The sequence below is a fragment of the Brenneria roseae subsp. americana genome, from assembly GCF_003115815.1.
Taxonomy (GTDB): Bacteria; Pseudomonadota; Gammaproteobacteria; order Enterobacterales; family Enterobacteriaceae; genus Brenneria; species Brenneria roseae.
The window spans coordinates 173,015-230,685 of the sequence record NZ_QDKJ01000002.1; the positions used below are offsets into that span (position 1 = coordinate 173,015).

51 protein-coding genes and 2 pseudogenes (2 of these 53 running past the window's edge) are annotated in these 57,671 nt (G+C 50.8%); 31 read left to right on the forward strand and 22 right to left on the reverse strand.

Translation table 11 applies throughout. The annotated features are described in order from the left end of the window. Both B4923_RS02735 and B4923_RS02740 read right to left on the reverse strand, forming a co-directional pair. On the reverse strand, positions 1–237 hold the beginning of the coding sequence (locus B4923_RS02735) for a SpoIIE family protein phosphatase (protein WP_109052830.1). It extends 1,005 nt beyond the left edge of the window; only the first 237 of its 1,242 coding nucleotides appear in the window; it begins with the start codon at positions 235–237; the stop codon falls past the left edge of the window. 84 nt (positions 238–321) lie between these two features. Further along, positions 322–1,428 carry an alpha/beta hydrolase gene (locus B4923_RS02740; protein ID WP_245929486.1) on the reverse strand — a complete coding sequence of 369 codons (1,107 nt, stop codon included), beginning with the start codon at positions 1,426–1,428 and terminating at the stop codon, positions 322–324. Between the two features lie 440 nt (positions 1,429–1,868). Between B4923_RS02740 and B4923_RS02745 the strand changes: the two genes are divergently transcribed. Then, positions 1,869–2,600, forward strand: coding sequence for an FCD domain-containing protein (locus B4923_RS02745; RefSeq protein ID WP_109052832.1), 732 nt, complete (start codon positions 1,869–1,871; stop codon positions 2,598–2,600). 125 nt (positions 2,601–2,725) lie between these two features. On the opposite strand, the gene B4923_RS02750 is transcribed toward B4923_RS02745, so the two are convergent. After that, positions 2,726–4,258, reverse strand: a complete 1,533-nt coding sequence (locus tag B4923_RS02750; RefSeq protein WP_109052833.1) for a mannitol dehydrogenase family protein — start codon at positions 4,256–4,258, stop codon at positions 2,726–2,728. A gap of 294 nt (positions 4,259–4,552) precedes the next feature. On the opposite strand from B4923_RS02750, the gene uxuA reads away from it, so the two are divergent. The 4 genes from uxuA (at position 4,553) to ppnP (ending at position 8,254) form a co-directional block, all read left to right on the forward strand. Beyond that, positions 4,553–5,746, forward strand: coding sequence for a mannonate dehydratase (uxuA, locus tag B4923_RS02755; protein WP_109052834.1), 1,194 nt, complete (start codon positions 4,553–4,555; stop codon positions 5,744–5,746). A 265-nt stretch (positions 5,747–6,011) separates the two neighbouring features. Then, entirely contained in the window at positions 6,012–7,061 is a 1,050-nt protein-coding gene (locus tag B4923_RS02760) for a type II asparaginase (RefSeq protein WP_211313915.1), read from the forward strand. 247 nt (positions 7,062–7,308) lie between these two features. After that, on the forward strand, positions 7,309–7,830 hold the full coding sequence (aroL, locus tag B4923_RS02765) for a shikimate kinase AroL (RefSeq protein ID WP_109052836.1): 522 nt from the start codon (positions 7,309–7,311) through the stop codon (positions 7,828–7,830). Positions 7,831–7,969: 139 nt separating this feature from the next. Continuing rightward, positions 7,970–8,254 carry a pyrimidine/purine nucleoside phosphorylase gene (gene ppnP, locus B4923_RS02770; protein WP_109052837.1) on the forward strand — a complete coding sequence of 95 codons (285 nt, stop codon included), beginning with the start codon at positions 7,970–7,972 and terminating at the stop codon, positions 8,252–8,254. 14 nt (positions 8,255–8,268) lie between these two features. Here the strand turns inward: ppnP and B4923_RS21035 are convergent. Continuing rightward, positions 8,269–8,514: pseudogene (locus B4923_RS21035) on the reverse strand (transposase); the annotation flags it as partial. A 476-nt stretch (positions 8,515–8,990) separates the two neighbouring features. On the opposite strand from B4923_RS21035, the gene B4923_RS02780 reads away from it, so the two are divergent. After that, entirely contained in the window at positions 8,991–9,725 is a 735-nt protein-coding gene (locus tag B4923_RS02780; protein ID WP_109052839.1) for a hypothetical protein, read from the forward strand. A gap of 348 nt (positions 9,726–10,073) precedes the next feature. Here the strand turns inward: B4923_RS02780 and B4923_RS02785 are convergent, their stop codons facing one another. The 3 genes and pseudogenes from B4923_RS02785 to B4923_RS02795 all read right to left on the reverse strand — a co-directional run bounded on the left by B4923_RS02785 (position 10,074) and on the right by B4923_RS02795 (position 12,242). After that, the gene (locus B4923_RS02785; protein ID WP_109052840.1) at positions 10,074–10,553 is read right to left on the reverse strand and encodes an Hcp family type VI secretion system effector; all 480 of its coding nucleotides are present in this window, start codon (positions 10,551–10,553) and stop codon (positions 10,074–10,076) included. Between the two features lie 28 nt (positions 10,554–10,581). Beyond that, positions 10,582–10,791 (reverse strand): hypothetical protein, encoded by a 210-nt coding sequence (locus B4923_RS02790; protein WP_109052841.1) that lies wholly within the window; start codon positions 10,789–10,791, stop codon positions 10,582–10,584. Between the two features lie 412 nt (positions 10,792–11,203). Next, positions 11,204–12,242, reverse strand: a pseudogene (locus tag B4923_RS02795) (ISAs1 family transposase). Between the two features lie 357 nt (positions 12,243–12,599). On the opposite strand from B4923_RS02795, the gene B4923_RS02805 reads away from it, so the two are divergent. Further along, positions 12,600–14,390, forward strand: a complete 1,791-nt coding sequence (locus B4923_RS02805) for a methyl-accepting chemotaxis protein (protein WP_109052843.1) — start codon at positions 12,600–12,602, stop codon at positions 14,388–14,390. Positions 14,391–14,473: 83 nt separating this feature from the next. Here B4923_RS02805 and rdgC read toward each other — a convergent pair whose 3' ends face one another. Further along, the gene (rdgC, locus tag B4923_RS02810; RefSeq protein ID WP_109052844.1) at positions 14,474–15,403 is read right to left on the reverse strand and encodes a recombination-associated protein RdgC; all 930 of its coding nucleotides are present in this window, start codon (positions 15,401–15,403) and stop codon (positions 14,474–14,476) included. 142 nt (positions 15,404–15,545) lie between these two features. Here rdgC and mak point away from each other — a divergent pair, with 142 nt between their 5' ends. Beyond that, positions 15,546–16,457, forward strand: coding sequence for a fructokinase (gene mak, locus B4923_RS02815; RefSeq protein WP_109052845.1), 912 nt, complete (start codon positions 15,546–15,548; stop codon positions 16,455–16,457). A gap of 13 nt (positions 16,458–16,470) precedes the next feature. Here mak and B4923_RS02820 read toward each other — a convergent pair whose 3' ends face one another. Both B4923_RS02820 and sbcD read right to left on the reverse strand, forming a co-directional pair. Next, positions 16,471–20,154 carry an AAA family ATPase gene (locus B4923_RS02820; protein WP_109052846.1) on the reverse strand — a complete coding sequence of 1,228 codons (3,684 nt, stop codon included), beginning with the start codon at positions 20,152–20,154 and terminating at the stop codon, positions 16,471–16,473. Further along, positions 20,151–21,377, reverse strand: coding sequence for an exonuclease subunit SbcD (sbcD, locus tag B4923_RS02825; RefSeq protein WP_109052847.1), 1,227 nt, complete (start codon positions 21,375–21,377; stop codon positions 20,151–20,153). Before sbcD ends, B4923_RS02820 begins: the two co-directional genes overlap by 4 nt. Positions 21,378–21,987: 610 nt before the next feature. Between sbcD and phoB the strand changes: the two genes are divergently transcribed. The 6 genes from phoB (at position 21,988) to proY (ending at position 29,865) form a co-directional block, all read left to right on the forward strand. Continuing rightward, entirely contained in the window at positions 21,988–22,677 is a 690-nt protein-coding gene (gene phoB / locus B4923_RS02830) for a phosphate response regulator transcription factor PhoB (protein ID WP_109052848.1), read from the forward strand. Between the two features lie 27 nt (positions 22,678–22,704). Beyond that, positions 22,705–24,027: a phosphate regulon sensor histidine kinase PhoR gene (phoR, locus tag B4923_RS02835; protein WP_109052849.1), complete on the forward strand. Its 1,323-nt coding sequence runs from the start codon at positions 22,705–22,707 to the stop codon at positions 24,025–24,027. 119 nt (positions 24,028–24,146) lie between these two features. Continuing rightward, positions 24,147–25,196, forward strand: coding sequence for a PstS family phosphate ABC transporter substrate-binding protein (locus B4923_RS02840; RefSeq protein ID WP_109052850.1), 1,050 nt, complete (start codon positions 24,147–24,149; stop codon positions 25,194–25,196). 214 nt (positions 25,197–25,410) lie between these two features. Further along, the gene (locus B4923_RS02845; protein WP_109052851.1) at positions 25,411–26,517 is read left to right on the forward strand and encodes a cobalamin-independent methionine synthase II family protein; all 1,107 of its coding nucleotides are present in this window, start codon (positions 25,411–25,413) and stop codon (positions 26,515–26,517) included. A gap of 591 nt (positions 26,518–27,108) precedes the next feature. Further along, the gene (brnQ, locus tag B4923_RS02850) at positions 27,109–28,428 is read left to right on the forward strand and encodes a branched-chain amino acid transport system II carrier protein (protein WP_109052852.1); all 1,320 of its coding nucleotides are present in this window, start codon (positions 27,109–27,111) and stop codon (positions 28,426–28,428) included. 75 nt (positions 28,429–28,503) lie between these two features. Beyond that, positions 28,504–29,865 (forward strand): proline-specific permease ProY, encoded by a 1,362-nt coding sequence (proY, locus tag B4923_RS02855; protein WP_109052853.1) that lies wholly within the window; start codon positions 28,504–28,506, stop codon positions 29,863–29,865. Positions 29,866–29,955: 90 nt separating this feature from the next. Here the strand turns inward: proY and B4923_RS02860 are convergent, their stop codons facing one another. From B4923_RS02860 to B4923_RS02870, 3 genes are all read right to left on the reverse strand, one after another. Then, positions 29,956–31,227 (reverse strand): mechanosensitive ion channel family protein, encoded by a 1,272-nt coding sequence (locus B4923_RS02860; RefSeq protein ID WP_109052854.1) that lies wholly within the window; start codon positions 31,225–31,227, stop codon positions 29,956–29,958. A gap of 242 nt (positions 31,228–31,469) precedes the next feature. Further along, complete coding sequence (locus B4923_RS02865) at positions 31,470–32,072, reverse strand: peroxiredoxin C (RefSeq protein WP_109052855.1); 603 nt, start codon at positions 32,070–32,072, stop codon at positions 31,470–31,472. 202 nt (positions 32,073–32,274) lie between these two features. Beyond that, complete coding sequence (locus B4923_RS02870) at positions 32,275–32,856, reverse strand: ACP phosphodiesterase (RefSeq protein WP_109053058.1); 582 nt, start codon at positions 32,854–32,856, stop codon at positions 32,275–32,277. Between the two features lie 113 nt (positions 32,857–32,969). On the opposite strand from B4923_RS02870, the gene queA reads away from it, so the two are divergent. The 5 genes from queA to secF all read left to right on the forward strand — a co-directional run bounded on the left by queA (position 32,970) and on the right by secF (position 38,591). Then, complete coding sequence (gene queA / locus B4923_RS02875) at positions 32,970–34,037, forward strand: tRNA preQ1(34) S-adenosylmethionine ribosyltransferase-isomerase QueA (protein ID WP_109052856.1); 1,068 nt, start codon at positions 32,970–32,972, stop codon at positions 34,035–34,037. Positions 34,038–34,159: 122 nt separating this feature from the next. Beyond that, positions 34,160–35,305 carry a tRNA guanosine(34) transglycosylase Tgt gene (tgt, locus tag B4923_RS02880; protein WP_109052857.1) on the forward strand — a complete coding sequence of 382 codons (1,146 nt, stop codon included), beginning with the start codon at positions 34,160–34,162 and terminating at the stop codon, positions 35,303–35,305. A 99-nt stretch (positions 35,306–35,404) separates the two neighbouring features. Then, entirely contained in the window at positions 35,405–35,737 is a 333-nt protein-coding gene (gene yajC / locus B4923_RS02885) for a preprotein translocase subunit YajC (protein WP_048635837.1), read from the forward strand. Between the two features lie 27 nt (positions 35,738–35,764). Next, on the forward strand, positions 35,765–37,612 hold the full coding sequence (gene secD, locus B4923_RS02890) for a protein translocase subunit SecD (protein WP_109052858.1): 1,848 nt from the start codon (positions 35,765–35,767) through the stop codon (positions 37,610–37,612). A gap of 10 nt (positions 37,613–37,622) precedes the next feature. Further along, complete coding sequence (secF, locus tag B4923_RS02895; protein WP_109052859.1) at positions 37,623–38,591, forward strand: protein translocase subunit SecF; 969 nt, start codon at positions 37,623–37,625, stop codon at positions 38,589–38,591. Between the two features lie 70 nt (positions 38,592–38,661). On the opposite strand, the gene B4923_RS02900 is transcribed toward secF, so the two are convergent. Then, positions 38,662–39,231: a SadB/YajI family lipoprotein gene (locus B4923_RS02900; protein WP_109052860.1), complete on the reverse strand. Its 570-nt coding sequence runs from the start codon at positions 39,229–39,231 to the stop codon at positions 38,662–38,664. A 217-nt stretch (positions 39,232–39,448) separates the two neighbouring features. Here B4923_RS02900 and nrdR point away from each other — a divergent pair, with 217 nt between their 5' ends. The 6 genes from nrdR (at position 39,449) to pgpA (ending at position 43,984) form a co-directional block, all read left to right on the forward strand. Continuing rightward, positions 39,449–39,898, forward strand: a complete 450-nt coding sequence (gene nrdR / locus B4923_RS02905) for a transcriptional regulator NrdR (protein WP_109052861.1) — start codon at positions 39,449–39,451, stop codon at positions 39,896–39,898. A gap of 52 nt (positions 39,899–39,950) precedes the next feature. Beyond that, the gene (gene ribD, locus B4923_RS02910) at positions 39,951–41,087 is read left to right on the forward strand and encodes a bifunctional diaminohydroxyphosphoribosylaminopyrimidine deaminase/5-amino-6-(5-phosphoribosylamino)uracil reductase RibD (RefSeq protein WP_109052862.1); all 1,137 of its coding nucleotides are present in this window, start codon (positions 39,951–39,953) and stop codon (positions 41,085–41,087) included. A gap of 212 nt (positions 41,088–41,299) precedes the next feature. After that, positions 41,300–41,776: a 6,7-dimethyl-8-ribityllumazine synthase gene (ribH, locus tag B4923_RS02915; protein WP_109052863.1), complete on the forward strand. Its 477-nt coding sequence runs from the start codon at positions 41,300–41,302 to the stop codon at positions 41,774–41,776. A gap of 27 nt (positions 41,777–41,803) precedes the next feature. Beyond that, a complete protein-coding gene (nusB, locus tag B4923_RS02920; protein ID WP_109052864.1) occupies positions 41,804–42,223 on the forward strand; it encodes a transcription antitermination factor NusB in 420 nt (139 codons plus the stop codon). A gap of 278 nt (positions 42,224–42,501) precedes the next feature. Then, positions 42,502–43,491 (forward strand): thiamine-phosphate kinase, encoded by a 990-nt coding sequence (gene thiL, locus B4923_RS02925; RefSeq protein ID WP_109052865.1) that lies wholly within the window; start codon positions 42,502–42,504, stop codon positions 43,489–43,491. Then, complete coding sequence (gene pgpA / locus B4923_RS02930; protein ID WP_109052866.1) at positions 43,472–43,984, forward strand: phosphatidylglycerophosphatase A; 513 nt, start codon at positions 43,472–43,474, stop codon at positions 43,982–43,984. The genes thiL and pgpA overlap by 20 nt, the downstream gene beginning before the upstream one ends. 82 nt (positions 43,985–44,066) lie before the next feature. On the opposite strand, the gene B4923_RS02935 is transcribed toward pgpA, so the two are convergent. The 5 genes from B4923_RS02935 to xseB form a co-directional block, all read right to left on the reverse strand. Then, positions 44,067–44,978, reverse strand: a complete 912-nt coding sequence (locus B4923_RS02935; RefSeq protein WP_109052867.1) for a type III effector — start codon at positions 44,976–44,978, stop codon at positions 44,067–44,069. Between the two features lie 68 nt (positions 44,979–45,046). Continuing rightward, positions 45,047–45,481, reverse strand: a complete 435-nt coding sequence (locus B4923_RS02940; RefSeq protein ID WP_109052868.1) for a CesT family type III secretion system chaperone — start codon at positions 45,479–45,481, stop codon at positions 45,047–45,049. Positions 45,482–45,609: 128 nt separating this feature from the next. Further along, the gene (dxs, locus tag B4923_RS02945) at positions 45,610–47,475 is read right to left on the reverse strand and encodes a 1-deoxy-D-xylulose-5-phosphate synthase (protein ID WP_109052869.1); all 1,866 of its coding nucleotides are present in this window, start codon (positions 47,473–47,475) and stop codon (positions 45,610–45,612) included. 157 nt (positions 47,476–47,632) lie between these two features. Then, positions 47,633–48,544, reverse strand: a complete 912-nt coding sequence (ispA, locus tag B4923_RS02950) for a (2E,6E)-farnesyl diphosphate synthase (protein WP_109052870.1) — start codon at positions 48,542–48,544, stop codon at positions 47,633–47,635. 2 nt (positions 48,545–48,546) lie between these two features. Next, positions 48,547–48,789 carry an exodeoxyribonuclease VII small subunit gene (gene xseB, locus B4923_RS02955; protein ID WP_109052871.1) on the reverse strand — a complete coding sequence of 81 codons (243 nt, stop codon included), beginning with the start codon at positions 48,787–48,789 and terminating at the stop codon, positions 48,547–48,549. Between the two features lie 249 nt (positions 48,790–49,038). On the opposite strand from xseB, the gene thiI reads away from it, so the two are divergent. Further along, positions 49,039–50,487 carry a tRNA uracil 4-sulfurtransferase ThiI gene (gene thiI, locus B4923_RS02960; protein ID WP_109052872.1) on the forward strand — a complete coding sequence of 483 codons (1,449 nt, stop codon included), beginning with the start codon at positions 49,039–49,041 and terminating at the stop codon, positions 50,485–50,487. 47 nt (positions 50,488–50,534) lie between these two features. Here the strand turns inward: thiI and B4923_RS02965 are convergent, their stop codons facing one another. After that, complete coding sequence (locus tag B4923_RS02965; protein WP_211313916.1) at positions 50,535–51,398, reverse strand: MurR/RpiR family transcriptional regulator; 864 nt, start codon at positions 51,396–51,398, stop codon at positions 50,535–50,537. Between the two features lie 234 nt (positions 51,399–51,632). Here B4923_RS02965 and B4923_RS02970 point away from each other — a divergent pair, with 234 nt between their 5' ends. Genes B4923_RS02970 through B4923_RS02990 form a run of 5 tightly spaced genes read left to right on the forward strand, consistent with a single transcriptional unit; the run spans position 51,633 to position 56,743 of the window. Next, a complete protein-coding gene (locus tag B4923_RS02970) occupies positions 51,633–52,685 on the forward strand; it encodes a polyamine ABC transporter substrate-binding protein (protein WP_109052873.1) in 1,053 nt (350 codons plus the stop codon). 49 nt (positions 52,686–52,734) lie between these two features. Beyond that, positions 52,735–53,880 carry an ABC transporter ATP-binding protein gene (locus B4923_RS02975; RefSeq protein WP_109052874.1) on the forward strand — a complete coding sequence of 382 codons (1,146 nt, stop codon included), beginning with the start codon at positions 52,735–52,737 and terminating at the stop codon, positions 53,878–53,880. Continuing rightward, complete coding sequence (locus B4923_RS02980) at positions 53,873–54,781, forward strand: ABC transporter permease (RefSeq protein ID WP_109052875.1); 909 nt, start codon at positions 53,873–53,875, stop codon at positions 54,779–54,781. Before B4923_RS02975 ends, B4923_RS02980 begins: the two co-directional genes overlap by 8 nt. Before the next feature lie 8 nt (positions 54,782–54,789). Next, positions 54,790–55,632, forward strand: a complete 843-nt coding sequence (locus B4923_RS02985) for an ABC transporter permease (protein WP_109052876.1) — start codon at positions 54,790–54,792, stop codon at positions 55,630–55,632. A gap of 10 nt (positions 55,633–55,642) precedes the next feature. Continuing rightward, entirely contained in the window at positions 55,643–56,743 is a 1,101-nt protein-coding gene (locus tag B4923_RS02990; protein WP_109052877.1) for a DmpA family aminopeptidase, read from the forward strand. Positions 56,744–56,790: 47 nt separating this feature from the next. Here the strand turns inward: B4923_RS02990 and yajL are convergent, their stop codons facing one another. After that, a complete protein-coding gene (yajL, locus tag B4923_RS02995; protein ID WP_109052878.1) occupies positions 56,791–57,381 on the reverse strand; it encodes a protein deglycase YajL in 591 nt (196 codons plus the stop codon). Then, positions 57,344–57,671, reverse strand: the end of a protein-coding gene (gene panE, locus B4923_RS03000) for a 2-dehydropantoate 2-reductase (RefSeq protein ID WP_109052879.1). The gene runs 581 nt beyond the window's last position; the window shows 328 of its 909 coding nt (coding positions 582–909); its start codon lies beyond the right edge, outside the window; it ends in the stop codon at positions 57,344–57,346. The genes yajL and panE overlap by 38 nt, the downstream gene beginning before the upstream one ends.

Sequence of the window (57,671 nt, forward strand, 5' to 3'; positions counted from 1 at the left end):
TTCTCGGTAAAAAGGCCGGGACATTTGCGACATAAAAATATGACGATTAATCAGCCCGAAAGGTCGTCCATTTTCGACGACGGGCAGACTGACCAACTCTTTGTTTTTGCCGAAAAGCTGCAACACCGTGGCATTATCGGTATCGGGTGAAACGTCTGGCGTCGGGATACAAAGATCCTGCGCTTTGGGCTGGGCCCAGATGCTGGGTTGAAGGCATGGGGCAGACATATCGGTCATGATATCTCTTGAGTGGCGACTATTCTGACCACAACATAGGCGATTTTGATGACTGAATAATGACAATTGGCCAAAAGCGGCGCTTCAGTCGTCTGCCAATACGTTGTTCATGACCTGCGTTTGCCAGTTGAAATAGGGATTAAAGGGCAGGCGTATGTGGGTTTTGCCATCTTCCTGATAGCCCCAGTCGGAGTACCACAGCGCATTTCTGTCCTGACACTGCTGCGGATTGGCATTGGCCTGTCCATTGGCGCAGATAATCACCGTACCAGTCAGACCATATGTTTTATTTTCCGGCGAGAACAGAACCGACATGTGTGAAAACTGGCTGATACGCCATGCGGGCAGGCGATCGCTGCGGATTAGCACGCGTGAAGAATAAGGGTGGGCAGGGGGATTGCCATACCAGATAAGCCGGCTACGCGAGTGGGTGAATTTCCTGTCGAACAGATCAAACAGGTAGGCGCTATCCAGCACCGAGTCATGCTCAGTCAGCACCACCAACACGGGTTTGTCATAGGTTTTATCCGCTAGCCGTGATCGTACTGCCCGGCTGGAATAATAGAACTGAGCGAAACCGTTGGTTGGGACCACCATGTAGCGCGTTGCCAACTGTTCGGGGTAACCGGGGCGGGGTTTAAGCAGCCAGTCGGTGAAAACCGACAACATCGGCGTAAGGAAATCGTACTTTTCATTGGATTTGATGGCGGGAGAAAACAGGACCAGTCCTTTGATTTCAGGGTGTTCGAGGGCATATTCCAGCACCAGATTGCCGCCGGTGGAAAAGCCGCCCAAATAGATTTCCTTTACGTCTTTACTGAGGATCGCCGCCTGTTCGGCGACGACTCTGCGCCAGTCGTCAACGGTGATGTGCAGCAGATCTGCCGGACGCGTCCCATGCCCCGGCAGCAGGACGGTTCTGACCAGAAAACCCTGAGCGACCAGCTGTGACGTGATATCGGTAAAGGAGCCGGGCGCATCGCCCAGTCCGTGAACCAGCAGCATTCCTTTCGTCGCCGGACCCGCGGGATGCGATTCCTGCGGCGTGTTCCAGCGCAGTTCCATGCTCTTATCATTGGTCTGGAATGCCCGGTGCTGCGCGACCCAACGCGTCGTCTCCTGTTGATAACGGGCAAATGACGGTTGCCCGAGCGGCATCATGTCATGCTGTTTGCCGCTACAACCCGCCATCAAAAGCAGGCAAACGGCAACAATCAGGCCGGAGAAGCGGTTTATTACCTTTGTCGGGATATCTGGGAAGAAAGTCGGCTTTTCCATTGATGATCGTTGCAGCATCCGTCGTCGTTATCCTTTTATTATCTGAAGCGTAACGTGAATCATCGATAATCAGTATAAAAATCATTCAATACATCTCCCCCATCTTTCAGGTCGCGGGTGTATTGGTTACCTTCCTGCCTCGCGAAATCGATTCGGTATAGTATAAAAGCGTTCCCATGCAGCCAGCTATCTGAATGTGTTTCACGAGTATCAACCTGCTATTTATGTCATGTTTTCCATGGACGGTGTTTCCGGGCTTCGTGTTATACTTTAGGCTAATTGGGTGACTGGTTGGTTTTTTGGTCTGGCCAATTTAAGGTTATGGCGGACGTCTGATAAAAGGATAGGGTGGTATGCGGTTATATCAGCAAATTGGCGGCAATATCCGAGCCGAAATACTGGAAGGGAAATATCAGATTGGCGATCGTCTGCCTCCGGAGCGGGATATTGCCGACGTGTTTAACGTTAGCCGTAGCGTGGTGCGTGAAGCCTTGATCATGCTGGAACTGGAAAAGCTGGTGGAAGTACGCAAGGGTTCCGGTGTTTATGTCATGCAAATTCCCGAGGCATTGGAAAAAAACCATGAAGCGGACAGCGGTTATGGCCCGTTTGAACTGATGCAGGCCCGTCAGTTACTGGAGAGCGAGGTCGCGGCCTTTGCCGCCATGCAGGCGACTAAAAGCGACATCATCAAGATGCGTCAGGCCATTGAGCAGGAAAAAATTTCACTGGAAAACGGCAGCGTGGACGAAAGCGCCGACGAACAGTTTCACTGTCTGTTGGCACAGTCAACGCAGAACAGCGTACTGGCCAATATGGTGTATGAGGTGTGGCAGGCGCGTAAACGCAGCCCGATGTGGCAGGGCATCCACTCCCATACGGATGATTTCAGCTACCAGCGCCAGTGGCTCGACGATCACGAAACCATTCTGCGGGCCGTCTCCCGGCGCGACGCTAAATTAGCCCGTCAGGCGATGTGGCAACATCTGGAAAATGTGAAGGATAAGCTGCTGGAAATCTCAAACGTGGACGATCCCGCATTCGACGGCTACTTATTTGAATCTATTCCACGGATGGAGTCATGAACGGCGCTGAATCCACCGTTATGTGGATTCAGCGATGCTGACCCAGTTCTGTTACGTCAGAGAAAACCACTTTTTATGCGTGATGTGTCGAATTAGCCGTCACCGGCCTCAATCCAGAATCTGTGCTAAAACAGTTCCGCTACCGCCGCTTTGGCGCCACGAGCCTGAAGGGTTTGGTAAGCCTTAATCAGCTGCGCGATAAACGCTTCATTTTGCGGTAAATCCTCCCCAAATACGGCAGTCAGCGTCAGCAGTCCGCGAACGCGCGGTTCACCCTCTTCCGTCGTACTGACAATGGCTTGAAGTTGTTCCGCCATCGGATCGCGTATATCGATAGCCTGACCGGTATCGTCAGTACCGCTGACATAGCGTATCCAGCCCGCGACACCCAGCAGCAAACAGCGGTAATCGCTGCCGTTACGAATATGCCAGCGAATCGAATCCAGCATGCGCTGTGGTAATTTTTGCGTGCCGTCCATGGCGATTTGCCAGGTACGGTGCTGCAACGATGGATTTTCGTAACGGGTAATGAGCCGGTCTGCATAGTCCGCCAGATCGACGCCCGTCACCCGCAGGGTCGGCGCCTGCTCATTTAGCATCAGGTAGTGTGCGGCACGGCGGTAATTGTCGTCTGTCATGCAGTCGTTGATGTGCTGATAGCCTGCGAGATAGCCGAGATAGGCAAGAAAGGAGTGGCTGCCGTTCAGCATGCGCAATTTCATTTCTTCAAACGGCAGTACATCGTCGACCAGCTGTGCGCCGGCGAGCTCCCAGGCGGGACGTCCGGCGACGAAATTATCTTCCACCACCCATTGGATAAACGGTTCACAGGCAATGCCGCAGAGGTCATTGATGCCCAGCGTATCGGCGATTTCCTGCAATGTTTCCGCTGTCGCAGCAGGAACGATGCGGTCGACCATGGTATTTGGGAACGCCGCGTTCGCTTCAATCCAACTGGCGAGTTCGGCCGATCTCAATTGCGCCAGCTCGAGCACCGCGCTTTTCAGGATATGTCCATTTTCCGGCATGTTGTCGCAGGAAAGCAGAGTGAAAGGCGGCAAACCGCGTTCGCGGCGAACCCGCAGCGCTTCCACCAGGACGCCCGGCGCCGATGCCGGCGCATCCGGCATTTCCAGATCCATCTTGATCAACGGATTTGCCCGATCCAGATTTCCGGTACTGCGGTCGATACAGTAGCCTTTTTCGGTAACCGTCATTGAAACAATGGCAACCTGTGGTTCTGCCAATTTTTCTATTACCGCCGTTATACCTTCCAGCCGCGCATGCAGGGATTCATTGACTGACCCGATAATTATCGCCTGATGGCCGTCTGCGCCTTTCTCCAGCACGCTGTAACGGTGTGCCTGTTGGCGCAGGCTTTTAAACAGGTTTTCACTGCCGAACAGGTTGACTTCACAGATACCCCAGTCGCCCCCCTGTTGATTGAGCACCCGATCGGTAAACAGGGCCTGGTGCGCACGGTGAAACGCGCCAAAACCAATGTGTACGATACGACTTTTCAGCGCCTTACGATCGTAGTGCGGTTGTGATATTTCGGCCGGTAAGGGATGCGTGGCGATATTGATCGCGGCATTGGTTGAGGTTCCAATAGTACTTTCTTTGCTTGATGACGTTTTTTCGGTAATAACGGTTTTCATACGACCCCTCTGAGTATCCTTTCCCCTGACGGTGCAGTCTGTGCGTGCGACGGGAAAGCAAAATAAATATGTCAGACCAAAATGGCGTTATTGTATAAATAATGAGCAATTAAAGGCTATTCTGAGATTGATATGGGGATTAATGTAAAGCTTACTGGCCTTAAATAAAATTTGTTTGTCCAAAATTAGCTATTTTTGTGCAACTGATCAACCAATTTGGTTTTTTGTTTGACACGAAAATCGGTTGATGTAGGCTTTGGTTATCTCTTTAAAAGATCGAAAAGGTAACCCTGTATGGAACAAACCTGGCGTTGGTACGGCCCGAAAGATCCCGTCTCACTTGATGACGTTCGGCAGGCGGGGGCTACAGGCGTGGTCACGGCACTGCATCATATCCCCAATGGTGAAGTATGGACGGTTGAGGAAATTGAAAAACGCAAAGCCGAACTGAAGGCTAAAGGGCTGGTGTGGTCGGTGGTGGAAAGCGTTCCGGTACATGAAGCGATCAAAACGCAGACGGGGAATTACCCGCAGTATATTGCCAACTATCAGCAATCATTGCGTAATCTGGCGCACTGCGGCATCGATACCGTCTGCTATAACTTTATGCCGGTGCTGGATTGGACAAGAACCGATCTGGAGTATGTGTTGCCAGATGGCTCTAAAGCGCTGCGATTCGATCAGATCGCCTTTGCCGCGTTTGAACTGCACATTCTGAAACGCGTCGGCGCCGAACGTGACTATACGCCTGAAGAGCAGACACAGGCCGAGGCCTATTTCAAGGCAATGAGTGAAGAGGATATTGCCCGGCTGACGGCAAATATCATTGCGGGTCTGCCGGGTTCGGAAGAAGGCTATACGCTGGAGCAATTCCACGAACGTCTGGCGGAATATGACGGCATCGATCATGCGAAGCTGCGTGAGCATCTGGGGTATTTTCTACAGCAAATTGTTCCGGTTGCGGAAGAAGCCGGGATTCGCCTGGCGATTCATCCTGACGATCCGCCGCGTCCGATCCTGGGGCTGCCGCGCGTGGTTTCTACGATTGATGATATGCACTGGCTGAAGCAGACCGTGGACAGCATCAATAACGGTTTTACCATGTGTACGGGCTCTTACGGCGTGCGGGCGGATAACGATCTGGTTCGGATGATTGAAACCTTCGGCGATCGTATTCACTTTACCCATCTGCGGGCAACCTGCCGGGAGCAAAACCCGAAAACCTTCCATGAAGGCGCTCATCGGCAAGGGGACGTGGACATGGTGGCGGTAATCAAAGCGATTCTGACGGAAGAGTTACGCCGCCAGAATGCGGGAGATTTACGTCCGATCCCAATGCGTCCGGACCACGGTCATCAGATGCTGGACGACCTGAAGAAGAAAACCAACCCCGGCTATTCGGCGATTGGACGTCTTAAAGGGCTGGCGGAGATCCGTGGCGTCGAACTGGCGTTGAAGCGTACTCTGTTCCCTGAATTGCAGCAGTAATGCAGTAATGATGAAGTAAAACAGACCGTGCTCAGCACGGTCTGTTTTTTAGTTTTGAATAACCGCGCCGGCAATTTGAAGTATACGAGATATATCAATGATTCTATGACGAAAGCTATACAGGCAGAAGGCTCTGGGGCATCATACGGGCCAATGCCAGCGCTCCGTTGGCAGAGGGATACGTCATCAACTAACAGGCGGTCGTTCTTAATCTGTGCTGTTATGGTTCGGCTTGCCGTCTAAGCGAATTAGGTTGGTATAGGTTATGAAAAGGATGTTTAAGTCATTATTTGTGGTTGTTTTGGTCTGTTTTTCTGCCCTGAGCAGTGCGGCAGAAAATCTGCCTAACATTGTGATTCTGGCGACAGGCGGCACCATTGCCGGTTCCGCGGCGGCGAATACGCAAACTACGGGCTACAAAGCCGGGGCGTTAGGCGTGGATACGCTGATTAATGCGGTACCGGAGTTGAAAACGCTGGCCAACATTAAAGGTGAGCAGGTTTCCAATATTGGTAGTGAAGACATGACCAGCGATGTTTTGCTGAAACTGAGCAAGAAGGTTAATGAACTGCTGGCGAGCGATGATGTTGATGGTGTCGTCATCACGCACGGTACGGATACGCTGGATGAGTCGCCTTATTTCCTCAACCTGACGGTAAAAAGCGATAAGCCCGTTGTTTTCGCTGCGTCTATGCGCCCTGCAACCTCGATCAGCGCAGATGGTCCTATGAACCTGTACGGTGCGGTGAAGGTCGCGGCAGATAAAAATGCACGTGGCCGCGGTGTGATGGTTGTGCTGAATGACCGTATCGGGTCCGCGCGTTTTATCAGTAAAACCAACGCATCAACGCTGGACACGTTCAAAGCGCCGGAAGAAGGTTACCTTGGCGTGATTATCGGCGACAAAATCTATTATCAGAACCGTTTGGACAAGGTTCACACCAACCGCTCGGTTTTTGACGTGGCTCATCTGGAAAAACTGCCGGCGGTCGATATCATTTATGGCTATCAGGACGATCCTGAATACATGTATGATGCGGCGATAGCGCATGGCGTCAACGGAATTGTGTATGCGGGCATGGGCGCAGGCAGCGTCTCCAAACGCAGTAACGCCGGCATCCGCAAAGCGGAAAGTAAAGGAATCATTGTTGTTCGTTCCAGCCGTACCGGCAGTGGCGTCGTCCCGCCGGATGCCAGTCAGCCAGGATTGGTCTCCGATTCGCTGAATCCGGCGAAATCACGTATTCTGCTGATGCTGGCATTGACGAAAACGACGAATCCGGCAGTGATTCAGGAATATTTCCATACTTATTAACCAAGGTATCAAGGCGAATGAAAGTAGTTATGCGTCTGTATCTTGGAAAATGAAAGAGTTAAGATAGGTATGGTAGCCCCGTTATTTATTACGGGGCTTTTTTCTGTGGCAATAGCGAACATTTCCTGATGGGAAAGAGGTTGTGCGGTTGTGGTATCCGCGAACTTTGCCAATATGATTTAACCGGCGTTGATGACCTGACAGTAAGATGATGATGATGCTCGAAACGGGCTTGGTGAAAAATTAGATGACACAACCCATTTTTATGGTTGGCGCCAGAGGCTGTGGGAAAACCACGGTCGGGGAGCAACTATCGCGGGCGTTGGGATATGACTTTGTCGATACTGACGTGTTTATGGAACAAACCAGCAAAATGACCGTAGCCGAGGTTGTGGCTCGGGAGGGATGGCATGGTTTTCGGCAGCGTGAAAGTCTGGCGTTGCATCAGGTAACCTCGAACCGCAGCGTCGTTGCCACGGGCGGGGGGATGGTGCTTGCGGAAGCGAACCGGCGCTTTATGCATGAACGTGGCGTGGTGATTTATCTTCACGCCAGCGCGGATTTGCTGGCGCAACGGCTTGAGGAAAACCCGCAGGATCAGCAACGACCTACGCTCACCGGGCGTCCTATCGCTGAAGAGATGGCCGATGTGCTGGCTGCGCGTGAAGCGCTTTATCGCAATGTCGCTCATCATATTATGGATGCGACACAGGATCCGATGATGATTGTGGCCGATGTGATGCGTGTGCTGCGCTTGTCGGCCGCATAGTACGGAAAAGCGAAACTGGCAAAATAATCACCCGTTGGTGTTACCGATAGCGCACTTTCATTGAATAGATAGTGACAGTGGTCCGGTTCTCCTTTTAAGATGAATTTCCTTGGTTTTTTTCGATTATAGGTGCCGCGCTATGCTGAATGTAAACGAGTATTTTGCAGGGAAAGTGAAATCTATTGGCTTTGACAGCGGCAGTATTGGCCGTGCCAGTGTTGGTGTGATGGAGGCGGGCGAGTATACGTTTGGTACGGGGAGCGCTGAAGAAATGACCGTGATTACCGGCGCACTAAAAGTGCTGCTGCCAGGCGCGCCAGACTGGCAGATATTTATGCCGGGCGACTCGTTTTTTGTTCCGGCACAGAGTGAATTCAACTTACAGGTAGTGGAAGCGTCGTCCTATTTGTGTAAATACCTGTAGTTTCTTCTCTTTTATTTATCCCGTTCAGCGAGCTGGCGCTTAAGATGGGCGTTCTCCGTTGCCAGCAACTGCTCACGTTCAGAGGCGGAGCTTTGCTGGCGTTGTTTACCGCGCTAGGCGTAGAGCTGAGAATCGTGCAGGCCGAGCTCCCGGGCAGCTTTGGCGACACCGATACGGTCGGCAAGCGCCAGCGCCTGCTGGCGAAACTCCGGGGTATAGTGATTACGGGATGTTTTCTTCACAGATTTTGCTTGCTTCATGGTTCACCTTGTTAACGATTTTACTCGCTTAACAGCGTGTCCACTAATCGTGGGTAGGATCAGTCGATGGCGGCATCGATTTTGCGTACCAGATGGTCTTCGGGCACCAGTTCTTCGAGGGTAACCATTTCAAACTGGTATTGCTGTGGGGCGGGTTCTCTGAGCATGGCGGTCAGTCCGTTTTTTGCACTGACCTTATTAGATCAAAGTCCTGGCCGCGAGGCCAGGACTTTGTCATCAGTCTGATATCTTCGTTTCACGAAGATATTTATATTTATTTAACAAAGCTATCTGTCTATGAGGACAGTTGAAATCTAGAATGAATGCAAGGTAATAATTATCGTGCAAATTATTTTTTCTGTTAGCTTTGATTATTTATATGCTTTTAAAAATACAAGGTATATGTTATGTTCCTATAGCTAACAATAGGTAATTTATCAATAAGTGAAATTATTTTTACATGGAGAATCATTAAAATGGAATATATAGAATCATCTAATCGAGTGCTCTCCAGATATTATGATGCTTTTATCAAAAGAGCGAGTAGTATCATTCAGGAAACAGCAGATGATATTGGCACCGGTGCAGCGAGAATGTCAGTTTGGATATCACCATATTCAATCGCACATTTGAATCCTAACTACGCAAAAACAATGACCGAATACAGATCTTTGATAATTGATGAAGATAAAAGGATGCTATACTGTTTGTCTTCCTTGGTCAGGAAACCATCTATTATTTATGATATGGTGAAAGCAATTGTAGATTATTTATTTTCCAAAATGCCTGAGAAAGAGCAAAAAGAATTATCGGAAAAATTTAAAGATATAGGGTATAAATTTTCTAATGCTATAACGGATCAAGTAGTTAAACAAGCAACAAAAATTGCTTTAATTGAGGCGTTATCACAACTAATTGCATCAAGAATATTTAATGATCCAGAAGTAAAGCGTATAGCTAAAATATTATCTCAAGGCGTTATTACAGCATTTCAAATATATGGTTATGTAGAAAAGGCATCTCGTGCAGCCAGAAAATTAAGGCGCGATGATAAAGTCATATATAACATGCTTTATTCCCAAGGTACAGAGATGTTATATTTCATTATAGCAAAAAAAATCAATCCCCTTATCGTAGTAACTAGATCGAACGACCATACTAATGCTGACGATTTTATCAACGTACTGGCTGATATTTTTTATGATTGGTAATCATTATGTTAAAAAACGTAAAGTCTGTTTTTTTTGATATTCTGGCCATTATTTTAACTGGTATCTTCTCAATTGTTATCATTTACTTATGTGGATATATGCCAGAGAGTATTGTTTTGCCATTTGCTGGAATTGGATTCATATTGTCATTTTGGTTAAGCCATCACTTAGTGGATAAACTAAGGTAATTATGATTTTTTACATTTTTAGCCATTTACTATCGGCAGGTTTCTATTCCCAGTATCTGCATTATGCTTCATCTTTTTATTTTGGTTTAGTGAATATTTATCAGGTAAACTATAGCCACCAATAAAGTGATTATCTGTGGCTATATTTTTATTAATTAAATCACAAAATACTATCATTCCAGATACTATAGCCAGATGTTCCTGCTACTTTATGTTCCCATGATATAGAATTATATTTTAATAAAACTTTTTCATATGGCATCATTTCATTGTTATTTATTGAATGTGGGTAATTACAGGAGATGTCAACAATACGCGCATCTGTTAATTTAATTTCGTAAAAAAGCTCCAGTTGGCCAGCAGAATTTACTCTATATAAGAAAAAATTAGCCGTTAACCGTTCATTTGAAGAGGTTGAAACACCAAGTAACGGTGAAGATTTATCAATAAACTTAACTAATTCAACGGGGTGACAGGACAGGTTATCATCATAACTCATTGAGTGATTGAGACTCAATACTTGTATTTGGTCTTCATGACCGAGTTGACTTCTATTACCAATTGATTGCAGTGATGAACAACCAGAAGAAATTAATCCTTGCTTATCACCTGTAAGTTCTAAATAAATAATGCTAGACATTTTTCAATAACCCCAAGAAGTAAATTTATTAATGCATAGATGGTGTATCAAGCTTGAGTGAAAGTTTCCGCCCATCTGATGTTTTCATTTCAACAAGATTGCTTTGGGTTACTTGCATCAAAGAAAGGCATAGCCTCATCATCAATGCTAATATTTCTTCAGGAGGTAATGAACTATTAAGAAGGCTGCTTTTTAATTGTTCATTAAGTTGAGTGGTTAATTCCTCTTTACTTCCCATATTCTCTCTCCATGTGTTAATTCACTATTCTTAACTTAAAATCAGTTATCCCAAATAGGGAATGAAATGCGGTCTGATGGTTGATACGAATTGCCCCTCGCTCTCAGGTTTCAATAGTACAGATTAATGATGGTTTTTTCAATATCCATTCAATCCAACTATCCACGAAAAATCTTACAGGCTGTTTTACTTACATTATGTTTCTTGACAGCATGGTTATACTTTTTTTCAACGGAGAAATTAATTCGCAAGCTAATTTTATAATTGAGATGAGTTTGCTCATGATGCGTTAAGGTGAGTTTATCTGATTGTGGCTCTGTAGCGTATTCAATAAAGTTTCGTATGGTTAATAATAGATAGAATGAAAGCCAAACTTCTGTCATGTTTACTCCATTAATGAGGCAGGGCGGGATTAAACTTTTTGAGAGTCATTCGTATCTGCCTTTATTCCGAAAAACATCTCCATCCGGAAGTCATCACTCCAGCATGAGCATTTGATTTTCCGCCGCTTACTTATCGGCTTTGGATGGTGCTGTGCCATGTTCAGCGCTATGCGGCGAAACAGGGCAAAAACTTCTGCTGCATCCCTGTCCCCGATCAGACTGAGATCTTCCCGATATGTCACATCCAGCACCCAATGTTGTTGATCCTCAATGTGCCAGTGCTGACGTACCGCTCTCGCAGCTTGTTCGGCATCTATGGGCAGAGAACTGACATAGTAATGAGTATCAAGAGTGCCTTTCCCTTTATGGCTACGGCTACGCTCCACCGCAACCAGACTCTTTATGCCAGGCCATGCTGCCTTCAGTTCGTCGGGGAATTTGGCTGCCAGCTGAAAGGTCGTTCTCTCTTCTTTGCGGCCATGATGTTGATTTTGTGTATAGTGTTGTGCTATCCCCACACCATTACGGTCCCACCCGGGCTGGAACTGGCGGTGGACTTCTTCAAGTAATGTGGGTTGGTTTCGCTTAACCTGGATGACGAAGTCAGCCCCGTTACGGGTCAATTGCGTCAGGGTCTCTTTCTGACAATGCAGTGCATCCATGGTGACAATAGCTCCTTTAATATCCAGGCAATCAATCAGTTGCCTTACCGCTTCCGTGTTGATTGACCGCGCCACGGAGGGTTTTGCCATCAATGGCGATGATGGGTTGTCCGTCCGCCAGCCGGGTGGCATTTACCCAGGCAAACAGCGATTGCACAAGCGGCTCAATCTTAATGCCTTTGATGATGCGGGCAATGGAATGGCGGGTTGGGATACCGCAAGCAAAGGGGCGGAACTTACGCAACCAGTCGAGCTTATTGATACCAAAATCTTCAATTTCCATCCAACCCTCGCCCCCGGAAACAACGGCAGCCATCACCAAAAAAGTGATGTCCACTAGGTTGTGCTGTCGATTAACGTGACTGCGGTGGTCTTCAATAAGTGATAAATGAGCAAAGAAATCCATACAAGGCTGACCAATAAGAAGATGATATCTGCTCTGATCGTTGAAAAATCAAAAAGTTTCATCAAGTCTAAAAGTATGATCCCGCCCTGGTATTGTCGTCATGATGAGATATACATTTTTTTTATGGAATACAGATGGTTTTATATGCTGGTTATTTTATTTCCCATATTAAATTACTCTGTAATTATATTTATTTTTGATTTTAATATCTCATTTTTACAATAAAGATAGTTGATGATGTTTAGGTGTTATGACTTATTTTCTCGCTAAACCAATGCTATTTAATGTGAACTGGCTCAAGTTTTATTTTATGGTGCCGTTATGAACTATATAACAATTCTATGCTAAGAGTCTCCTATGTTAAAAACGACGCGATCCCGCATTTTAGCGGCTTGTACTGCTATTGTTGTACTTTCTTTGGCTATCAATACTTTCCTTAACTATACCATTGCAAATAATTCGAACGAGGAGTCCATCAAGAATATGCTGAACTCCGTGGCGGCCAGCCACAGTACGGCGATCGGTGAATGGGTGGAATCTAAAACGCTGATGGTTACCGCACTCCATGACAACGTGCTGACCAATGATGATCCTGTTCCCATGTTTAAGCAGATTGCTGCCTCAGGCGGGTTCATTAATGTTTATATGGGGTATGAGGATAAAACGGCGAAGTTTTCCGACTCCGAAGGCATTCCCGTTGATTACGACCCGACAATCCGTCCCTGGTATCAACAGGCGGTGAAGGAAGGAAAACCGGTTGTCACTGATCCTTATGTCGATGTGTCGACCAAAGAGCTGATTGTCTCTGTCGCGGCTCCGGTGTTGGACGGCAACGCGGTCAAAGGGGTATTGGGCAGCGATTTGACGATGCAAAGCGTGATTGAAAACGTGAAGTCAATCAATCCGACGCCCGCCAGCTTTGGCGTGTTGATCGCGAAGGATGGCACGATTATCGCGCACCCTGATGAAAATCTCACCTTGAAGAATATCACCGAGATTGCGCCGGATATTCATCTGGCCGAACTGTTGACGTCAACAACGCCTATGGATGTTGACGTCAGTGGCGCCACGAAGCTGATGCTGGCTCAGCCGATTAGCGGCACTGACTGGTATATGCTGGTGGCGCTGGATAAAGCGGAAGCGACAGAGGGCATGCGTTCTTTGCTGTTCACCTCTGTTGGTTCGCTGCTGGTGATTGCTTTACTGGGTTCGCTGGTGGTTGGGTTCATGATCACGTCAACGCTGAAGCGTTTGCTAATGATTCGTGATGCGATGGATGATATCAGCAATGGTAATAACGATCTGACTCAGCGCCTGCCTGATGAAGGGCACGATGAGGTAGCCCAGATAGCTCGTTCATTTAATACCTTTATCGACAAGCTCAGCCTGGTGATGATTCAGATCCGGGATATCAGCTCCTCGCTTCAGGTGGCGGCGGATGAAATATCAGCCGGGAATAATGATCTCTCATCGCGTACGGAGTCGGCGGCTTCCAGCATTCAGCAAACGGCGGCGGCGTTAGAGCAGATCTCTGCAACGGTGACGCAGTCTGCCGGTTCGGCCCAGCAGGTGAATTCAAAAGCGCTGACGCTGGCGGAAGATGCGGGCACGGGAGGAAAGGTTGTTTCCGATGTGATCGTCACGATGGAAAATATCGTTGCCGCCTCCGGAAAAATTGGCGATATCATCGGCGTGATCGATGGAATTGCATTCCAGACCAATATCCTGGCGCTCAATGCTGCCGTTGAAGCGGCTCGTGCGGGTGAGCAGGGTCGCGGATTCGCGGTGGTCGCCTCGGAGGTTCGTAATCTGGCCCAGCGTAGTGCTCAGGCCGCGAAAGAAATCAAAGTGTTGATTGAATCGACCGTTGGCAGTGTGTCGTCAGGCTCCGTACAGGTTCGTCAGGCCAGCGATACGATGAACGAAATCGTGGGCGGCGTATCGACGGTAACGTCGGTGATGTCTGAGATTACGCACGCAGCGGATGAACAAATGCGCGGAATCAATGAAATCAACAAAGCCGTGGCGCAACTCGACTCCATGGTGCAGCAGAATGCGGCATTAGTGCAGGAATCTGCCGCTGCTTCTGCCGCGTTGCAGTCTCAGGCAGAAGAACTGAACGCGGTGATAGGACACTTCCGGGTGTAGTCTGAGGCGTTTTACCGGGTGAGACATGCAGATGCCCACTGACGTGATAACGTTGGTGGGCATTATTTTGCCAGACGAGCGGATCAGCGCTTGGCTTCGCCGCCGAGTGCTTCAATCAGATTACCGATCAGTGCTGCCAGTTCGCTGGTCATCAGAATAAAATCGGCGTCGAAACGCTGCGCGAAATCATCCCGATCAATATCATCATTCTGCTCACGTAACGTGTCCGAGAATTTCAGTCGTTTCAGTGAAGCATCATCCGACAGCACCAATTGAAGGCGTTCCTGCCAGTCCAGCGCCAGCTTGGTGACCACTTTGCCCGCTTCAATGTGTACCGCGATCTCGTCACTCACCAGATCCTGCTTTTTACAGCGAATAACGCCACCGTCTTCCAGAATGGCTTTCAACTCAGCCTCATCCTGTAGGGTAAAACCTGCCGGCGGTTCGCCGGAACGAACCCATTCGGTTAACGTAAGTTCTATCGGATTTTCCATGGTAAGCGGCACGACGGGCAGTGAACCCAGCGTTTTACGCAACAGCGCCAGCGTGTCTTCGGCTTTTTTGGCGCTGGCCGCATCCACCATGATCAGGCCATTTACTGTATCAATCCATAGCCAGACCTGACTGAACCGGCTGAAAGCCCGCGGTAGCAGGCTGTGCAGCACTTCGTCTTTCAGCGAATCTTTCTCGGTCTTTTTCAGCTTGCGGTGTTGCTCCGCTTCCAGACGCTCGATTTTGGCTTGCAGCGTTTGTTTGATGACCGGCGAAGGCAGGATTTTCTCTTCTTTGCGGGCGCAGATAACTATTTGCCCATTAACCGCGTGTGTTAACGCATCACTGTGAGAACCCATTGGCGATACCCAACCGGTTTTCATCATGTCCTGACTGCCACAGGGTGTAAAAGCAAAGCTACTGAGCTGTTTTTCCAGTTCGTCCGCAGACAAAACATGATCTTTGGACAAAACAGAGTCCCGACTTAAGCGGTAAATCATTAAATTTTTAAACCACAGCATGGTGTTATCCCTGACTGGGGCGCGCAGATTTGCACGCGGGTTCATTGATGCAGCGCGCATGATAACGAATTCGGCGAGCTAATGTAGAATAAAATGAGATTATTCAGAGTCGGCTGAGTAGTGAAATTTAAGGGGGGATAGGGTGCGAATAGGCATTGATCTGGGTGGAACAAAAACGGAAGCGATCGCGCTGGATGACGACGGTCAAACGTGTTTTCGCCAGCGCGTGGCAACGCCGAGAAATGATTACGCTGCAACGATCAACACCATCGCGTCGCTGGTGGACGCTGCCGAAAAAGCAACGGGCCGTGAAGGCAGCGTGGGCGTCGGTATCCCCGGCACGATTTCGCCGTTTACCGGTAAAGTAAAAAATGCAAATTCCATCTGGCTGAACGGCCGGCCGTTGGATAAAGATTTATCCCGCTTGCTCGGGCGGCCAGTGAGGATCGCCAACGATGCCAACTGTCTGGCTGTATCGGAAGCGGTAGACGGCGCGGCCGCCGGGGAGAAAACGGTTTTTGCCGTGATTATTGGTACGGGCTGTGGCGCCGGGATCGCCCTTGGTGGCAACGTGCATACCGGCGGCAATGGGATCGCCGGTGAGTGGGGACATAATCCGCTGCCGTGGATGGATGACGAAGAACTGCGCTATCAGCGCGAAGTGCCCTGCTATTGCGGTAAAGCGGGCTGCATTGAAACGTTTATTTCCGGTACTGGATTTGCCGCCGACTATCAACGGCTAAGCGGACAGGCGCGCAACGGGGAGGAGATTGTTGCGCTGGCGGAACAGGGCGACAGGAGGGCGGAACACGCCTTACAGCGCTATGAACGGCGTCTGGCAAAATCGCTGGCGCATGTCATCAACCTGCTCGATCCTGATGTTGTGGTGTTGGGCGGCGGCATGAGCAACATACCGCGCTTGTACCAGACCGTTCCTGCGCTGTTGAAACAGTGGGCGTTTGGTGGTGAATGCGTAACCCCCGTGCGTCAGGCAATGCATGGCGATTCCAGCGGTGTCCGTGGGGCCGCCTGGCTCTGGCCCCTCAGCCAGTGAGACGATGGATAAGCTAAACGGAAAATTCAGGGGCCAGACGGCTGAGCCCTAAGCCGTTGACTTTTTCTACTTGGATTTGCACCGGGATCCGCTCCTTCATGGCCTCTACGTGACTGATGACGCCAATCGTCTTACCGGACGCATTGAGATTATCCAGTGCATCCAGCGCGGTATCGAGGGTTTCGGCATCCAGCGTGCCGAAGCCCTCATCCAGAAAGAGCGAATCGATACTGGTTTTATTGCTTACCAGATCGGAAAGGGCCAGCGCCAGCGCCAGACTGACCAAAAAGCTCTCGCCGCCAGACAGTGTGCGGGTATCCCTGATGGCATCGGCCTGCCAGGTATCCACAACCTGTAGTTCCAGCTCTTCACTGGTTTTTCGCTGTAGCAGATAACGCCCATGCAACCGGGAAAGCTGCTGATTGGCCAGATACACCAGATGATCCAGCGTCAGTCCTTGTGCAAAGCGCCGAAACTTGTCTCCTTTTTGTGAACCAATCAGGTCGTTGAGACAGCTCCAGTCGTCATAGTGCTGCTGGCTTCGCGCAATTTCGGCCAATAACGTCTGCTGATTTTGGCGGTGTCGGCGATCATCGTTGAGCCGCTGGCGGATTTCGCCCTGCTGCTGGTGATTTATTTTCAGTTTTTCATGATGCTCGGATAGCGCGTGCTCAATGGATTGCGGGGTGGCGTCCTCGGCGAGGGTGTCTGGCCGCTGCTGCTGATGGACGAGTAATTGCTGTTCGGCCTGCCGATACAAGGCGATTGCCTGCTGTAATGCCTGAGACAATTTTTCTTTCCATGCCTGTAGCTCATGACGTTCTTGCTCATCAAGCAGGGCATTATTGAACGCCGACTCATCGGAGAAGCGGCTTTGCTGTAAGGCTTGAACAAAGGCCTGTTCAGCCTGTTGGGCCAATCCCGCAACGCGGGTTTGCTGCTGCAGGACGCTGCTCCGTTCACCAGTAAGACGGTTGAGGGCCGACTCCGCCTGTTGGCGTTGTTGCTGTATCTGCTGACAGGCTTGTTCATACTGCTGGCTGAGCTGGCGAAGTCGGTCGCTGACTTCCGCCGTCTGCTGGTGACCAAAAAGCTGCTGCCGCTGCTGCTGACATGCTCTTAACTCGTTGAGTAACAAGCTCTGTTGTTGTGTTAATGTCTGTAACTGTTGCGTTGTTTCCTCAAGCGAATGGGTCAGATGCTGGTGTTCCGCTTCTAAAGCCGTCAACTGATTTGAACGCTGCTGTAATTCCAGTTCGGTGTCTTTCCAGCGCTGCCATTCTTCCGTTCGCTGCGTCAGCCAGGCGGCTTGTTCTTCCCCGTCTGGCAGGGACAGCGCGAATGCTTTTAACGTATTCTCCAGTGTCTGCCGATGCTGTACCTGCTGTATTTGCCTCTGTTGCAGTAACTGTTGTACCTCGACCTGCGCATTTTTCAGCGTTTGCCGTTGCTGATGATTCAGGGCAAGCGCTTGCCGGGTGTTTTGCAACGCGGTATTGGCATTAGTCAGTGAATCCTTACTTTTCTGCCACTGCTTTTGTGCCTGCTCCCGAACCAAAATCTGCTGCTGAATCTGTTGTTCCCACGTTTCGCTTTGCGTCAGCCAGTCCGTGACTTCAGCGGACTGTTCGGGCGTAAACTCCACTTGTAAGCGCTCACTGACATTTTGCCACTGTTGCAGCAGCGTCTGGTATTCATCATCAAGCCGGGAGGCGTCATCTGCCAGTTGTTGACGCTGTTGATTTAATGAGGCGAGGCGCGCATCGCTCCGTACCAGCGCGCTTTCCAACTGGCTGGTTTCCTGCCGCAGCTGAAGCAGACGCCGCTCGGTTTCCGATGGCTGTAGTGCCTGGTAACTGGCAATGGCCGGGTGATGCGGGGAACCACACAGCGGGCATGCCTCACCCGGCTGTAAGCGGCTACGCTCGTCTTCCAGTTTAACAATGCGCAATTCCAGCTGATAATTTTTCTCCAAATCGATCAGATGATCGTGACGTTGTTCCCACGTTTTCTTTTGCTGTTTCTGCTCTATATCCTGCTGTTGGATGCTCTCCCGCAGTTGTTTTTGCTGATTTTCCACCTGTTGCTGACGGAGATTCAGCCGTTGAAACAGCGCCAGCGTGGTTGCCAGTTGCTGACGTTCAGGGCGTAGCGCAATGGACTGGCCAAGCTGCTGATGCAGCGCGGCGATGGGCTGCCCGGCCTCCTGAGACGCCAACGTTTGCTGCTGTTGGGTGAATTGTTGCTGAGCATGGTCGGCCGCAGCCTGTTGCCCGGTCTGCCGTGTGGTTAACGTTGCGTCGTCCAGCCTTAACTGTTCCTCCTGTTCGGTAAAGGCGGATTGTTTTTGACATAGGGTTGCTATCTCATCTTGCAACTGCTGCTGACGTTGAAATTGCGCCTGCCACAGGGAGAGATTTTCTCCCCAGTATTGATGATGGGCGTGCTGGCGTTGGTAGGTCTTTAGCTGTTCAATCTGCTGTTGGGTCGACTGACGTTGCTGCGCGGTTTGGGACTGCTTTAGCTGCGTCGCTTTTTGACGCTCTGCGGCGAGTTCCCGCTCCTGTCGCTGCTTTTCCGTTTGTTGTTGCAGCGTTTTGATCTGGTGATCGAGCGGAATCACCTGCTCATTCATCAGCGTTTCTTGCTGCTGACGGTTGTCCGTATGTTGGCGCAACGCTTGAGTGGCTTGAGCTTCCTGCTCGCGCAGCGTGGTTAACGTGGTCGCCTGTGATTGCTGCTGTTCCGTCAGCCGGGCGAGCTGCTGTGACAGTTCGACAAACTCCCGCTGGTAGCGATGCTTTTCCTGTTGGAGCGGGCGGAGTTTTTCTGCCGGTTCGCTTTGCGCCAGTCTTTCAAACTTCAGCTGGGCCTGCAACATGGCGGTCTCGGCCGCGGTGTGCTGCGTTTTTGCCGTGGCGAGGGATGATTGACGCTGTGCCAGTTGTTCGAACCAACGTTGATGAGTCAGTGCTTGCTCACGTCCTGCGTTAACGGCCTGTTCCTGCTGGAATAGCGATTCCAGCTCGCTTTCCAGTTGCCGACGCTGTTCTTCATTCAGCAGTTCAATCCCAGAGGCTTTGGCCTGTAAGGTATCCAGCGCGCTCCTGGCCTGCTTGTGTTTGTCAAAGACACGCTCGGAAATAAGTCCGTAAATGTCTGTGCCGGTCAGTTCTTCCAGCAGTTCCGCCCGTTCATTGGGATGGGCATTGAGAAAGGCGGCAAACTGCCCTTGTGACAGCATCATGGAACGGGTGAAACGGTCAAAATTCAGTCCGGTGATGTCGGCGGTCATCGCCAGTTTTTCCGTCAGTTTTTCACACAGGATCTTGCCGTTCTCAATCAGCGCCAGTTCGGCTTTCGGCGTTTGCAGATTGCCTTCCGCCGCGTTTCTGGCGCGCCGCTGGCTCCAGAAGGCGCGGTAGCCAACGCCTTTGACCTCAAATTCCACCTCGGCCAGGCATTCCGCCGTGCCGCGCGTCATGATTTCATTATGGCTGGCGGTGATGCCTTCGAGCCGCGGCGTTTCGTGGTAGAGCGCCAGACAAATGGCGTCCAGCAGCGTGGTTTTCCCCGCGCCGGTCGGGCCGGTAATCGCAAACAACCCGTTGTTGGAAAACGGCGCCTGAGTGAAGTCAATTTTCCATTCACCTTTCAGGGCATTGAGATTTTTTAATCGCAGGCTGAGTATTTTCATTCGGCGTGTTCATCCTGTTCCAATTCATTAACCACCTGTCTAAATAGCGAACGCACGCGCTGTCGACGGGGTTCCTCCAGATCGGCGGCCGTCGCCAGACGGCGTTCAAAAACCTCATGCACGGTCAGTTCATCCAACGTTTCTTTTTCCTGACGGGCGATAGCCTGCTGATGCTGCTCGCGGTTGCGTCGCAGCAGCAAAACCTCAACGGGTAAATCGTCGGTCAGCGTCTGAATGCGCTTCTGTAGATCGCTCAAATAAGCCTGCGTGGTGACTTCAATATCCAGCCAGACGGGTTTCTCCCCTTGATAATCGCTAAAGGTGGCGAGCTGATGTTCTATGTCCGCCAGACTGCCTTTGATCAGCTGCATCGGCTGCGTTACCGGCACGGGAAGCGCATCAATAACCGGGGGAGCATCCGGTTCAAATGTCACCAGATAAACGGATTTTTCGCTGCTTAATTCATCAAAACTCAATGGGATGGGTGAACCGCTATAGAGAATATGGGCGCTCTGCGTCACCCGCTGCGGACGGTGGATATGACCAAGAGCAATATAGTCGGCAGGGGGAAACGCCTGAGCCGGGAACGCGTCCAGCGTGCCGATATAAATATCCCGCACCGAATCGGAGGCGGTGACGCCTACGGTAGTCAAATGTCCGGTTGCAATGATGGGAAGAGGCAATCCCAGCGCATCGCGCTGCTGGCAGGCCAGCTGATAACACTGCTCGTAGTGTGCGGCGATAGCTTCCAGCAGGGTTTGTTGTTTTTCCTCACCGGATTGTCCTGCCCGGCTGGTCATGATGTCTCGCGGGCGTAAAAACGGGATGGCGCAGAGGATTGCGCCCGGCTGACGTTGACGGTCTTCCAGCACCATCACCTGCTTGTCAGGATTGCCGTCGGTACTGGCGATAACCCGCGTATTCAGGCAAGCCAGCAGATCCCGGGACTCATTTAACGTGGCGACAGAATCATGATTACCGCCCAGCACGACAAGCTGGCAGCCGGTTTGTTGTAGCTCGACAACAAAACGGTAATACATTTCCCGGGCGTAGCTGGGCGGCGAACCGTTATCAAAGATATCTCCTGCTACTATTACTGCATCCACCTGATGCTGTTCGACCTGAGCGATAAGCCAGCGCAGGAAAGCTTGATGCTCGGCTGCGCGGCTTTTGGTATAAAAATACTGTCCCAGATGCCAGTCGGCGGTGTGAATAATACGCATGGAGCTCCCTGAATGACGGTTATTGCAGTGCCAGTGATTATAAACAGTCATCGTAACGGCTGTCGTCGCGAAAACCCGCTTTTGGAAAGCGGCTCGAAAATACGCTGTCGAGCAGGGAGGAAGCGGGCCGTTACTTTGTGACATTGAAAATCGCTCCCGGCGATTTTTTACTCGCCCCGTCCATGGGGCTCGCCCTACGGGTTGTCGCAAGCGACATTGAAAATCGCTCCAGGCGATTTTTTACTCGCCCCATCCCTGGGGCTCGCCCTCCGGGTCGTCGCAAGCGCCGTTGAAAATCGCTCCCGGCGATTTTTTACTCGCCCCGTCCATGGGGCTCGCCCTACGGGTCGTCGCAAGCGACGTTGAAAATCGCTCCCGGCGATTTTTTACTCGCCCCATCCATGGGGCTCGCCCTACGGGTCGTCGCAAGCGACATTGAAAATCGCTCCAGGCGATTTTTTACTCGCCCCGTCCATGGGGCTCGCCCTACGGGTCGTCGCAAGCGACATTGAAAATCGCTCCAGGCGATTTTTTCATAAAAATGTCACAAAACTGACGCATAATGCACGGCGTATGCTAACAGCGACGATGACTAACGACAGGATTAACAATGGCAAGACGCATATTGGTCGTAGAAGATGAAGCCCCGATTCGTGAAATGGTATGCTTCGTTCTGGAGCAGAACGGCTATCAGCCAGTCGAAGCTGAAGATTATGACAGTGCGGTCAAGTTGCTCTCGGAGCCTTTTCCTGAACTGGTTCTGTTGGACTGGATGCTGCCCGGCGGTTCTGGCCTGCAATTCATTAAGCATATGAAGCGTGAAGTGCTTACCCGCGAGATCCCCGTTATGATGTTGACCGCGCGCGGTGAAGAAGAGGACCGGGTTCGTGGTCTTGAAGTCGGTGCGGATGATTACATTACCAAACCGTTTTCGCCGAAAGAACTGGTTGCGCGCATCAAGGCCGTGATGCGGCGTATTTCTCCGATGGCGGTGGAAGAAGTGATCGAAATGCGTGGCTTGAGTCTCGATCCGTCTTCCCACCGCGTGACGACGGAAGAACATGCGCTGGATATGGGACCAACGGAGTTTAAACTGCTGCACTTCTTTATGACTCACCCTGAGCGGGTTTACAGTCGGGAACAGTTGCTGAATCACGTTTGGGGCACTAACGTTTATGTTGAAGATCGTACCGTTGATGTTCATATCCGCCGGTTGCGCAAAGCGCTGGAAACCAGCGGTCATGAAAAAATGGTACAGACGGTTCGGGGAACGGGGTATCGTTTTTCAACGCGTTACTGAAGGTAGTTGTGCCGGAGAAACATTAACGTGCTAGAACGTCTATCATGGAAGAGGCTGGCATTGGAGCTGGCTTTTTTTTGCTTACCCGCTTTTTTGCTGGGGCTTATTTTTGGCTATTTACCCTGGTTTTTACTGACCGCAGTTTTGGCCGCCCTGTGCTGGAATTTTTACAATCAGCTCAAACTTTCCTACTGGCTTTGGGTCGATCGCAGCATGACCCCGCCACCCGGCCGCGGGAGCTGGGAGCCCTTGTTTTACGGCCTTTATCAGATGCAATTGCGCAATCGCCGACGCCGACGTGAGTTGGCGTTGTTGATTAAGCGCTTTCGCAGCGGAGCGGAATCCCTGCCGGATGCGGTGGTCATCACCACGGAAGAGGGCACCATCTTCTGGTGTAACCATCTGGCGCAGCACCTGCTGAGTTTCCGTTGGCCGGAAGATAACGGTCAAAATATTCTTAATTTGCTGCGCTATCCTGAATTTGCCCGCTATATGAGCAGGCGTGATTTCAGCAAGCCGCTGACCCTGCAACTGAACAATTCCCACCATGTTGAATTTCGCGTAATGCCTTATTCGGAAGGACAGTTACTGATGGTGGTGCGTGATATTACGCAGATGCATCAGCTTGAAGGGGCGAGGCGTAATTTTTTCGCCAATGTCAGTCATGAATTACGCACGCCGCTGACCGTGTTGCAGGGTTATCTGGAGATGATGGAGGATGAAACGCTGGATCACGCGCTACGCAATAAGGCGTTGAATACCATGCAGGAACAGACGCGGCGCATGGATGGGTTGGTGAAACAACTTCTGACGCTCTCACGAATTGAAGCCGCCGCCGCGATCGATTTGAATGAGAAAGTCGATATGCCGCTGATGTTGCGCGTATTGCAGCGTGAAGCGCAAGCCTTGAGTCAGGATCGCCATGAGATTGTGTTCCGTGTGAATGACAATCTTCAGGTATTCGGTAATGAAGAACAGTTGCGCAGTGCGGTGTCGAATCTGGTGTATAACGCGATCAATCACACGCCGCCCGGCACGCGCATAGAAGTGTGCTGGCAGAAGATCCCGCAAGGCGCACAGTTTCAGGTCAGCGATAATGGCGCGGGCATTGCGCCTGAGCATCTGCCGCGTCTGACTGAGCGCTTCTATCGCGTTGATAAAGCCCGTTCGCGGCAGACCGGCGGCAGTGGGTTGGGATTGGCGATTGTGAAACATGCGCTCAGCCACCATGACTCCCGGCTGGAAATCATAAGTGAAGAAGGTTCGGGTTCCCGCTTTGTGTTTACCCTGCCGAATAGGTTGATTGTTCCAGCCTCTCTGGCTGAGAATACCGTGAAACCCTCTGTCTGACGGAAAACGCTATTCATGACATCTCATGCCGATCGTTTAAATACCGGGGCCGCCGGGATAACCACGTCGCGGGGCGTCCCGGCAGGGGTTTTATCTCTCTGTTCAGGCGATGTTAATTTATGAAGTCCGTCATTAACGCTTCCTGCAACGCCTCCTGCGTTTTTTTATGGCGGGCTATCCCTGCCCGCCACCTTAGCAGGCCGTTGCAAGCAACGTTAAAAAACGCTTCCTGCGTTTTTTTATTGCTGGTGAGTGTTTGTTGCGCCGCGCAGCCGCGTCAAATGCTGGCCGGTAATCTTTCCAGTGCGGGATCGGATACGCTGGCCAATTTGATGTCTTTCTGGGCTGCGGACTTCAGTCAGTATTATCCCGGCGTTAATTTACAGATTCAGGCGGCGGGCTCATCTTCCGCGCCGACTTCTCTGGCTTCTGGCGCCGCTCAGCTGGGCCCCATGAGCCGCGCCATGAAATCCAGCGAGATTGATGCGTTTGTCCAGCATTACGGTTACCCGCCGCTGGCGGTCCCCGTGGCAATGGATGCGCTGGTGGTGCTGGTCAATCAGGATAATCCTTTGCCGGGGCTGAGCTTGTCTCAACTGGATGCCGTTTTTTCAATGACCCAGCGTTGCGGTGGCCGGAAACCGATTAAGAATTGGGGCGATCTGGGATTGAGCCGCGATTGGGAAACGCGAGCGATACTGCGCTACGGACGAAACTCGGCCTCCGGGACATACGGATTTTTTAAGCAGCGTGCCCTATGCGGCGGTGATTTCCTGCCTCAGGTGAACGAACTGCCCGGTTCGGCGTCGGTGGTTCAGGCTATTGCGGCATCGACGAACGCAATTGGGTATGCCAGCGTCGGCTTTCGCACCAGTGGAGTAAGAATGGTACCGCTGGCTTCGGAGGGGACGGACTATGTTTTCCCTTCTACCGAGAATATCCGCAGCGGACTCTATCCATACACTCGCTATCTTTATATCTATGTCAATAAAGAACCGGGGCAACCGCTGGAAGCGTTGACCGCGGCGTTTCTGGAGCGCGTGCTGTCGGATATCGGCCAGTCGCTGGTTAGCCAGGATGGTTATTTGCCGTTGCCTGAAGAGACCCGCCAATTAACCCGGCTTCAACTTGGTCTGAGTGAATCTCAAATGCCCGCTTTTGCGCATTGATGCAGCGGATAACACGTAACGTGAATTTTATTCATGTTACATGAAAAATCTTCTATTGCTCTGTTTTTCCTCACATGACAGGATGTCTGCATATTTAGACGTCCAGAAGTCTATAACGTCTGAGATGTAACTATTTAATCAGGTAACTATTTCATAATGAAATCATCTGTCTGCCGCCGTTTATTGCGTATGGATGGATTGTCAGGAGCAACATATGGCTAAAACACGTCCTCCATTTCGCGCTGATGTCGTTGGCAGTTTACTGCGTCCGGAAGCGATCAAGCAGGCTCGTATTCAGTATCAGGCTGGCGAGATTAGTGCTGCACAGTTGCGTTCGGTTGAAGATCGGGAGATCTTGCGGGTAGTTGAATTACAGCGTAAAACCGGCCTTCAGGTGGTGACTGACGGTGAGCTTCGCCGCGCCTGGTGGCATTTTGATTTTTTTGCCGGGTTGAATGGCGTGGAGCGCTATGAAGCGGAACAGGGAATTCAGTTTAACGGTATCCAGACCAAATCTCATGCGATTCGCGTGATTGATAAAGTCAGTTTTAATCCGCAGCACCCAATGCTGGACCATTTCCGCTATCTGAACGGTATCGCCGGCGATGCGGTGGCCAAAATGACGATCCCCAGCCCCAGCGTGATGCATTTTCGTGGCGGTCGTAAAGCCATTGATAACAAGGTTTACCCGGATCTGGCCGCGTATTTTGACGATCTGGCGCAAACCTGGCGTGACGCGATCCATGCGTTCTATGACGCGGGTTGCCGCTATCTGCAACTGGATGACACTGTCTGGGCTTATCTGTGTTCCGACGATCAAAAACGTCAGATCCGCGAGCGAGGTGAAGATCCTGAACAACTGGCTCGTATTTATGCCGATGTGTTGAATAACGCGCTGGCGGATAAGCCACATGATCTGGTGGTAGGGCTGCACGTGTGCCGTGGAAATTTCCGCTCTACCTGGATTTCTGAAGGCGGTTATGAACCTGTGGCGGAAATACTGTTTGGCGAAGTCAATGTGGATGCTTTCTTCCTGGAATATGACACTGAGCGTGCGGGGGGATTCGAACCGCTGCGTTTCGTTAAGCCGGGACATCAGCAGGTGGTGTTGGGATTGATTACCACCAAAACAGGGGAGCTGGAAAGTGTGGAAGCGGTACAGGCTCGTATTGCTGAAGCGGCTAAGTTTGTGGATATCAACCAAATTTGCCTCAGCCCACAGTGTGGATTTGCTTCGACCGAGGAGGGGAACTCCCTGACGGAAGAACAGCAATGGGACAAACTGAAGCTGGTGGTCGATATTGCCAGCCGCGTATGGTGATTTTCACTAACGGCTAATCATGCCGGCTTCCAGATGGTCGTGTCGGCTGTCTTTATAACCCCGGTGACTGGTTCCCAGCTCCGGGGTTTGTTCTACTCTGCATTCCCTCCTTGTCTGAATCTCCTTTACTGCCATGATGAAACTATTGGGCATTTCGATCGCAATCGGCTCGCGAAGATGGCTTTTTTTTGTTCAATAAGTTTTATTTATGACCTAATCACGCATAATTTATCAATTTATGTCAGATTTATTGCGTTGTTATACTTATAAATGCACAAATCATGTATTAAGCAATTACACATTTATAATTTTATATACTAAAAATTGAACTTTAAATAGATTAAAGCTCTGGTTTTTGGATCTAACCTTGTCTTTTTACGCTATAAACGTTTTACTTAGCCCCCATTATGGCTGTATGAAAAATATAACGCCTATACCCTCCAAGAGTCGGGCAGATGTCCGTCATAAATCTATTGGGTATAAATCTGCACATTGACCGTGCGACTAACTGCTCTGATGGATGCTGAAGGACAGCGACCAGCAGCACAGGTACTCCTTTTTATCGATTTATACAGGCAACACAACATAACTATGAGTCATCGTTTAACGTCCAAAGATATCATGGCATTGGGGTTTATGACCTTTGCCTTATTTGTCGGCGCGGGGAACATTATCTTCCCGCCGATCGTGGGGTTGCAGGCAGGCGAACATGTCTGGATCGCTGCGGTTGGTTTTCTACTGACCGCGGTGGGATTGCCGGTACTGACCGTGATCGCGCTGGCGCGTGTCGGCGGAGGCATTGATGCGCTCAGTTCGCCGATTGGTAAAAAAGCCGGTGTTGTGCTGGCCACGGTTTGCTATCTGGCGGTTGGTCCGTTGTTTGCCACGCCGCGTACGGCGACGGTTTCCTTTGAGGTCGGCATCGCGCCGCTGGTGGGAAATGGGGCTTCTCCGTTGTTGATCTACAGCCTGATTTATTTTGCGATTGTCATCGGTATTTCGTTATATCCCGGTCGACTGCTTGATTCGGTCGGGCACGTACTGGCGCCGCTGAAAATTGCCGCGCTGACGGTACTCGGCATTGCCGCCGTGTTCCTGCCTGCCGGACCTCATATCCCGGCGACCGAGGCATATCAGTATGTGCCTTTTTCCAATGGTTTCGTGAACGGTTACCTCACCATGGATACCCTTGGGGCGATGGTGTTCGGTATTGTAATTGTTAATGCCGCGCGCTCGCGTGGCGTGCAAAGCGCGGCGCTTCTTACCCGCTATACCGTGTGGGCGGGTCTGATTGCGGGACTCGGCCTGATGTTGGTGTACCTCAGTTTGTTCCAGTTGGGTTCAACCAGCGGCGCGCTGGTGCCGGACGCGCAGAATGGGGCTGAAATTCTGCATGCCTATGTCCAGCATACTTCCGGCAGTATGGGCAGCAGCTTCCTGGCGCTGTTGATCTTTATTGCCTGCATGGTGACGGCGGTGGGCCTGACCTGCGCCTGTGCGGAGTTTTTCTCGCAATATCTGCCGTTCTCTTACCGTACGCTGGTCTTTGTGCTGGGCGCGTTCTCGATGGTGGTCTCTAACCTCGGCCTGAGTCATTTGATTCAACTGTCTATTCCCGTGCTGACCGCGATTTATCCGCCTTGTATCATTCTGGTTCTGCTGAGTTTTACCCTGCGCTGGTGGCATAACAGTTCGCGTATTGTGGCGCCAGTCATGTTAATCAGTCTGTTATTTGGCATCATTGATGGTATAAAATCCTCCGCGTTCAAAGCGCTGTTGCCAGAATGGAGCCTGAATCTGCCCCTGAGCGAGCAAGGGCTGGCATGGTTACCGCCATCCATGCTGGTGTTGCTGGCAACCGTGATTTATGACCGCCTTTCTGGCCGTCAGGAAGTGACGGTACATCAATAACACGATGCGTTTTTGATTTATGTACCACAGGCTATTGCCTGTGGTTTTTCTTTTTGTCGACAGGGTTGCTTATCTATGGAACAACAATCCACTAAGCTCAAGCGTGGGTTAAGTACGCGGCATATCCGTTTTATCGCCCTGGGTTCGGCGATTGGCACCGGGCTGTTTTATGGTTCCGCCAGCGCTATCCAGATGGCCGGCCCCAGCGTATTGCTGGCCTATCTGATCGGTGGGGTAGTGGCTTATATCATCATGCGGGCGCTGGGGGAGATGTCGGTCAATAATCCCCAGTCGAGTTCTTTCTCGCGCTATGCTCAGGATTATCTTGGCCCGTTGGCGGGTTACATTACCGGCTGGACCTACTGTTTCGAGATGCTGATTGTCGCCATTGCGGATGTGACCGCATTCGGCATTTATATGGGAGTGTGGTTCCCGGCGGTACCACACTGGGTGTGGGTGCTGAGCGTGGTGCTGATTATCGGCGCGATCAATCTGATGAATGTGAAAGCCTTTGGGGAACTGGAATTCTGGCTCTCTTTCTTTAAGGTCGCCACCATTATCATCATGATTATCGCCGGTATTGGCATTATCGTCTGGGGGATAGGCAACGGTGGAGAGCCGACCGGGATTCATAATCTCTGGACGAACGGCGGATTCTTCAGCAATGGCGTGATGGGGATGATCCTCTCCTTGCAATTGGTGATGTTCGCCTACGGCGGCGTGGAAATTATCGGGATTACGGCGGGTGAAGCGCAGGATCCGAAGAAATCCATCCCACGCGCCATCAACTCGGTGCCGTGGCGTATTCTGGTGTTTTATGTCGGCACGCTGTTCGTCATCATGTCGATTTATCCGTGGAACCAGGTTGGCACCGGCGGCAGTCCTTTTGTGCTGACGTTCCAGAATATGGGAATTACCGCGGCGGCCAGTATCCTGAATTTCGTCGTCATCACCGCATCTCTGTCAGCGATTAATAGCGACGTGTTTGGGGTGGGACGCATGCTGCATGGCATGGCGCAACAGGGGCATGCGCCGGAAGTGTTTACCCGCGTTTCGAAGCGCGGCATCCCGTGGGTGACGGTGGTCGTCATGATGTTGGCGTTGCTGGTCGCGGTGTACCTGAATTACATCATGCCGGGCAAAGTGTTCCTGGTCATTGCATCGCTGGCGACGTTCGCTACGGTCTGGGTATGGATCATGATCCTGTTCTCTCAGATTGCCTTCCGCCGCGGTCTGAGCCGTGATGAAGTGCAAGCGCTGGCGTTCCCGTTGCGCGGCGGTGTGGTAACCTCCGTATTCGGCATCATTTTCCTGTTCTTTATCATTGGGCTGATTGGTTACTTCCCGGATACGCGCGTATCGCTTTATGTCGGTGTCATCTGGATTGTATTGCTGTTGATCGGCTACATGATTAAGAAGAAATACCAGCAGCAATAATTGAAATCCGGCGATGCTGTCTGCACGCTGGTTTGGGCGGGGATGCGGTGAACGCGACGCATCCCCGCGCCGCTTTCTTCAGACCGTGTTTTAACGGGCCGAAACGACCTGTCGCGCCAGCGCTTGCATATCATATCCGGTCGGCGTCTGATGAACGCGCAGATCGAATTCGGGCATGACCGCAAAGATATGATCGAAGATATCAGCCTGTATGCTTTCATACTCCACCCAGGCTGTTGTATTGGTAAAAGCATAAATTTCCAGCGGCAAGCCTTCCGGCGTCGGCGCCAACTGGCGAACCATTAACGTCATGCCTTTATGGATGCCTGAGTGTGCTCGCAGATAAGCCTGTAAATAAGCGCGAAATGTCCCCAGATTGGTTAATCTCCGTCCGTTGAGCGGCGATGAGAGATCAATCTCTGACTGGGTATTGTGCTGCTTTAATTCACTGGTTTTGTTCTCAAGATATGGTGAGAGAAGTTTGCTGCGCAGTAACCGATCCTGCTCTTCCTCCGTCATGAAATGTACGCTGGTGGTATCAATATTGATGCTGCGTTTGATGCGCCGGCCTCCTGATTCCGACATCGCGCGCCAGTTTTTGAAAGAATCCGATATCAGGGCATAGGTGGGGATGGTGGTGATGGTATTGTCCCAGTTTTTGACTTTAACCGTTGTCAGCCCGATGTCGATTACCGCACCGTCCGCGCCGTATTTCGGCATTTCCAGCCAGTCGCCCAACAACAGCATGTCATTCGCCGAGAGCTGGATGCCGGCCACCAATCCCATAATCGGATCTTTGAAAACCAACATCAGCACCGCGGCCATCGCACCCAGACCGCTGATCAGAATTAACGGCGATTTCCCTATCAGCAGTGATACCACCATAATGCCGACCACGATGGTTGCGATCAGCTTCAGACTTTGAAATATCCCTCGCAGAGGCATCTGGGTGGCAATTTTTGAACGTGAGGAAACGGTACGCAGGATATCAAGGAGCGAGAACAGCACCAGCAGCGCGAAAATCATGATCCAGACCTGAGAGCAGATCACCAGCGCTTCACGGGTTTCGCTTTGGGACGGCAGCCACAGTACCACCTGAATATTGAGAATAATGCCCTGTAGCAGAAAGGCCAGACGATTAAACAGATTATGTTGCGTCAGGATCTGCTTCCAACCCGGCGCGCTGTTGTCATCCGCTTTATGTAGCGAACGTAATACCATTCTTTTCAATACCACCTGATGAAGAATCAGGTGGATGATGGCTGAAATCAACAATATCAGCCCCAGAACAATCAGAAGGGCAATGATGTCCGCGTAGTGCAATCCTTCGTTTTTCAACCACAGCGAAAGGTTTTGTTGCATGCGTTCTCCTTTTATTCCAGTAAATCGATCCAGTATTAAGGATGGGTAATCTTAAGGCTAAGGGATTGCTGCTCTCGGTCAACCTTTTGTTTCAAAAGGTTTGTTTCATACGCAGATGAAAAGCGGTATCGCCTTGAAAGGCCGGCGAGTAGAGGTATGGCGAGCATCATAGTAAAAAAGCCGATTGGCGTTGATCCAACCGGCTTTTGGCTGCCGTTCTCTCAGTGAGAACGTGCGGGGAATTACAGTTTGTCTGCGTTTTCAGACAGGTATTTCGCCACGCCGTCTGGCGACGCGCCCATACCCGATTTCCCTTTTTCCCACTGTGCAGGGCAAACTTCGCCGTGTTCTTCATGGAATTGCAGCGCGTCGACAGTACGCAGCATTTCATCAATGTTACGGCCCAGCGGCAGATCGTTAACGACCTGATGGCGAACAACGCCGGTTTTATCAATCAGGAAAGAACCGCGCAACGCAACGCCCGCTTCCGGGTGTTCGATGCCGTAAGCTTTCTGGATTTCGCGTTTAACATCGGCAACCATGGCGTATTTCACTTCACCGATGCCGCCTTTGTCCACCGGGGTTTTACGCCATGCGTTGTGAACGAATTCAGAGTCGAAAGAAACACCGACGACTTCGACGCCGCGTTTTTGGAATTCAGCATAGCGGTGGTCGAATGCGATCAGTTCTGACGGACAAACGAAAGTAAAATCCATCGGCCAGAAGAAGATCACAGCCGGTTTCCCGTTGATATGTTCTTTCAGGTTGAAATTTTCAACGATTTCGCCGCTGCCTAAAACAGCCGCAGCGGTGAAGTCAGGGGCTTGACGAGTTACCAGGACCATAATTACTCCTGTAAATAGTTGTTAATGATGGATTGATATAGAAAATCAGGGCCAGTATAGGGATTCGGCCAGGCGGAATACAGTTAAAGCGAACAATCAATGAGATAGTTTTTGCCTATTGAAGCAATCGATAATTTATCTCAATACCTTAAATTACCCTTTTCATTTAAAAGGGCAAATAGCAATAACCAATGTTGCAAAGTTAGAGTTGCCGGTTCTTCGCTAATTGCATTATTCGTGGATAAAACTGCCAGAATAATGTTTCAAAGCGGTGATAGTGCTGCTCAATATCGCTAAACGAGCCGGACAGCGCCGCCAGTTTGGGACGTCTTATCGACATTCTGTGCAGAACATCCGCAATAAACGGCAGCTCCGCGTAACGTTCCATCCAGCGCTCAGGCCAGAGATAGTGGTTCAGATTCTGGAAACGATCGGGCGTTTTCGCCAGATGCGGCGTAATTTGCAACTGCGCCTGTTTGACAAAACAAGGCAGTGAAACGTCGGGTTCCATCTGTTCCCAATGTTTCGCCAGAAAATGATCCCACAGGACATCGAGGGTAATCGGCGCCACCCGGCGGTAATCGTCACTGAAATACTGACGCGCCTGCCTGACTTCCGGCAGGTTATCGATCAGGACATCAACCCGGCGATGTAAGCGGATACCCGCGACAATATCCTCAGCATAGCTATCCTGAGGATTACCTCGAACAAAATCTGCCATCAAATTGCCTAACAGCGAACTGTCAGCCAGCGTGGCCAAATGGAGGTGGGCAAGAAAATTCATCGCGACAGTATAATGCATTCTGCGACTCAGGTGCTTATTTCTTGCAGCCGGGCGCTTGCGGCTCTAGACTAGGCCGCCCTTTTTTAATGTATGAAACAGCTAAGTGAATTGCCATGCGCGTTGCCGATTTTTCATTTGAACTTCCCGAATCACTGATTGCTCATTATCCACAGGCTCAGCGCAGCGGTTGCCGCCTGTTGTCGCTGGATGGGCCGACGGGAAATCTGACGCACGGCATATTTACCGACTTATTGAATAAACTTGATGCCGGCGATTTGTTGGTGTTCAACAATACGCGAGTGATTCCAGCCCGGTTGTTTGGCCGCAAAGCCAGCGGCGGCAGGCTTGAAGTGTTGGTGGAGCGCGTGCTGGACGAGCATCGCGTTCTCGCGCACGTTCGCGCTTCAAAAGCGCCGAAGCCCGGCACAGAACTGTTGCTGGGTGATGATGAAAGCGTCAAGGCGACGATGGCTGTTCGTCACGACGCGCTGTTTGAACTGCATTTTGACGATGCCCGCGACGTATTGACGATTCTGAATGATATCGGCCATATCCCGCTGCCTCCTTATATCGATCGTCCTGATGAAGATGCCGATCGCGAGCTCTATCAAACCGTTTACAGCCAGCGGCCGGGCGCGGTAGCGGCGCCAACGGCAGGGTTGCATTTTGATGAGCCCCTGCTGGCCGCTTTAAGGGAAAAGGGTGTGGAGATGGTCTTCGTTACGCTGCATGTCGGGGCGGGAACATTTCAGCCCGTGCGTGTTGAAACGATCGAAGATCATGTGATGCACGCTGAATATGCCGAAGTACCGCAGGACGTGGTCGATGCCGTGCTGGCTTGCAAGGCACGCGGAAACCGGGTTATTGCGGTGGGAACGACGTCCGTCCGCTCTCTGGAAAGTGCGGCGCAGGCCAGCGAGGACGCACTGATTGCCCCGTTTTTCGGCGATACCCGTATTTTTATCTATCCCGGTTATCACTATCAGGTGATCGACGCGCTAGTCACGAATTTCCATCTGCCCGAATCAACATTAATTATGCTGGTGTCGGCATTTGCCGGGTATCGGAACACCCTGTCTGCCTATCGGCAGGCGGTAGAAGAACAATATCGGTTTTTCAGCTATGGCGACGCGATGTTTATTACGCGCAACCCTATGGCTGAACAGGAAAAAATAAAATAGCTTTCGCGGTGCGGGTGGAATCGGACCCGCGCCTAAGAATAGTTTAATCTGCTCGCCGCAGACCAGGTTCTGTCAGGCAATTAATAACAACATCAGACTGTTTTTCTGATGCTGGAGGCTAAGTGAAGTACGAATTACACAAAACAGATGGCCGTGCCCGTCGCGGTAGAATGATTTTTGAACGTGGCGTGGTGGAAACCCCGGCATTTATGCCCGTAGGGACTTACGGTACGGTTAAAGGTATGACGCCGGAAGAGGTCAAAGAGACCGGCGCGCAGATACTGCTCGGCAATACCTTCCACTTGTGGCTACGTCCGGGCCAGGAAATCATGAAGCTGCACGGCGACTTGCATGATTTCATGCAGTGGCATGGACCGATTCTCACTGATTCCGGTGGTTTTCAGGTCTTCAGCCTGGGCGATATCCGCAAGATTACGGAAGAGGGGGTGCATTTCCGTAATCCCATCAATGGCGACTCGATTTTCCTCAGCCCGGAAAAATCGATGGAGATTCAATACGATCTCGGTTCCGATATTGTCATGATTTTTGATGAGTGTACGCCTTATCCCGCTGACTGGGATTATGCGAAGCGCTCCATGGAAATGTCATTGCGCTGGGCGAAGCGTAGTCGTCAGCGTTTTAACGAATTGAATAATAAGAACGCACTGTTCGGAATTATTCAGGGTAGTGTTTACGAAGATTTACGTGACGTATCTGTAAAAGGACTGGTAGACATTGGTTTTGATGGGTACGCTGTGGGCGGTTTGGCAGTCGGTGAGCCGAAAGAGGATATGCACCGTATTCTGGAGCATGTTTGTCCGCAGATCCCGGCAGACAAGCCGCGTTATCTGATGGGGGTCGGCAAGCCGGAAGATTTGGTGGAAGGCGTTCGTCGCGGTATTGATATGTTTGACTGTGTCATGCCAACGCGTAATGCGCGTAATGGTCATTTGTTTGTTACTGACGGTGTGGTGAAAATCCGTAATGCCAGGCATAAGGATGATGTCAGCCCGCTTGATGAACACTGTGATTGCTACACGTGTCGCAATTATAGTCGCGCTTACTTGCATCATCTCGACCGTTGCAACGAAATACTCGGCGCGCGGCTCAATACCATTCATAATTTGCGTTATTATCAACGTTTGATGGCGGGTTTACGTCAGGCCATTGAAGAGGGTAAATTAGAGCACTTTGTGATGGATTTTTACCAACGGATAGGCAAACCCATTCCGCCGCTGGCTGAAAAAGACGTTGCGCAGAGCAACTAGCAGCTGGTTTTAATGTGGATTCAGTATCATTCACTTTTGTAGTGTTGGTAACTTATCTTTTTGATAACTTATCTTTTTGACAAAAAAGAGGAAATTTAAATGAGTCTTTTTATCTCCGATGCTGTAGCAGCGACTGGCGCTCCGGCTCAGGGAAGCCCGTACTCTCTGGTTATTATGCTGGCCGTTTTTGGTCTGATTTTCTACTTTATGATCCTGCGTCCTCAGCAAAAGCGCGCCAAGGAACACAAAAAGTTGATGGATTCCATTAGCAAAGGTGATGAAGTATTAACCACCGGCGGTCTGGTTGGCCGTGTGACCAAAGTGTCCGAGACTGGCTACATCGCAATTGCGTTGAACGATACCAATGAAGTGGTAATCAAACGTGATTTCGTGGCTGCCGTGCTGCCGAAGGGCACTATCAAGGCCCTGTAATTTTTGATTTTCCCGAAGGGAACTGCCGTGTTAAACCGTTATCCTTTGTGGAAGTACCTGATGCTGATCGTGGCTTTGGTCATCGGTCTGCTCTATGCGCTTCCTAACCTATATGGTGAGGATCCGGCGGTACAAGTTACTGGCGCGCGGGGTATCGCCGCCAGTGAAACGACGCTGATCCAAGTCCAGAATGTATTAAAAGAACAAAATATCACCAGTAAGTCGATTGCATTGGAAAATGGTGCGATTCTGGCTCGCTTCTCTAACCCGGACGTACAGATCCGCGCGCGTGAAGCTCTCCTGAATGAACTGGGCGACAAGTTTGTGGTGGCGCTCAATCTGGCTCCGGCAACCCCTACATGGTTACGTGTACTGGGTGCGGAACCGATGAAGCTTGGTCTCGATCTGCGTGGAGGTGTTCACTTTCTGATGGAAGTGGATATGGATACGGCGCTGGGCAAACTGCAAGAGCAGACCATGGATTCTTTGCGCAGCGATCTGCGTGAGAAAAATATTCCTTACGCCGCTGTGCGTAAAACCGACAATTACGGTGTCGAAATCCGGTTCCGCGATGGGCAAACGCGCGATGAAGGCGTCAACTATCTGACGTCCCGCCACCGTGATTTGGTTATCAGCGGCAGCGGCAGCAACCTGCTGCGCGCGGTAATGAGCGACGGACGTCTGCGTGAAGCGCGTGAATACGCGGTTCAGCAGAATATCACCATCCTGCGTAACCGTGTAAACCAGCTGGGCGTGGCTGAGCCGCTGGTGCAACGTCAGGGCGCTGACCGCATTGTTGTTGAATTGCCGGGTATTCAGGATACGGCGCGTGCAAAAGAAATTTTGGGCGCGACGGCGACACTGGAATTCCGTCTGGTGAACAGCGATGCCGATGTGACGGCGGCGGCCAATGGCCGCGTGCCGGGTGATTCTGAAGTGAAAAACATGCGTGACGGTTCACCGGTTGTGCTGTTTAAGCGCGTCATCCTGACGGGCGATCACATCACCGATTCCACATCAAGCAATGACGAATACAACCGTCCTCAGGTGAATATTTCGCTGGACAGCGCCGGTGGCAACACCATGTCCAACTTCACCAAAGACAGTATCGGCAAGCTGATGGCGACGTTGTTCGTCGAATATAAAGACAGCGGCAAGAAAGATGCAAACGGCCGTGCCGTGCTGGTGAAACAGGAAGAAGTCATCAACGTGGCGACCATTCAGTCACGTCTGGGCAACAGCTTCCGTATCACGGGTATCGATAATCCGAATGAAGCCCGCCAGCTTTCACTGTTATTACGCGCCGGTGCATTGATTGCGCCAATCCAGATTGTGGAAGAGCGTACTATCGGGCCGACGCTGGGTATGCAGAACATTACTCAGGGTCTGGAAGCTTGCCTGTGGGGGTTGGTCGCGTCCATCGTCTTTATGGTGGTTTACTATCGTAAGTTTGGCGTGATTGCGACAACGGCGCTGGTGGCAAACCTGGTATTGATTGTCGGCGTCATGTCACTGTTGCCGGGGGCGACGTTAACCATGCCGGGTATTGCCGGTATTGTATTGACGCTGGCGGTTGCCGTTGATGCTAACGTTTTGATAAACGAGCGTATTAAAGAAGAGCTGAAAAATGGACGTTCTGTCCAGCAGGCGATTCATGAAGGTTATAAAGGCGCATTTTCCAGTATTGTGGATGCCAACCTGACAACCTTGATTACTGCCGTGATCCTTTACGCTGTGGGTACTGGTTCAATCAAAGGCTTTGCCATCACAACGGCAATCGGGGTTGCGACCTCAATGTTTACGGCGATCGTCGGTACTCGTGCCATCGTTAACCTGCTTTACGGCGGCAAACGCATTAACAAGCTGTCTATCTGAGGAGTGCGTTGTGGCACAGGATTATACTGTTGAACAACTAAACTACGGACGCCGGGTCTATGACTTTATGCGTTGGGATAACATTGCGTTCCTGATTTCAGGTTCGCTGTTGATCCTCTCGCTGATTGTTATGGGCGTGCGTGGTTTTAACTGGGGGTTGGACTTCACCGGCGGTACGGTGATTGAGATCAACCTCGAAAAACCGGCCGATCTGGATCTGATCCGTGATTCATTACAGAAGGCCGGATTTCACGATCCGCTGATCCAGAATTTCGGCAGCAGCCGTGACGTGATGGTGCGTATGCCGCCAAGTGTCGGTACATCCGGTCAGGAACTGGGGAACCGCGTGCTGAGCGTGATCAACGAAGGAACCGAACAACACGCGACGGTAAAACGTATCGAGTTTGTCGGTCCCAGCGTGGGGAGCGAACTGGCGCAGGCCGGTGGTATGGCTCTGCTGAGCGCGCTGATCTGTATTCTGATCTATGTCGGTTTTCGTTTTGAGTGGCGTCTGGCTCTGGGAGCAGTCATTGCGCTGGCGCATGACGTGATTATCACGATGGGCCTGTTGTCGCTGTTTCAGATTGAAATCGACTTAACCATCGTCGCCTCGTTGATGTCGGTTATCGGTTACTCGCTGAATGACAGTATCGTGGTGTCAGACCGTATTCGTGAGAACTTCCGTAAGATTCGTCGTGGGACGCCTTATGAAATCATGAATATCTCTCTGACCCAGACGCTGAGCCGCACCATCATGACATCGGCCACGACGCTGGTGGTGGTCCTGATGTTGTATATCTTTGGCGGCTCGATGCTTGAAGGCTTCTCGCTGGCGATGCTGATCGGTGTATCAATCGGTACGGTATCTTCTATCTATGTTGCGTCCGCTCTGGCGTTGAAACTGGGCATGAAACGTGAACATTTGCTGATACAGAAGGTCGAGAAAGAGGGGGCGGATCAGCCTTCGATTCTGCCTTAAACAGTAAAAACGAAAAGAAAAAACCCCGCATCGCGGGGTTTTTTTATGCGGGCTATCCCTGCTCGTCACCCTACGGGGCTTCGGTAGCCGCAACAGGAGGTGGAGCCGGTACTTCTTCCAGATGATGCAAACGAATAAACCCTAACTGTTCCGGCGACAATCCGCTGAGGCGTAGCTCAATCACCGCTTCGGCTTTTGGTAACAGCGTTGGCGTAACAATAAATGACTGGGTCTGCATATCGCTGGTTAACGGTTTACCGCTGACGGGATCGATTTGTCCCCAGTCTAGCTGTGCGCTGAAAGCGGGGAGCCTGGCCGAGTCGATTGTCCGGATATGCAGTAATGCGCGTGTTCCGTTGGCCTCGGTTTCGACATGGCTGAGTGAGACGCTGAGCTTGCCGATGTTGCTCTGCAAAATAGCATTATTTTGCGCAGCAGGAAGCAGGTACACGCCGGACGTTGATTGCACATTCAACGCATTCTGCTGTTCCAGGGCCGTGGCCTGGTCGGTGAGTGTCTGCAACTGGTGATTTAACTGATTCAACTGGTTCTGTAACTTTGGCATCTGGCGTTGTTGCGCACAGCCAGCCAGGATAAACAAAGCGGGCAAAATAGCGAGCATACGATAGCGGGTTCTCATTTCTGCTGTTCCCCTTTGATGTTTTATTTACACTAATCCTTGGTTCCTTTTGCTGACAGTGTAGCTGTGATTACGGGCAAGTCATAGACGACCCCGCTTTTTTCATGCTGTTGCCTGAGCATGCGAATCTCTTCGCAACAATGCTCAGGAGTTTTGGTTACTCTGTTGATTCAGGGTAAACTGTCTTTACGTTAAGGATTCCTGGTCAGGAAACATCATGCATTGTCCATTTTGTTCCGCTGTTGATACCAAAGTCATTGATTCCCGTCTGGTTGGCGAAGGCTCGCAGGTGCGTCGGCGTCGGCAGTGTCTGGTGTGTAATGAGCGGTTTACCACATTTGAAATCGCGGAACTGGTCATGCCTCGGATCGTAAAAAGCAACGATGTGCGCGAACCTTTTAATGAAGATAAATTGCGCAGCGGCATGCTAAAGGCGTTGGAGAAACGGCCTGTCAGTTCTGATGATGTTGAGATGGCGATCAATCACATCAAGTCGCACCTGCGTGCAACGGGTGAACGTGAAGTGACGGCCAAAATGGTCGGCAATCTGGTCATGGACGCACTGAAAAAACTGGATAAGGTTGCCTATATCCGGTTTGCGTCGGTGTATCGCAGCTTCGAAGATATTCGTGAATTTGGTGAAGAAATTGCTCGTTTGCAGGATTAGACCTGTTTGACAGTTTGTTTGTCTTTATCGCCAGAAACAAGAGGTTCAGGGAATGACTATTCCGCAGAATAATGCGATGCAACCGCACGATGAGCCCTATATGGCCCGGGCGCTTGAGCTGGCTCGTCGTGGCCGTTTTACCACATCCCCTAATCCAAATGTTGGCTGCGTGATTGTTCGTGACGGCGAAATTGTCGGGGAAGGTTATCACCTGCGTGCGGGGGAGCCCCATGCGGAAGTGCATGCGCTGCGTATGGCGGGGGAGCGAGCCCGCGGCGCAACTGCGTATGTCACGCTGGAGCCATGTAGCCATCATGGTAGAACGCCGCCTTGCGCTGATGCGCTTATCGCCGCAGGAGTTTCTCGCGTTGTCGCCGCTATGCAGGATCCAAATCCCCAGGTGGCGGGGCGAGGTCTGCATCGTCTTCGGCAGGCGGGTATCGAGGTGAGCCATGGTTTGATGATGCCTGAAGCGGAGAAAGTTAATCTCGGCTTTCTGAAACGTATGCGTACGGGATTCCCTTACGTGCGATTGAAAATGGCGGCTTCGCTGGACGGACGCACGGCAATGGCATCAGGTGAGAGCCAGTGGATTACGTCCGTGCAGGCGAGGCGTGACGTGCAGCGTTTTCGTGCTGAAAGCGCTGCTATTCTGAGCAGCAGCGCAACGGTAATGGCTGACGACCCATCATTAACGGTGCGCTGGCCGGAACTGGATGCGGATACTCAGCGGGCTTATCCCGAAGCGAATGTTAAACAGCCTGTGCGGGTTATTGTTGATAGCCAACAGCGTGTGACGCCACAGCATCGTATTATTTCTCAGCCTGGCCAAACCTGGCTGGCACGCCTTCAGCAAGATGAGCAGCTTTGGCCTGACAGCGTCGAGCAACTGAGGTTGCCTCCGCATCATGGCGGGGTGGATTTGGTCGCACTGATGATGATTTTGGGTAAGCGGCAGATTAACGCCGTGTGGGTTGAAGCCGGCGCGAATCTGGCTGGCGCATTATTAAATGCGGGCGTGGTCGATGAGCTTATTGTGTATCTCGCGCCAAAGCTTTTGGGGGATCGTGCCCGCCCGTTGTGCGTGCTGCCGGGATTGAATGCGCTATCGCTGGCTCCTGAGTTTGAAATCGGGGATATCCGCCAGATCGGGCCGGACTTGCGTTTGCGATTGAAACCGAAAACGTAACACTGACGGGTTAGCGCAATGAGATTTGTGTAACGCCGACTGTAGACACAACCGGAATAGCGTGACTGCTTCGCCCGTAAAATTTCGTTAGCCAGACGGCAATCGCGTGCTGGGCGCGATGGGGTCCGCGTCGGACAAAACCGGATACGTAACCGGAAGAATATGATAGAATCCGCCCCCCTGCGGGGTATTAAGACCAGATAAGGAAAGCTATGAACGTTATTGAAGGTATTGTCGCTACTCCTGATGCCCGCGTGGCGATTGCGATTGCACGTTTTAACCACTTTATTAATGACAGCCTGTTAGAGGGCGCGATTGATGCGTTAAAGCGTATCGGTCAGGTTAAAGACGACAATATTACCGTGGTTTGGGTGCCTGGCGCCTATGAGCTACCGTTAGCCGTTCGCGCGCTGACCAAGAGCACGGAAAACGGTGGCTACGACGCAGTGGTTGCGCTGGGAACGGTTATCCGTGGTGGAACCGCCCATTTTGAATTTGTTGCCGGCGAATGCAGTTCCGGGTTGTCCCATGTTGCCATGAGCAGTGAAATCCCCGTTGCATTCGGGGTCCTGACGACTGAAAGCATTGAGCAGGCGATCGAACGCGCTGGCACGAAAGCGGGTAATAAAGGTGCAGAAGCTGCCCTGACCGCGCTAGAAATGATTAATGTCTTGAAAGCTATCAAGTAAGCCTGATTATTAAGTAAGGGGAATTCCGTGAAACCTGCTGCTCGTCGCCGCGCCCGTGAATGTGCGGTTCAAGCGCTTTATTCCTGGCAGTTGTCTCAGAACGATATTGCCGATATTGAACTACAATTCCTGAGCGAGCAGGATGTCAAAGATGTCGACATTACCTATTTTCGTGAACTGCTGGCAGGGGTCGCCGCTCAGGCTGAGACGCTTGATCGGTTGATGGCGCCTTTCCTGTCACGTCAACTCGATGAACTGGGTCAGGTGGAAAGGGCCATTCTGCGTCTGGCGATGTTTGAACTCAGCAAACGCGACGATGTCCCTTATAAGGTGGCCATTAACGAGGCCATCGAACTGGCCAAGGTGTTTGGTGCTGAGGATAGCCATAAGTTTGTGAATGGCGTACTCGACAAAGCCGCACCGTCTGTAAGAAAAACCAAGAAATAGACCCAATAGATTTCGGGTTGCAGGACAAAACGTTATCGTTTTGAACAACGCGGCAACCGAGGGTCAAATTCGTTGGGAACGAATTTGACCAGCCGAGGGCTGGCCTCCGCTGAGAGACAGGATGTCTCTCATTAATCCGCAGGAGCTTACACCAGTAAGTGACCTGGGTGACTAAGGCCGTCAACGCATCTGTAACTTGAAAGATGAAGGGTATAAGTGAGTCAAGGCCGGATATCCGGCCTTGATCTCGTCTGAATTAAACGCTGGCTGGAAAGGTTATGGTTGAAGGTGAGTTTGACCTTATTGCCCGCTATTTCAATCGGGTCGGAAGTTCACGTCGGGATGTTGAATTAGGTATCGGTGACGATTGTGCGTTACTGACGGTGGCGGAAAAGCAATGGATGGCAGTCAGTACCGACACGTTGGTATCCGGCACGCATTTCCTTCCCGATATTAATCCTGCCGATCTGGGTTACAAATCATTGGCGGTGAATCTTAGCGATTTGGCTGCAATGGGGGCCGATCCTGCCTGGCTGTCCCTGGCCATTACTCTACCCGCAAATAACAGCGACTGGTTGTCCGCCTATAGCGATAGCCTGTTCACGTTACTCGATTACTACGGTATGCAACTCATCGGCGGCGATACGACGCGTGGTCCGCTAAGCCTGACGCTGACGATTCACGGTCTGGTTCCGGCTGGCCGGGCGTTGACCCGACGTGGAGCGCGAATTGGCGACTGGATTTATGTGACGGGCTCGTTGGGGGACAGTGCCGCCGGATTGGCGATTCTGCAGAACCGATTACACATTGCCAATAGCGAAACCAGGCAGGCGCTGCTCCAACGCCACCTGCGTCCGCAGCCAAGAATACTGCAAGGTCAGGCGTTGCGCGATCTGGCCAATTCGGCGATTGATCTTTCTGACGGTTTGATTTCCGATCTGTCGCATATCCTGAAAGCCAGTGAATGTGGGGCTCGCATCAACCTGGATGCCATTCCCCGATCGCACTGGTTGCGTGGTTGTGTTGATGAGCAACACATCGATGAAGATCAGGCATTGCGTTGGACCCTTTCAGGCGGCGAAGATTACGAACTGTGTTTTACGGTACCTGAAATTAATCGTGGGGCTTTAGATGTTGCTCTCGGACATTTAGGCGCAGACTATACGTGTATCGGGCAAATCGGGCCTTCATCAGAAGGATTGCGGTTCTTCCAGGGTGAGAAAGAGGTTGAGTTGAACTGGAAGGGATATGACCATTTTAGCGAGTAAAACTAAAAAGGCAGATACCGCCAAGAGTCGGCTACGCCTGAGTAATCCATGGCATCTGCTGGCAACCGGATTTGGTAGCGGTTTATCACCCTGGATGCCTGGCACAATGGGGTCGCTGGCGGCGATCCCATTGTGGTATCTCATGTCTTTTCTTCCGCTGGAGCTTTATTCACTGCTGGTCATGCTAAGTATCTGCATCGGCGTGTATCTGTGCCATCAGACGGCTAAAGACATGGGCATTCACGATCATGGCAGCATCGTCTGGGATGAGTTTGTCGGCATGTGGATAACGCTGATGGCGTTACCGGTGAATGAATGGCAATGGGTCGCCGCGGGTTTTGTGGTGTTTCGCTGTCTGGATATCTGGAAACCCTGGCCCATCGGCTGGTTTGATCGCAATGTGCACGGCGGTATGGGGATTATGATTGACGATATCGTAGCCGGCGTGATTGCCGCCGGGGTTCTGTATGGCGTGGGATATTATTGGCCGTGATAACCGCCGATGCCGATCGCAGCGGCGGAACGTTCAATTTCACTGCCGGTTCTGCCGTGGCGATGTTAATAAATATTCGCTATTACCATCGATAAGCGGAATTATCCCAGGCATGTTGCGCTGCACGTTGTCGGGATACGGTCGGCTGCGCGATATCGTCCATTGATTTGGCGTTGAACATATGGGTCGAATAGCGCGTGCTGGGGTCTCTGGCGACGGTTTTCTCATCGAACATATCGGCGGTAACATCGCTTTGGGAAAACCACTCCAGAAAATCCGCGCCGATTGAGGGAAGGTTTTCCTCCGCGAGATAGTGAGCGACTTCCGCAGTGGTGACGTGCCGTATGCTATTCAACGCCTGAGCGCCGGGCAAAGGATCGGCGTTGCGCGCGCGCTGGTATTCGGCCCCTGGGTAAGGATTGCGCCTGATTGTTTGATCCAGCGTGGCTGCCGAGGGATATCTGGCCCAGGGATCGACGACCACGGTGTTTCTCTCTCCCCAATTTTGATCGCGTGGATCGCCAATGAGCACGTATTTATGATCCCAATCGCTGTCGCCTACCAGCAGCACCGGCGCATTGATTCGCTTCTGAGCCAGCAGCGCATAGCTTAAATCGGACGTTTCTTCGCAGTTACCAGCCTGATAGCGGGCGGCTTGTCGTGAGTTGGGGATGGGCGCGTCCTGTGAAGATTTCTCTCTGTGCATTAACGCTCGCGCCGAGCTCTCTCCGCCGGTATAAATCATCTCCACTTTTTGATTGCCTGCGCCGTAAGGCAGCATCATTTTCACTTTACGCAGGGTTTCCTGCGCCAGTTGCAGATGCTCCATCGTGGACGAGCTTACGTTGATGCGTTTTCCTTCATAAGCGCCAGTACCCAACTCTTGTGCGCTGACTGCGTTATGTAATTTGACAACGCGCTCCTGGTTGAAATTTTCCAGCGGATTTACCGTAATGCCACCGGGAAAATATCTGTTATGTACGGTGTTAACCATGTGTCTTCCTTATTAAAATGTGTGAAAACAGACTGAGGGGGACACTCGCATCTATTACGCAACACAGATTATTTCTCGCAGACGGGTTCCATTTGCCTGGTTATCCACCTTTTCAGCTTGGATGCCGTGTCAATAAAGGCACCCACCAGGTTATAGGTTTCTGCCTGATCCAACTCGGCCAGCGTCTGGCGACATGAAAGTACAACCTGCATCTTATTGATATCAAAACCGATATTGAAAACCGGATGCCTGGTGTTCCACATGTTCATGGATAGCAGCGATAGCAGAATATGCGGGGGTATCGTAACGCCATCTGCCAATGTGACTACCGCGCTCATGATATTCAGGTAACCTTGCTGGTTGCCTAACAGCATGATCTGAAGTTCATTTTCCAACGTCATGATATAGACGCTGTGTCCACTTTCTTCCGCTTTGGCCGTATCAATTTGGTACTGCTTCATTAGTTTGGATATGACGATATGAAAACCGCGCATGCCGCTCATGCTATTCCCCCTCTTTTGATACCCTGAGTGGTGCGGCAGTATGTCTGGTTCCGTTTAGCAATGAGAAAAATCGGCAAGACGCGGAATAACGCTCTCGCATGCGTTATTCCGCGATTGGTGCGGTGGGTTCAGGCCAGCCAGGCCGCGATGCGCCGCTCAATTCCCTGAGCGTCCAGATCGAGGTCTGCGCGAATTTCCTCCTGACTACCCTGCGGGATAAAGGTATCCGGCAGGCCAAGATTGAGTACGCTGACGGCAAGGCGTTTCGCCATCAGGAACTCGTTGACGCCGCTGCCGGCACCCCCCATGATCGCGTTTTCCTCAAGGGTGACAAACGATTGATGAGATGCGGCCAGTTCCAGAATCAATGCTTCATCCAGCGGTTTGACAAACCGCATATCCACAAGGGTAGCGTTCAGTTTGTCTGCCACTTTTTGCGCTTCCGGCAACAGCGTACCGAAGTTAAGGATGGCGAGATCTTCTCCCCGCCGACGAATAATACCTTTACCAATCGGCAATTCAGCCAGTGGGGTCAGTTCCGCTCCCGTACCGTTACCGCGTGGATAACGCACGGCCGTCGGGCCTTTATGATAGTGGTAGCCGGTATGCAGCATCTGACGGCATTCGTTTTCGTCGCTGGGCGTCATGATGATCATGTTCGGGATGCAGCGTAAAAAGGAGAGGTCAAACGCGCCCTGGTGGGTTTGTCCATCCGCGCCGACAATACCGCCGCGATCGATGGCAAACATCACCGGTAAATTCTGAATGGCGACGTCATGGATGACCTGATCGTAGGCCCGCTGTAAGAAGGTGGAGTAAATAGCGACAACCGGGTTATAGCCTCCCACCGCCAGACCGGCGGCGAAAGTGACGGCGTGCTGCTCGGCTATCGCCACATCGAAGTATTGCTGTGGGTAGTCTTTTGAGAACTGAACCATGCCTGAACCTTCGCGCATGGCGGGTGTAATGGCCATCAGTTTGCTGTCTTTGGCCGCGGTTTCCTGTAGCCACTGACCGAAAATCTTGGAGTAGGTAGGCAGCGCGCCGTCTTTGCTTTTCGGTAATGTTCCGCTGGCTGGATCAAACCTGGGCACGGCATGCCAGCTAATCGGGTCCTGCTCGGCCGGCGCGTAGCCTTTGCCCTTTTTGGTCATGATATGCAGCAATTGCGGACCTTTCAGGCTACGCATGTTTTTCAGCGTATGAGCCAGCGCCTGCACGTCGTGACCGTCAACCGGGCCGATATAATTAAAACCGAGCTCTTCAAACAGGGTTCCCGGCACCACCATGCCTTTCAGGTGTTCTTCGGTGCGTTTTACCAGCTCTTTGATCGGCGGCAGGCCGGATAACACTTTTTTACCGCCTTCGCGCAGGCTGGCGTAAAGTTTGCCGGACAGCAATTGCGCCAGGTGGTTATTCAACGCCCCGACGTTTTCCGATATCGACATTTCATTGTCGTTCAGCACCACTAACAGGTCAGAACGGATATCGCCGGCATGGTTCATTGCTTCAAAGGCCATGCCGGCGGTAATGGCGCCGTCGCCAATCACGCACACGGTGCGGCGACCTTTTCCTTCACGCTCTGCGGCGACAGCCATGCCTAATCCGGCGCTGATGGACGTCGATGAGTGACCGACGCTCAATACATCGTATTCGCTCTCATTCCGCCATGGGAAAGGGTGCAGGCCGCCTTTCTGGCGGATAGTGGAGATACGATCGCGGCGTCCGGTCAGGATTTTGTGCGGGTAGGCCTGATGTCCTACATCCCATACCAGATGATCGAAAGGCGTGTTGTAGACGTAATGCAAGGCAACCGTGAGTTCAACCGTCCCTAATCCTGAGGCGAAATGACCGCTTGAACGGCTGACGCTGTCCAGCAGGTATTGACGAAGTTCATCACACAGCTTCGGCAGACTTTCTTTCGGCAGCAGGCGAAGTTCATCGGGGGTTTCCACTATCGCCAGTGTAGGGTATTTCGCTGTATCAAAACTCATTAGAGACTCATTAAGAGGTTTTTATACCTTTATTTTTCAATTTGTTGCGGTGCCGGCTTTTCCCGAGCGCCCGATTGTGTTCACCAAGCCTCAGAAGCTTCGCTTACTGGCTGCCTGACCGCATGTCGAAATCTATTGGGTATAGATTGATATTTTATTACTTATCGCGCTCGACGATGAAATTCGCCAGCGCCTGTAATGGCGCAGTATCCAGTGGTATCGGTCTGGATGCCACCAAATCATCCAGAGAAGCCAGTGACTCCTGATAGAGATCCCATGCTTTTTCGCGCGCGCGCTCCAGTCCCAGCAAACCAGGGTAGGTGCTTTTGCCCAACTGTTGATCGGCTCCCTGATGTTTGCCAAGCGTGACCGTATCACCCACCACATCCAAAATATCGTCCTGCACCTGAAATGCCAATCCAATCGCATTGGCGTAGCGATCGAGATACGGCAACGCGCGCCGGCCAGCGTCTCCCGCCGCCAGCGCGCCCAGTCTTACCGCCGCTCTGATCAATGCGCCAGTCTTGTGACGATGGATTTGCTCCAGTGCCGCCAAATCCACCTGATGCCCTTCTGCCGCCAGATCCAGCGCCTGACCGCCGCACATGCCGGCAACCCCGCTGGCCTGCGCCAGTTCGGACAGCATCGCCAACCGATCGCGATCGGAAATCCGTGGCATGGGGGCGTCAGCCAAAATAGAAAACGCCAGCGTTTGCAACGCATCACCCGCCAGGATGGCGCTGGCTTCGCCGAATTTTATGTGACAGGTTGGCTGACCGCGGCGCAGATCGTCGTTGTCCATAGCCGGCAGGTCATCATGGATTAGCGAATAGGCGTGAATACATTCTACCGCCGCGGCGGGCGCATCCAGACTTTCCAGAGAGACGCCAAACAGTTCACCCGTGGTATAGACCAGAAATGGCCGCAGCCGTTTACCCCCTAACAATGCACCATAGCCCATGGCATTAACCAGTGGACTACTCTGAAAGGGAAGGGCGGCGATATAATGGCTTAATGTACGGTTCGTACGCTGATAGTGAGCATTCAATTGCTCTGCGAAATCAACCATGGCTATTCACTATCCGGGGTAAACGGCGACAAGGTTGCATCAGGCTCGTCACTCAGCAAGATCTGTACCCGCTGCTCTGCCTGCTGCAACTTTTGCTGTCCCTGACGTGCCAACTGTATTCCGTGCTCAAACTCATTCAGCGCCTCTTCCAATGGCAACTCACCCGACTCCAGTCGGGTAACGATTTTTTCCAGCTCGTTCAGTGAGTTTTCAAAGCTGACGGGCAGCTCTGGTTTCTTGGGCATAGGTATTGAGTCCTGGTTTATACGCCGTTGCCATAGCGCAGCATAGCGTTATTTTGCGTTTAATCACCCACGGATGACCATACAATTATACGGTTAAAACGCACAGTATATCTTCATATAATGATATACTCCGCGCCCTGGATGCTATGGGTAAAATCATCCTTGTGATGCTGATTTTACCGATAACGTGATTTTAGTGCTCAGGGGTAAATTTATTTACGCCTTTCTGACCAAGTAACGACAGCCACCATGAAGTTTATCATTAAATTGTTCCCGGAAATCACCATCAAAAGCCAATCTGTGCGGTTGCGCTTTATCAAAATTCTAACCGGTAACATTCGCAACGTCTTAAAACACTATGATGAAACGCTGGCGGTTGTCCGTCACTGGGATCATATCGAAGTTCGGGCAAAAGAAGAAAGTCAGCGTGAAGCTATTCGTGATGCATTGACGCGTATTCCCGGTATCCACCACATTCTTGATGTTGAAGATCGCGCTTATACAGATGTTCACGACATTTTTGAGCAGACGCTGGCGCTGTATCGCGAACAGTTGGTCGGAAAAACGTTCTGCGTTCGCGTAAAACGTCGCGGTAAGCATGAGTTTAGCTCTCAGGACGTTGAACGCTATGTCGGCGGCGGTCTTAATCAGCATATCGAAACGGCGCGGGTGAACCTCTCCTCGCCGCAGGTTACGGTTCATCTGGAAATCGATCAGGATCGTTTACTACTGATTAATGCCCGCTATGAGGGGATCGGCGGCTTTCCGATTGGGACACAGGAAGATGTGCTGTCGCTGATTTCGGGTGGTTTTGATTCGGGCGTTTCCAGTTATATGTTGATGCGCCGCGGCTGTCGTGTGCACTACTGTTTCTTTAATCTGGGCGGCGCTGCTCATGAAATTGGCGTTAAGCAGGTCGCACACTATTTGTGGAATCGGTATGGCAGTTCACACCGGGTGCGTTTTATCGCCATTGATTTTGAGCCGGTGGTCGGTGAGATTCTGGAAAAAGTCGATGACGGTCAGATGGGCGTGGTTCTTAAACGCATGATGGTCCGCGCCGCGTCGCAGATGGCGGAACGCTATGGCGTACAGGCGCTGGTAACGGGAGAAGCGCTCGGGCAGGTTTCCAGCCAGACGCTTACCAACCTGCGTTTGATTGATAATGCGTCTGATACGTTGATTCTGCGTCCGCTGATTTCCCATGACAAAGAGCACATTATTAAGCAGGCGCGTGAGCTGGGTACGGAAGATTTCGCCAAAACGATGCCGGAATACTGCGGCGTTATTTCCAAGAGCCCAACGGTAAAAGCGGTGAAGTCGAAAATTGAAGAGGAAGAAAGCCACTTTGATTTCGCTATTCTGGATCGCGTCGTCAGCGAAGCTCGCAATATCGATATCCGTGAAATTGCCGAGCAAACCCGTCAGGAAGTCGTTGAAGTAGAAACGGTGGTGGCGTTTACGCCGACCGATGTGCTATTGGATATTCGTGCGCCGGATGAACAGGAAGACAAACCGCTGTCGTTGACGGATATTCAGGTGAAAACCCTGCCTTTCTATAAATTGAGCACGCAATTTGGCGATTTGGATCAGAGTAAAACCTATCTGCTTTATTGCGAACGTGGCGTGATGAGCCGTTTACAGGCGCTTTATCTGCGTGAGCAAGGATTCAGCAATGTGAAGGTGTATCGCCCTTAGTGACGACGGGAATCGGCCCTGTCTCGGTGATCAGGGCGGTGACTTCTTTATGAGCGATAAAGCTTCAGACATTTCACCCGATTTTCATACGCCTCCAGCCGGTGTTTGAGCTGCTCTTTATTTTTTGATGCGACACAGTGTAGCAACACATTGAGAGCGCTGGCCAAACCACCGGTTGATTCCAGAATCAACCCGGTTTTGGTCGTCATGGTCACGATGTAGGGCGTATTCATATATTTGGCAATGCCATACTCATCGGTAAACACCACCAGATCGGCGTTTTCTTTTATGCACTCATTGGCGAAAGAGACGCCAGCCTCGGCGTAAGGCGCAATGTCGATTAAAATCACACAGCAATGCTTTTCATAGCTATCAAGCCATTGACCCAGTACGCCGCTGTATAAATCTAGAAATTCAACATCAGAGCGGACGAGTGATAGCCGATTGGAGAAATCCTCAGCCATCCCGCGAATGGTCTGAAAACCGCAGATGAACACTTTCTCCGCGTTGCATACGCGCTCAACAATCTCCTGCCAGTGCTGGCTGCCAAGCTGCTCCCAGAATTTAACCAGTGCATCAATCTCTTTATTGAGGTGAATGGTTAAATCATCCGATTGTTGCTCAACCCGTGCCAGCAAAGTGGTATTCAGCAACGACTGCACCCGGACGTCATCACGCAGGTCTTCTTTTAGCCCCTGTAATCCTTTGTAACCTAAGCGGCGCAGAAATCGGCTGACGGTGTTGGGGCTGACGCCACTTTTTTGGGCAAGTGTTGCACCATTTTCAAACGCAATCCCCTCCAGATTGGCCTGAATGTATGCCCATAGCGTGCGTTCTGTCGGGGTTAACTTGCCGTCCAGATTCTCTATTCTTTCTGTAATCATGCGTTCACCCGATTGATTTGTTGACATAATAATACCGTTTTTTCTCTATTGGGTAATTAAATACCATTTCAGGGGTGCCAATGGCATAAAAATTGCAGTTTTATACTTGAAGACATAAATATGTCATAAATTACGCTGATAGCAAAGATGAAGCCTGTAACCCTATCGTGATCCTATCAGCCATTCAATCAGGCGCCTGTCTCATCAAGGATGGTTTATTCGCCGATGTATCCGGCAGACGCCACTCGACGGAGAGTCAACATGTCTATTCGCGTTGTGAAAACCGCTAAGTGCATTTGTTTATCTCTGCTGGCATCCGCCATGCTAACCAGCCTGTCAGCACAGGCCGCCGGTGAATTACGTCTGTATAACTGGGGTGATTATATTAACCCGGCGGTATTAACGGCATTTACCAAAGAAACCGGCATCAATGTGAAACTGGATACTTATGGCAATAATGAAGAGATGTTGGCTAAAATTCAGGCGGGCGCCAGTGGTTATGATATCGTTTTCCCCTCCGTTCATATGCAGGATGTCATGGCAACGCTCAATCTGCTGGAAAAAACGGATATTAATCAGGCTGCGGACTTCGGCAATATTGACCCACAGTTTTTGCGTGCCAAAACGGATCCCAGGGGGGAATATTGCCTGCCCTATGCCTGGGGCAGCGTAGGTATTTTCTATAATAAAAATAAGGTAGATAAACCCATCACCTCCTGGCGTGATTTTTTCGCCGAAGCGGAGCGGGGTAAAAAAGTGATCATGCTTGATGATATGCGTGAAACGCTCAGCGTTGGGCTTATCGTCAATAATAAATCGGTCAATACCCACAACAGCGATGATTTAAAACTGGCGGCTGATTGGCTGACGGCCAAAAAACCGCTGGTGTCAGCCTTCACCTACGAAAGTATTCCATTGGTTCAGTCCGGCGATGTTGCCGCCGCGCATTATTTTGTCGGCGCACTGATGTATGTCTCACAGGACCCCGATAATCTCGCCTATGTTATTCCTGAAGAAGGGGCGACCATGTATCAGGAAAATATGTGCGTGTTGAAAAATGCGCCAAATAAAGAGAATGCCAAAAAATTTATGGAATTCTTTCTGAAGCCGGACATTGCGGCGATGAATACCGCTCAGCAAATGAATGGTACGCCCAATCGTAAAGCGATTGATTTATTACCGGCGAGTTTAAAAAACAATCCGGCCGCCAACCCTCCTGCGGATGTCAAGGCCCGGCTACAGATATTTGAGGATCTGGGACAATATCTGCGCCAATACGATCGTGTCTGGACCCGATTCCGCAGCGCGAATTAATGATTATTTATATTCATGGATTTTTTAACTTACCCTTGCCGGAGTTATTATGAATGATAGTCATAACTTCCGTTCGGTCGTTACTCTGAATAATGCGGTTAAATACTATCGGACCCCGGAAGGGGGGAGTGTAAAAGCCCTGGATGGCATTAATTTGCAGGTGGAGGATAATGAGTTTGTCACTTTGCTAGGGCCTTCCGGCTGTGGGAAGACCACGTTGCTCCGAATTATCAGCGGCTTTGAGTCTCTGGACAGTGGCGAATTACAGGTTCTGGGAAAGAAAGCCAATGATATTCCAGCCCATCATCGACCGGTAAATACCGTATTTCAGAGTTATGCATTATTTCCGCATCTGAATATTGCCGATAACGTGGGCTACGGATTGGATGTACAGGGTGTGCTGCGCACCGAGCGCAATCGCCGGGTGGCTGAAACGCTTGAGATGGTGGGGATGCAGGGGATGGAAAAACGCAAACCCTCGCAGCTTTCGGGTGGTCAGCAGCAGCGAGTGGCGCTGGCCAGAGCGATCGTCAATCGGCCTACCTTGTTATTGTTGGACGAACCGCTCTCTGCTTTAGATCGTAATTTGCGGCAAAGTATGCAGCTTGAGCTTAAACGGCTGCAAACAGAACTGAAAATTTCTTTTATTTTTGTCACCCACGATCAGGAAGAAGCCCTGACCATGTCAGATCGCATCATTGTGCTCAATGGTGGGAAAATACAGCAAAATGGCGATCCGACCGCGGTTTATGATCAGCCCGCTAACCGTTTCGTGGCGGGTTTTATTGGGGAAAGTAATCTGATCGATGTTTGTATTACGAATATCGCACCGCATCATCTGATATTAACCAGTTCCGCCGGTGATGTGTTTACCGCCACGATGAAAGCCGGCGTAACGCATCAGCAGGGACAACGCTGGCAGTTATTATTGCGCCCACAGCACTTTCTTTTGCAAAAGCCCGGAGATGACAGCGCGCAATACGCCAGAATTGACGGTGTTGTGCAGCAAGTCATATTCATGGGTAAGGATATTGAGATTATTTTTCATTCGGAAAAAAACGAATCTCTTAAAGTATTGATTGGCAACCGTTCATTGACGACGCCGCCGTTATTCAAATCAGGCGATCCTATTACGCTCTGGTATGACATCGCTTCCTGCCACTTGCTGCCTTATCAGGAGGAAGCGCATGTCTAAATTGGCGGTCACACAGAAATTGAAGCTGATCGGGTTATTATCACCGATCACTGTGTTATTAGGCGTATTCTTCTTGATACCGCTTGCCATTATGATTATTTTCAGCCTTCTAACGCCGGGGTTGTATGGTGGTGTGGAGTGGCATTTCTATCCGGATAATTATGGCCGTATATTAGGCTGGGCTGATGGACAATTTGAAGAGTTTGAGATTCTGTATCTGGAGATCATTGTTACCTCAATCCGTATTGCGTTAACCAGCGTCATTATTTCATCGCTTATCTGCTACCCTATTGCCTTCTGGGTAAGTACAAAGTCGATAAAAGTACGTAATTTTTTATTGTTTATTATCACACTCCCTTTTTTTGCCAGTCTGGTGGTGCGCCTTTATGCGTGGGTGCTTATTCTGCGGCCAACCGGATTTCTTAATAATATTTTGCAACGTGCAGGGGTGATTGATCAACCCCTTAATCTTATCTATACGGAAATGGCGGTGTTAATTGGCATGGTTTACGTCTATATTCCTTTCATGTTCTTGCCGGTTTATGCCAGTGTGGAAAAAATTGATCGCAGTTTGATTTATGCCTCTTATGACTTAGGTGCTAATCACTGGAAAACATTCTGGCGTATTATCTTCCCGCTAACGCTGCCCGGTATTATTGCCGGTTCGGTTATGGTTTTTATTCCGGTATTAGGCAATTTTATTGTTCCCTCATTGCTTGGCGGCGCCAGAGTCATTATGGTGGGAAGTTTGATCGAACAACAATTTTTGTCTGCCCGCAACTGGCCTTTTGGTTCTGCGATTTCAATGCTGTTAATGTTAATGGTGCTATGCGTATTGATACTTAATTTTTACCTCACCCATCATCGCACGGGTACTGATTCAGTCAGTCAGATTAAATAGGGTAACGTATGAAAAAGCACTTTTTTTCTCGCTTGATTAAGTGGTCGCTGGATCTTTATGGTCTTGCCTTTTTTATTTTTCTTTATTGCCCTATTTTATTGATTGTGATTTATTCGTTTAACGCTAATCCTATTAATATGATGATCTGGCAGGGGTTCAGTTTTGACTGGTATCTGTCATTGTTTGGTTTTGACAATAAGCTGAACGATAGTGCCTTATATATCGATTCAACCAGTCAATTATTGCAGGCGCTGAAAAATAGCCTGATTGTCTCACTGAGTACCACGATAATATCAACAATAATCGGTACGATAACCGCATTAGTCCTGGCGCGGTATCGCTTTAGATTGCAAAGTTTTTATCGGCTGCTGTTATATGTTCCCATGATGATGCCGGATATCGTTCTGGGTATTGCGCTATTGATATTTTTTGTCAATGTCGGCATTCCTCTGGGGAAAATATCTATTATTATCGGCCACTGTACTTTCTTGTGCAGCTACGTCTTTCTTATTGTCAGCGCACGACTGGCGGGGATGGACGCCCGGTTGGAGGAGGCGTCGGCAGATTTGGGCGCCAATTCATGGATAACATTCAGACGAATTACGCTGCCGATGATTCTGCCCGGCGTTATCGGCGGCGCATTACTGGCCTTTATTATTTCATTGGACGATCTGGTCATTACCTATTTTATTTCTGGTGTTGATGCAACGACATTGCCGGTACAGATATACGGCATGATAAGGCGGGGAATTAAACCGGAAATCAATGTGATTGCGACGTTATTAATTCTTAGTTCTTTATTGATCGCTGCTGTCGGGCTTTATATCAGAAGTCGGCGTGTACATGATTAAAGGAAATATTATGTCAAAACCAAGGGCTCGTCAGTTGGGATTACGATTCGCCGGTCAGACGGGCATCCATAATGCCATCACCGATGTGCCGGGGGTTCTGGTTGGCTATCAGACAATAAATGGTATGAGCCATACCAAAAAACAAATTAAAACCGGGGTTACCGCGATTTTACCGCGCGGGTATCAAACTGAACCGGAGCCAGTCTGGGCGGGCTATCATTCGCTCAATGGCAATGGCGAAATGACCGGCACCCACTGGATAAAAGATGGCGGTTATTTTGTCGGCCCGGTCTGCCTGACCAATACGCATTCTACCGGCACCGTACATCAGGCCGCCGTTCGCTGGATGATTGAACAATACCATGAAACCTGGGACCGGCATCATCTCTGGGCGATGCCGGTCGTTGGCGAAACCTATGATGGTGTGATTAATGATATCAATGGGTTGCATGTGACCGTTGCTGATGCGCTGGCGGCGCTGAATGCCGCGCATGCCGGACCTCTGGCCGAAGGAAACGTTGGGGGCGGGAATGGGATGATTTGTTACGGATTTAAAGGCGGAACCGGAACATCATCACGCTGTTTTTGCATTGATGGTGAAAAATACACCTTAGGCGCATTAGTGCAGGCGAATTACGGACAGCGATCGTGGTTTAACCTTTTTGGCGTGCCGGTAGGTAAAATAATGGATGCCGAACTGCCGGAGGCGCTGACGCGAGAACGTGGCTCAATTATCGTGATACTGGCTACCGATGCGCCGATTATGCCGCATCAGTTACAGCGTCTGGCCAGACGGGCGGGGTTAGGCATCTCTCAGTCAGGGAGCCCCGGCGGGAATAATTCCGGGGATATCTTTCTGGCTTTTAGTACCGCGAACGCCGCTCCGCTACCGCAGATTTCAGAAGCTCATCAGTCCTTTCGCTATTTAAACGACGAGTGTTTCGACGAGATTTATCTGGCGGCGGTGGAGAGTACGCATGAAGCGGTTATTAATGCCATGTTGGCGGCAGAAGACAGCGCCATGCAAAAACCACAGGGGATTTGTAAGGCGATTGATCCGCAGGCGCTCTATAACCTGTTGAAAGCGGCGAATCCCTCGGCGGTTTGCTAAGGGAGAAACCCGTTCGGGTTTATTCTGTTTGCCCTGAAAAGAGGTAGTCAATCCCGGTAGTTGTAAATACCGGGCGGCAATATGAGCTGAGCGGCTATCTCCGCCGCTTTTGCCTTGCCCAGTAGCAGGTCGATCAACTTCAGAGCAAAATCCATACTGGTTCCCGGTCCCTGCGTGGTTAATAGATTGACGCGCGGATCGTAAACCACGCGTTTTTCCATCCACTTTTCAGGTGAGATCTTCTCTTTTAAATCCGGGTATCCGGTCATATTGCCGACGGGGAAAAGCTGGTGGTGTTCAAGCACCAGCGCCGGCGTAGCGCACATTGCAGCCACAATCTTTCCATCCTGATTGGCCTGACGGATACATTCCACCAATAGGGGGCTGTCCCGGAAACATTCGGCGCCTTTCAACCCGCCGGGTAACACCAGCGCATCAAAATGACGGTCCGCAACTTCCACCAACGGGGCGTCAGCCAGTAGCCGGACACCCCGGGAACAGGTGATTTCGAGGTTACCGTCACTGGCGACGCTGGCGAGAGTCACCTGAATTCCAGCCCTGACCAACAGGTCGATGGTCGTGACCGCTTCGGTTTCTTCGCTACCAGGAGCCAGACACACCAGTACCGACGCGCTCATATTCATTTTCCTTACGCTTGATTTGTTCGAAAAGGCGGCTATTTTCGGGTAGCGTCAGGCCGTGGATACGAGCCCGGCGCAGCAGATAGCCGGTAATATAGTCAATCTCGGTATGACGCTGCGCCATGATGTCTTGCAGCATCGATGACGTATTGGCCGCGGTATTCTGAATGATTTGTTCAATATAGAGCTGCAAACTGTCACGTGACGTATGAAACCCTTCACGATCCATCACATCGGCCACTTCCTGACAAAGCGATTTAATCTGTTCCGGATAAGCCCGCAATCCG

Excerpts from the sequence above, each read along its gene's own strand:
- B4923_RS02760 (WP_211313915.1), top strand. The coding sequence starts at position 6,012 with ATGAAAAGGATGTTTAAGTCATTATTTGTGGTTGTTTTGGTCTGTTTT.
- B4923_RS02805 (WP_109052843.1), top strand. The coding sequence starts at position 12,600 with ATGTTAAAAACGACGCGATCCCGCATTTTAGCGGCTTGTACTGCTATT.
- rdgC (WP_109052844.1), bottom strand. The coding sequence starts at position 15,403 with ATGCTGTGGTTTAAAAATTTAATGATTTACCGCTTAAGTCGGGACTCT.
- B4923_RS02820 (WP_109052846.1), bottom strand. The coding sequence starts at position 20,154 with ATGAAAATACTCAGCCTGCGATTAAAAAATCTCAATGCCCTGAAAGGT.
- yajC (WP_048635837.1), top strand. The coding sequence starts at position 35,405 with ATGAGTCTTTTTATCTCCGATGCTGTAGCAGCGACTGGCGCTCCGGCT.
- B4923_RS02975 (WP_109052874.1), top strand. The coding sequence starts at position 52,735 with ATGAATGATAGTCATAACTTCCGTTCGGTCGTTACTCTGAATAATGCG.
- B4923_RS02745 (WP_109052832.1), top strand. The coding sequence starts at position 1,869 with ATGCGGTTATATCAGCAAATTGGCGGCAATATCCGAGCCGAAATACTG.
- B4923_RS02780 (WP_109052839.1), top strand. The coding sequence starts at position 8,991 with ATGGAATATATAGAATCATCTAATCGAGTGCTCTCCAGATATTATGAT.
- pgpA (WP_109052866.1), top strand. The coding sequence starts at position 43,472 with ATGACCATTTTAGCGAGTAAAACTAAAAAGGCAGATACCGCCAAGAGT.
- B4923_RS02845 (WP_109052851.1), top strand. The coding sequence starts at position 25,411 with ATGGCTAAAACACGTCCTCCATTTCGCGCTGATGTCGTTGGCAGTTTA.
- B4923_RS02840 (WP_109052850.1), top strand. The coding sequence starts at position 24,147 with ATGAAGTCCGTCATTAACGCTTCCTGCAACGCCTCCTGCGTTTTTTTA.
- B4923_RS02790 (WP_109052841.1), bottom strand. The coding sequence starts at position 10,791 with ATGGGAAGTAAAGAGGAATTAACCACTCAACTTAATGAACAATTAAAA.
- uxuA (WP_109052834.1), top strand. The coding sequence starts at position 4,553 with ATGGAACAAACCTGGCGTTGGTACGGCCCGAAAGATCCCGTCTCACTT.
- B4923_RS02870 (WP_109053058.1), bottom strand. The coding sequence starts at position 32,856 with ATGAATTTTCTTGCCCACCTCCATTTGGCCACGCTGGCTGACAGTTCG.
- ispA (WP_109052870.1), bottom strand. The coding sequence starts at position 48,544 with ATGGTTGATTTCGCAGAGCAATTGAATGCTCACTATCAGCGTACGAAC.
- B4923_RS02990 (WP_109052877.1), top strand. The coding sequence starts at position 55,643 with ATGTCAAAACCAAGGGCTCGTCAGTTGGGATTACGATTCGCCGGTCAG.
- proY (WP_109052853.1), top strand. The coding sequence starts at position 28,504 with ATGGAACAACAATCCACTAAGCTCAAGCGTGGGTTAAGTACGCGGCAT.
- sbcD (WP_109052847.1), bottom strand. The coding sequence starts at position 21,377 with ATGCGTATTATTCACACCGCCGACTGGCATCTGGGACAGTATTTTTAT.
- B4923_RS02865 (WP_109052855.1), bottom strand. The coding sequence starts at position 32,072 with ATGGTCCTGGTAACTCGTCAAGCCCCTGACTTCACCGCTGCGGCTGTT.
- yajL (WP_109052878.1), bottom strand. The coding sequence starts at position 57,381 with ATGAGCGCGTCGGTACTGGTGTGTCTGGCTCCTGGTAGCGAAGAAACC.
- B4923_RS02965 (WP_211313916.1), bottom strand. The coding sequence starts at position 51,398 with ATGTCAACAAATCAATCGGGTGAACGCATGATTACAGAAAGAATAGAG.
- ribD (WP_109052862.1), top strand. The coding sequence starts at position 39,951 with ATGACTATTCCGCAGAATAATGCGATGCAACCGCACGATGAGCCCTAT.
- B4923_RS02935 (WP_109052867.1), bottom strand. The coding sequence starts at position 44,978 with ATGGTTAACACCGTACATAACAGATATTTTCCCGGTGGCATTACGGTA.
- aroL (WP_109052836.1), top strand. The coding sequence starts at position 7,309 with ATGACACAACCCATTTTTATGGTTGGCGCCAGAGGCTGTGGGAAAACC.
- B4923_RS02785 (WP_109052840.1), bottom strand. The coding sequence starts at position 10,553 with ATGTCTAGCATTATTTATTTAGAACTTACAGGTGATAAGCAAGGATTA.
- B4923_RS02750 (WP_109052833.1), bottom strand. The coding sequence starts at position 4,258 with ATGAAAACCGTTATTACCGAAAAAACGTCATCAAGCAAAGAAAGTACT.
- ribH (WP_109052863.1), top strand. The coding sequence starts at position 41,300 with ATGAACGTTATTGAAGGTATTGTCGCTACTCCTGATGCCCGCGTGGCG.
- B4923_RS02740 (WP_245929486.1), bottom strand. The coding sequence starts at position 1,428 with ATGGCGGGTTGTAGCGGCAAACAGCATGACATGATGCCGCTCGGGCAA.
- phoB (WP_109052848.1), top strand. The coding sequence starts at position 21,988 with ATGGCAAGACGCATATTGGTCGTAGAAGATGAAGCCCCGATTCGTGAA.
- queA (WP_109052856.1), top strand. The coding sequence starts at position 32,970 with ATGCGCGTTGCCGATTTTTCATTTGAACTTCCCGAATCACTGATTGCT.
- thiL (WP_109052865.1), top strand. The coding sequence starts at position 42,502 with ATGGTTGAAGGTGAGTTTGACCTTATTGCCCGCTATTTCAATCGGGTC.
- B4923_RS02900 (WP_109052860.1), bottom strand. The coding sequence starts at position 39,231 with ATGAGAACCCGCTATCGTATGCTCGCTATTTTGCCCGCTTTGTTTATC.
- dxs (WP_109052869.1), bottom strand. The coding sequence starts at position 47,475 with ATGAGTTTTGATACAGCGAAATACCCTACACTGGCGATAGTGGAAACC.
- B4923_RS02985 (WP_109052876.1), top strand. The coding sequence starts at position 54,790 with ATGAAAAAGCACTTTTTTTCTCGCTTGATTAAGTGGTCGCTGGATCTT.
- xseB (WP_109052871.1), bottom strand. The coding sequence starts at position 48,789 with ATGCCCAAGAAACCAGAGCTGCCCGTCAGCTTTGAAAACTCACTGAAC.
- B4923_RS02980 (WP_109052875.1), top strand. The coding sequence starts at position 53,873 with ATGTCTAAATTGGCGGTCACACAGAAATTGAAGCTGATCGGGTTATTA.
- ppnP (WP_109052837.1), top strand. The coding sequence starts at position 7,970 with ATGCTGAATGTAAACGAGTATTTTGCAGGGAAAGTGAAATCTATTGGC.
- brnQ (WP_109052852.1), top strand. The coding sequence starts at position 27,109 with ATGAGTCATCGTTTAACGTCCAAAGATATCATGGCATTGGGGTTTATG.
- B4923_RS02940 (WP_109052868.1), bottom strand. The coding sequence starts at position 45,481 with ATGAGCGGCATGCGCGGTTTTCATATCGTCATATCCAAACTAATGAAG.
- B4923_RS02860 (WP_109052854.1), bottom strand. The coding sequence starts at position 31,227 with ATGCAACAAAACCTTTCGCTGTGGTTGAAAAACGAAGGATTGCACTAC.
- thiI (WP_109052872.1), top strand. The coding sequence starts at position 49,039 with ATGAAGTTTATCATTAAATTGTTCCCGGAAATCACCATCAAAAGCCAA.
- B4923_RS02970 (WP_109052873.1), top strand. The coding sequence starts at position 51,633 with ATGTCTATTCGCGTTGTGAAAACCGCTAAGTGCATTTGTTTATCTCTG.
- nrdR (WP_109052861.1), top strand. The coding sequence starts at position 39,449 with ATGCATTGTCCATTTTGTTCCGCTGTTGATACCAAAGTCATTGATTCC.